The 57,671-nt window shown below is 48.0% G+C and carries 53 protein-coding genes, 4 tRNA genes and 2 riboswitches (1 of these 59 running past the window's edge); of the genes, 50 read left to right on the forward strand and 7 right to left on the reverse strand.

From position 1 onward, the window contains the following. Positions 1 to 63: 63 nt before the first annotated feature. From ACI7RC_RS21090 to rocF, 5 genes are all read left to right on the forward strand, one after another. Positions 64 to 139, forward strand: a tRNA-Gly gene (locus tag ACI7RC_RS21090). A 317-nt stretch (positions 140 to 456) separates the two neighbouring features. Next, a tRNA-Arg gene (locus ACI7RC_RS21095) sits at positions 457 to 533 on the forward strand. Positions 534 to 538: 5 nt separating this feature from the next. Beyond that, positions 539 to 615: transfer RNA gene (locus ACI7RC_RS21100), tRNA-Pro, on the forward strand. A 4-nt stretch (positions 616 to 619) separates the two neighbouring features. Then, positions 620 to 693: transfer RNA gene (locus ACI7RC_RS21105), tRNA-Gly, on the forward strand. A 147-nt stretch (positions 694 to 840) separates the two neighbouring features. After that, positions 841 to 1,737, forward strand: coding sequence for an arginase (rocF, locus tag ACI7RC_RS21110; protein WP_408110168.1), 897 nt, complete (start codon positions 841 to 843; stop codon positions 1,735 to 1,737). Positions 1,738 to 1,837: 100 nt separating this feature from the next. On the opposite strand, the gene ACI7RC_RS21115 is transcribed toward rocF, so the two are convergent. Then, the gene (locus ACI7RC_RS21115) at positions 1,838 to 2,008 is read right to left on the reverse strand and encodes a Spo0E family sporulation regulatory protein-aspartic acid phosphatase (protein ID WP_408110218.1); all 171 of its coding nucleotides are present in this window, start codon (positions 2,006 to 2,008) and stop codon (positions 1,838 to 1,840) included. 172 nt (positions 2,009 to 2,180) lie between these two features. On the opposite strand from ACI7RC_RS21115, the gene sigW reads away from it, so the two are divergent. The 22 genes from sigW (at position 2,181) to ACI7RC_RS21225 (ending at position 31,299) form a co-directional block, all read left to right on the forward strand. Next, on the forward strand, positions 2,181 to 2,744 hold the full coding sequence (sigW, locus tag ACI7RC_RS21120; RefSeq protein ID WP_408110169.1) for an RNA polymerase sigma factor SigW: 564 nt from the start codon (positions 2,181 to 2,183) through the stop codon (positions 2,742 to 2,744). Positions 2,745 to 2,765: 21 nt separating this feature from the next. Beyond that, complete coding sequence (locus ACI7RC_RS21125; RefSeq protein WP_408110170.1) at positions 2,766 to 3,389, forward strand: zf-HC2 domain-containing protein; 624 nt, start codon at positions 2,766 to 2,768, stop codon at positions 3,387 to 3,389. Positions 3,390 to 3,498: 109 nt separating this feature from the next. Next, a complete protein-coding gene (gene cdaA / locus ACI7RC_RS21130; protein ID WP_408110171.1) occupies positions 3,499 to 4,317 on the forward strand; it encodes a diadenylate cyclase CdaA in 819 nt (272 codons plus the stop codon). Beyond that, positions 4,310 to 5,542 carry a CdaR family protein gene (locus ACI7RC_RS21135; RefSeq protein ID WP_408110172.1) on the forward strand — a complete coding sequence of 411 codons (1,233 nt, stop codon included), beginning with the start codon at positions 4,310 to 4,312 and terminating at the stop codon, positions 5,540 to 5,542. Before cdaA ends, ACI7RC_RS21135 begins: the two co-directional genes overlap by 8 nt. Positions 5,543 to 5,585: 43 nt before the next feature. Beyond that, the gene (glmM, locus tag ACI7RC_RS21140; protein ID WP_408110173.1) at positions 5,586 to 6,932 is read left to right on the forward strand and encodes a phosphoglucosamine mutase; all 1,347 of its coding nucleotides are present in this window, start codon (positions 5,586 to 5,588) and stop codon (positions 6,930 to 6,932) included. 453 nt (positions 6,933 to 7,385) lie between these two features. Next, positions 7,386 to 9,218: a glutamine--fructose-6-phosphate transaminase (isomerizing) gene (gene glmS, locus ACI7RC_RS21145; RefSeq protein WP_408110174.1), complete on the forward strand. Its 1,833-nt coding sequence runs from the start codon at positions 7,386 to 7,388 to the stop codon at positions 9,216 to 9,218. 663 nt (positions 9,219 to 9,881) lie between these two features. Further along, positions 9,882 to 10,229: a Tn7-like element transposition protein TnsE gene (locus ACI7RC_RS21150; protein ID WP_408110219.1), complete on the forward strand. Its 348-nt coding sequence runs from the start codon at positions 9,882 to 9,884 to the stop codon at positions 10,227 to 10,229. Between the two features lie 107 nt (positions 10,230 to 10,336). Beyond that, on the forward strand, positions 10,337 to 11,938 hold the full coding sequence (locus ACI7RC_RS21155; RefSeq protein WP_408110175.1) for a restriction endonuclease subunit S: 1,602 nt from the start codon (positions 10,337 to 10,339) through the stop codon (positions 11,936 to 11,938). Between the two features lie 27 nt (positions 11,939 to 11,965). Next, a complete protein-coding gene (locus ACI7RC_RS21160) occupies positions 11,966 to 12,472 on the forward strand; it encodes a hypothetical protein (RefSeq protein WP_408110176.1) in 507 nt (168 codons plus the stop codon). Between the two features lie 46 nt (positions 12,473 to 12,518). Beyond that, positions 12,519 to 14,042 (forward strand): class I SAM-dependent DNA methyltransferase, encoded by a 1,524-nt coding sequence (locus tag ACI7RC_RS21165; RefSeq protein WP_408110177.1) that lies wholly within the window; start codon positions 12,519 to 12,521, stop codon positions 14,040 to 14,042. Further along, the gene (locus ACI7RC_RS21170; RefSeq protein ID WP_408110178.1) at positions 14,032 to 15,387 is read left to right on the forward strand and encodes a restriction endonuclease subunit S; all 1,356 of its coding nucleotides are present in this window, start codon (positions 14,032 to 14,034) and stop codon (positions 15,385 to 15,387) included. The genes ACI7RC_RS21165 and ACI7RC_RS21170 overlap by 11 nt, the downstream gene beginning before the upstream one ends. Positions 15,388 to 15,410: 23 nt before the next feature. Continuing rightward, positions 15,411 to 18,548, forward strand: a complete 3,138-nt coding sequence (locus ACI7RC_RS21175; RefSeq protein ID WP_408110179.1) for a type I restriction endonuclease subunit R — start codon at positions 15,411 to 15,413, stop codon at positions 18,546 to 18,548. 79 nt (positions 18,549 to 18,627) lie between these two features. Next, positions 18,628 to 19,242: a hypothetical protein gene (locus ACI7RC_RS21180; protein ID WP_408110180.1), complete on the forward strand. Its 615-nt coding sequence runs from the start codon at positions 18,628 to 18,630 to the stop codon at positions 19,240 to 19,242. Continuing rightward, positions 19,226 to 19,813 carry a 7-cyano-7-deazaguanine synthase gene (locus ACI7RC_RS21185; protein WP_408110181.1) on the forward strand — a complete coding sequence of 196 codons (588 nt, stop codon included), beginning with the start codon at positions 19,226 to 19,228 and terminating at the stop codon, positions 19,811 to 19,813. The genes ACI7RC_RS21180 and ACI7RC_RS21185 overlap by 17 nt, the downstream gene beginning before the upstream one ends. Then, positions 19,788 to 20,771: a hypothetical protein gene (locus ACI7RC_RS21190; RefSeq protein WP_408110182.1), complete on the forward strand. Its 984-nt coding sequence runs from the start codon at positions 19,788 to 19,790 to the stop codon at positions 20,769 to 20,771. Before ACI7RC_RS21185 ends, ACI7RC_RS21190 begins: the two co-directional genes overlap by 26 nt. 13 nt (positions 20,772 to 20,784) lie before the next feature. Next, positions 20,785 to 21,714 (forward strand): CBASS oligonucleotide cyclase, encoded by a 930-nt coding sequence (locus ACI7RC_RS21195; protein ID WP_408110183.1) that lies wholly within the window; start codon positions 20,785 to 20,787, stop codon positions 21,712 to 21,714. A 402-nt stretch (positions 21,715 to 22,116) separates the two neighbouring features. Continuing rightward, positions 22,117 to 23,748, forward strand: coding sequence for a HEAT repeat domain-containing protein (locus ACI7RC_RS21200; protein WP_408110184.1), 1,632 nt, complete (start codon positions 22,117 to 22,119; stop codon positions 23,746 to 23,748). Positions 23,749 to 24,456: 708 nt separating this feature from the next. After that, positions 24,457 to 25,323, forward strand: coding sequence for an iron uptake system protein EfeO (efeO, locus tag ACI7RC_RS21205; protein ID WP_408110185.1), 867 nt, complete (start codon positions 24,457 to 24,459; stop codon positions 25,321 to 25,323). 2 nt (positions 25,324 to 25,325) lie between these two features. Continuing rightward, on the forward strand, positions 25,326 to 26,636 hold the full coding sequence (gene efeB / locus ACI7RC_RS21210; RefSeq protein ID WP_408110186.1) for an iron uptake transporter deferrochelatase/peroxidase subunit: 1,311 nt from the start codon (positions 25,326 to 25,328) through the stop codon (positions 26,634 to 26,636). Between the two features lie 43 nt (positions 26,637 to 26,679). Beyond that, complete coding sequence (locus ACI7RC_RS21215) at positions 26,680 to 28,449, forward strand: FTR1 family iron permease (RefSeq protein ID WP_408110187.1); 1,770 nt, start codon at positions 26,680 to 26,682, stop codon at positions 28,447 to 28,449. Between the two features lie 1,028 nt (positions 28,450 to 29,477). After that, positions 29,478 to 30,866, forward strand: coding sequence for a class II fumarate hydratase (gene fumC / locus ACI7RC_RS21220; protein WP_408110188.1), 1,389 nt, complete (start codon positions 29,478 to 29,480; stop codon positions 30,864 to 30,866). Between the two features lie 124 nt (positions 30,867 to 30,990). Further along, entirely contained in the window at positions 30,991 to 31,299 is a 309-nt protein-coding gene (locus ACI7RC_RS21225) for a DUF2325 domain-containing protein (RefSeq protein WP_408110189.1), read from the forward strand. A gap of 38 nt (positions 31,300 to 31,337) precedes the next feature. Here ACI7RC_RS21225 and ACI7RC_RS21230 read toward each other — a convergent pair whose 3' ends face one another. From ACI7RC_RS21230 to ACI7RC_RS21240, 3 genes are read right to left on the reverse strand one after another with little or no spacing between them, the layout of a single operon-like run. After that, positions 31,338 to 32,522, reverse strand: coding sequence for an aminotransferase class I/II-fold pyridoxal phosphate-dependent enzyme (locus tag ACI7RC_RS21230; protein WP_408110190.1), 1,185 nt, complete (start codon positions 32,520 to 32,522; stop codon positions 31,338 to 31,340). Beyond that, a complete protein-coding gene (locus ACI7RC_RS21235; RefSeq protein ID WP_408110191.1) occupies positions 32,515 to 33,453 on the reverse strand; it encodes a D-alanine--D-alanine ligase in 939 nt (312 codons plus the stop codon). Before ACI7RC_RS21235 ends, ACI7RC_RS21230 begins: the two co-directional genes overlap by 8 nt. Positions 33,454 to 33,478: 25 nt before the next feature. Next, the gene (locus tag ACI7RC_RS21240) at positions 33,479 to 34,963 is read right to left on the reverse strand and encodes an aminotransferase-like domain-containing protein (RefSeq protein WP_408110220.1); all 1,485 of its coding nucleotides are present in this window, start codon (positions 34,961 to 34,963) and stop codon (positions 33,479 to 33,481) included. Positions 34,964 to 35,204: 241 nt separating this feature from the next. Between ACI7RC_RS21240 and ACI7RC_RS21245 the strand changes: the two genes are divergently transcribed. The 6 genes from ACI7RC_RS21245 to ACI7RC_RS21270 all read left to right on the forward strand — a co-directional run bounded on the left by ACI7RC_RS21245 (position 35,205) and on the right by ACI7RC_RS21270 (position 40,101). Next, positions 35,205 to 36,245 carry an NADH:flavin oxidoreductase gene (locus ACI7RC_RS21245; protein WP_408110192.1) on the forward strand — a complete coding sequence of 347 codons (1,041 nt, stop codon included), beginning with the start codon at positions 35,205 to 35,207 and terminating at the stop codon, positions 36,243 to 36,245. A gap of 260 nt (positions 36,246 to 36,505) precedes the next feature. Beyond that, complete coding sequence (locus ACI7RC_RS21250; protein WP_408110193.1) at positions 36,506 to 37,114, forward strand: FMN-binding negative transcriptional regulator; 609 nt, start codon at positions 36,506 to 36,508, stop codon at positions 37,112 to 37,114. A 295-nt stretch (positions 37,115 to 37,409) separates the two neighbouring features. Next, a complete protein-coding gene (locus ACI7RC_RS21255; protein ID WP_408110194.1) occupies positions 37,410 to 38,000 on the forward strand; it encodes a LysE family translocator in 591 nt (196 codons plus the stop codon). 6 nt (positions 38,001 to 38,006) lie between these two features. Continuing rightward, positions 38,007 to 38,783 (forward strand): helix-turn-helix transcriptional regulator, encoded by a 777-nt coding sequence (locus tag ACI7RC_RS21260; RefSeq protein WP_408110195.1) that lies wholly within the window; start codon positions 38,007 to 38,009, stop codon positions 38,781 to 38,783. Positions 38,784 to 38,822: 39 nt separating this feature from the next. Continuing rightward, positions 38,823 to 38,990, forward strand: coding sequence for a hypothetical protein (locus ACI7RC_RS21265; protein ID WP_408110196.1), 168 nt, complete (start codon positions 38,823 to 38,825; stop codon positions 38,988 to 38,990). A 190-nt stretch (positions 38,991 to 39,180) separates the two neighbouring features. Next, a complete protein-coding gene (locus tag ACI7RC_RS21270; RefSeq protein ID WP_408110197.1) occupies positions 39,181 to 40,101 on the forward strand; it encodes a PadR family transcriptional regulator in 921 nt (306 codons plus the stop codon). Between the two features lie 14 nt (positions 40,102 to 40,115). Here the strand turns inward: ACI7RC_RS21270 and ACI7RC_RS21275 are convergent, their stop codons facing one another. Both ACI7RC_RS21275 and ACI7RC_RS21280 read right to left on the reverse strand, forming a co-directional pair. Continuing rightward, positions 40,116 to 40,475 carry a group I truncated hemoglobin gene (locus ACI7RC_RS21275; RefSeq protein WP_408110198.1) on the reverse strand — a complete coding sequence of 120 codons (360 nt, stop codon included), beginning with the start codon at positions 40,473 to 40,475 and terminating at the stop codon, positions 40,116 to 40,118. Positions 40,476 to 40,636: 161 nt separating this feature from the next. After that, positions 40,637 to 42,583, reverse strand: coding sequence for a heavy metal translocating P-type ATPase (locus tag ACI7RC_RS21280; protein WP_408110199.1), 1,947 nt, complete (start codon positions 42,581 to 42,583; stop codon positions 40,637 to 40,639). 708 nt (positions 42,584 to 43,291) lie between these two features. On the opposite strand from ACI7RC_RS21280, the gene ACI7RC_RS21285 reads away from it, so the two are divergent. Further along, positions 43,292 to 43,927 (forward strand): DUF3885 domain-containing protein, encoded by a 636-nt coding sequence (locus ACI7RC_RS21285; protein ID WP_408110200.1) that lies wholly within the window; start codon positions 43,292 to 43,294, stop codon positions 43,925 to 43,927. Positions 43,928 to 43,987: 60 nt separating this feature from the next. On the opposite strand, the gene ACI7RC_RS21290 is transcribed toward ACI7RC_RS21285, so the two are convergent. Next, on the reverse strand, positions 43,988 to 44,212 hold the full coding sequence (locus tag ACI7RC_RS21290) for an RsiV family protein (RefSeq protein WP_408110221.1): 225 nt from the start codon (positions 44,210 to 44,212) through the stop codon (positions 43,988 to 43,990). 264 nt (positions 44,213 to 44,476) lie between these two features. Beyond that, positions 44,477 to 44,610, forward strand: a riboswitch (cyclic di-AMP (ydaO/yuaA leader). A gap of 271 nt (positions 44,611 to 44,881) precedes the next feature. Between ACI7RC_RS21290 and ectA the strand changes: the two genes are divergently transcribed. The 16 genes from ectA to ACI7RC_RS21370 all read left to right on the forward strand — a co-directional run. Next, positions 44,882 to 45,397 carry a diaminobutyrate acetyltransferase gene (gene ectA / locus ACI7RC_RS21295; protein WP_408110201.1) on the forward strand — a complete coding sequence of 172 codons (516 nt, stop codon included), beginning with the start codon at positions 44,882 to 44,884 and terminating at the stop codon, positions 45,395 to 45,397. Between the two features lie 59 nt (positions 45,398 to 45,456). Continuing rightward, positions 45,457 to 46,695 (forward strand): diaminobutyrate--2-oxoglutarate transaminase, encoded by a 1,239-nt coding sequence (gene ectB / locus ACI7RC_RS21300; RefSeq protein ID WP_408110222.1) that lies wholly within the window; start codon positions 45,457 to 45,459, stop codon positions 46,693 to 46,695. Between the two features lie 5 nt (positions 46,696 to 46,700). Continuing rightward, positions 46,701 to 47,081, forward strand: a complete 381-nt coding sequence (locus tag ACI7RC_RS21305; RefSeq protein ID WP_408110202.1) for an ectoine synthase — start codon at positions 46,701 to 46,703, stop codon at positions 47,079 to 47,081. Positions 47,082 to 47,127: 46 nt separating this feature from the next. Then, a complete protein-coding gene (gene thpD / locus ACI7RC_RS21310; protein ID WP_408110203.1) occupies positions 47,128 to 48,018 on the forward strand; it encodes an ectoine hydroxylase in 891 nt (296 codons plus the stop codon). 85 nt (positions 48,019 to 48,103) lie between these two features. Beyond that, a complete protein-coding gene (locus tag ACI7RC_RS21315; RefSeq protein ID WP_408110204.1) occupies positions 48,104 to 49,321 on the forward strand; it encodes an aspartate kinase in 1,218 nt (405 codons plus the stop codon). A 58-nt stretch (positions 49,322 to 49,379) separates the two neighbouring features. Next, positions 49,380 to 49,555, forward strand: a riboswitch (cobalamin riboswitch). 70 nt (positions 49,556 to 49,625) lie between these two features. After that, complete coding sequence (bluB, locus tag ACI7RC_RS21320) at positions 49,626 to 50,294, forward strand: 5,6-dimethylbenzimidazole synthase (RefSeq protein WP_408110205.1); 669 nt, start codon at positions 49,626 to 49,628, stop codon at positions 50,292 to 50,294. A gap of 68 nt (positions 50,295 to 50,362) precedes the next feature. After that, positions 50,363 to 50,803, forward strand: a complete 441-nt coding sequence (locus tag ACI7RC_RS21325; RefSeq protein WP_408110206.1) for an Rrf2 family transcriptional regulator — start codon at positions 50,363 to 50,365, stop codon at positions 50,801 to 50,803. A 121-nt stretch (positions 50,804 to 50,924) separates the two neighbouring features. Next, positions 50,925 to 51,566 (forward strand): NAD(P)-dependent oxidoreductase, encoded by a 642-nt coding sequence (locus tag ACI7RC_RS21330; protein ID WP_408110207.1) that lies wholly within the window; start codon positions 50,925 to 50,927, stop codon positions 51,564 to 51,566. Between the two features lie 37 nt (positions 51,567 to 51,603). Then, positions 51,604 to 52,155, forward strand: coding sequence for an NADPH-dependent FMN reductase (locus tag ACI7RC_RS21335; protein ID WP_408110208.1), 552 nt, complete (start codon positions 51,604 to 51,606; stop codon positions 52,153 to 52,155). 237 nt (positions 52,156 to 52,392) lie between these two features. After that, positions 52,393 to 53,292 carry an isoaspartyl peptidase/L-asparaginase family protein gene (locus tag ACI7RC_RS21340; protein WP_408110209.1) on the forward strand — a complete coding sequence of 300 codons (900 nt, stop codon included), beginning with the start codon at positions 52,393 to 52,395 and terminating at the stop codon, positions 53,290 to 53,292. Positions 53,293 to 53,339: 47 nt separating this feature from the next. Then, positions 53,340 to 53,981 (forward strand): GntR family transcriptional regulator, encoded by a 642-nt coding sequence (locus ACI7RC_RS21345; protein ID WP_408110210.1) that lies wholly within the window; start codon positions 53,340 to 53,342, stop codon positions 53,979 to 53,981. Positions 53,982 to 53,997: 16 nt separating this feature from the next. Beyond that, entirely contained in the window at positions 53,998 to 54,768 is a 771-nt protein-coding gene (locus ACI7RC_RS21350) for an ABC transporter ATP-binding protein (RefSeq protein ID WP_408110211.1), read from the forward strand. Then, on the forward strand, positions 54,761 to 55,465 hold the full coding sequence (locus ACI7RC_RS21355) for an ABC transporter ATP-binding protein (RefSeq protein WP_408110212.1): 705 nt from the start codon (positions 54,761 to 54,763) through the stop codon (positions 55,463 to 55,465). Before ACI7RC_RS21350 ends, ACI7RC_RS21355 begins: the two co-directional genes overlap by 8 nt. A 4-nt stretch (positions 55,466 to 55,469) precedes the next feature. Further along, positions 55,470 to 56,372 (forward strand): branched-chain amino acid ABC transporter permease, encoded by a 903-nt coding sequence (locus ACI7RC_RS21360; protein WP_408110213.1) that lies wholly within the window; start codon positions 55,470 to 55,472, stop codon positions 56,370 to 56,372. Between the two features lies 1 nt (position 56,373). Beyond that, complete coding sequence (locus ACI7RC_RS21365; RefSeq protein ID WP_408110214.1) at positions 56,374 to 57,393, forward strand: branched-chain amino acid ABC transporter permease; 1,020 nt, start codon at positions 56,374 to 56,376, stop codon at positions 57,391 to 57,393. An 80-nt stretch (positions 57,394 to 57,473) separates the two neighbouring features. After that, on the forward strand, positions 57,474 to 57,671 hold the 5' portion of the coding sequence (locus ACI7RC_RS21370) for an ABC transporter substrate-binding protein (protein ID WP_408110215.1). Its footprint extends 1,023 nt past the window's final position; 198 of the gene's 1,221 nt are visible here — the first part of the coding sequence; it begins with the start codon at positions 57,474 to 57,476; its stop codon lies off the right edge, out of view.

Here is a 57,671-nt window from a genome sequence, read left to right on the forward strand (position 1 = left end):
TTTTAATCAGAGGGTCGAAGGTTCGAGTCCTTCATGGCTCACCACATGATTTATCATGTCTGTGCGGACGTAGCTCAATTGGTAGAGCGTCGCCTTGCCAAGGCGAAGGGCGCGGGTTCGAGACCCGTCGTCCGCGCCATTATTGAAACTGCAGAAGGGTCTCTCACCCGTACCGGGTTTACCCTCGATGCATTTCAAGAAGCAGCGCTCGGGTACTGCACATCTGGCTGCGCGTTGAAGTAATTCGACGTAGTGTCGCCAGGAAGAAGCGAGACCCGTCGTCCGCTCCATTATTGAAACTGCAGAAGGGTCTCTCACCCGTACCGGGTTTACCCTCGATGCATTTCAAGAAGCAGCGCTCGGGTACTGCACATCTGGCTGCGCGTTGAAGTAATTCGACGTAGTGTCGCCAGGAAGAAGCGAGACCCGTCGTCCGCTCCATTTTCAACTTCATATGTGCCCTTAGCTCAGCTGGATAGAGCGTTTGACTACGAATCAAAAGGTCGGGAGTTCGAATCTCTCAGGGCACGCCATTCGTCGGGAAGTAGCTCAGCTTGGTAGAGTACTTGGCTTGGGACCAAGGGGTCGCAGGTTCGAATCCTGTCTTCCCGACCATGATGCGGGTGTAGTTCAATGGTAGAACCCCAGCCTTCCAAGCTGGTCGCGTGGGTTCGATTCCCATCACCCGCTCCATTTTTTTGTCAAGGTAGCGAGCGGCGTCAGGCTGCTCGCTTTTGTTTTCTCAAAATTAGTATAACTATGCAGATTCCTGTCGAGTTGAGTCATTTTTCCCAGTCAGGCTACAATATAAGTAGCCATTACGGGAAGGGGATATCGACAGTGAACAAAAACATAACAATTATAGGTGTACCTATGGACCTGGGTGCTGACCGGCGCGGCGTGGATATGGGGCCAAGCGCGATCCGGTACGCGGGAGTAGTCAAGCGGTTGGAAGGGATGGGGTTTGCGATCAAGGATATTGGCGATATCCCGGTGACGCGGCCACATACCTTCACTGAGACCGAGCACCATAAGTATTTGGATGAGGTAGTGGCGGCTAATGAAGAACTGGCGAATGCAGTAAGCCAGGAGGTAGAAGCTGGACGTTTTCCGCTTGTTTTGGGCGGCGACCACAGTATCGCCATGGGGACGATCGCAGGAGTAGCCAAACACAGAAAGAACCTCGGGGTCATCTGGTTTGATGCTCATGGAGATTTAAATACGGGCGAAACATCCCCAACTGGCAATATTCACGGAATGCCGCTGGCTGCCAGTATGGGGCTTGGTCATCAGCAACTAGTGAATATTGGCGGGTTTTCCCCGAAACTAAAGCCGGAAAATATCGTGATCATTGGGGCGCGCGACCTCGACAGCGGTGAACGAAAACTCATAAAAGAACGGGGCATAAAGGTCTTCACCATGCATGAGATTGATCGGCTGGGGATGGCAAGAGTGATGGAGGAAGCGATAGCTCACGTAAGCAAAGGAACAGATGGCGTCCATCTCAGCCTTGATCTGGATGGCTTAGATCCACATGACGCTCCCGGAGTAGGGACACCAGTCATTGGCGGCATTTCTTACCGGGAGGGCCATTTGGCGATGGAAATACTGGCAGAGTCGGATATTCTCACATCTGCCGAATTTGTTGAAGTTAACCCAATTCTGGACGAGCAGAACAGAACGGCCCGTGTGGCTGTAGCATTGATGAGTTCCGTATTTGGCGATAAATTGTTATAATAGACCTATACCAAAAAGCCGCGTAGGATCCTTATCCTGACGCAGCCGCGAAAAAGAGAGGGGAAGTCCCTCTCTTTTCCTCTTTACTGTTCTGGAAAAACTAGTTACATTCAAAAGATGAATGGTGCAATTTATTAAGAAGTTGGTCCAATTTGGCGCTTAGTTCGACTAGTTCTGGAGTGATGGCGGAGTCGTGCTTGTACTGTTCGTTAAGTTGCTGTCGCAGCTCCTCGATTTGTCGGAGGACAAGTTCAATGCACACTGCAGCCACTCCTTTGGATATTTGATATAGATGCCACGTAATTACTACCAATATATGCTGAATCTGGCCCAATATACCCAATTTTTATTCAGCTTTTATTGAAAAACATCCCGCTAATAAGTTGAAACAAAATAACGGGTAGTTCGTATAAACAAGGTACGGCAACGCCGGGGAGGAAAGCATGGAATTCGTAGAAAAACGGTTGACGGAGCGGGCGAAGCGGGGGGACCGCGAAGCCTTTGCGGAACTGGTGGACATATATAAAGATAAAATTTACCAGTTGGCTTTCCGGATGGTAGGCAACCGCCAGGAAGCGGAAGATATCGCCCAGGAAACATTCCTGCGCGTCTTTGCGAACCTGCATACCTATGACGAAAGCTACAAGTTCTCTACCTGGATCTACCGTATCGCTACCAACTTATGTATCGACCGGGGACGCAAAAAGAAACCGCACTTTTCTCTTGACGAAGAGGCGGAAGGGACAGAAGGGCTTGACTGGTATTCCCGCCTTTCTTCTAATGAAAAAACCCCGGAAGAAAAGATGGTGACGCGGGAACTTCAAGATACGGTTCAGGAGGCTTTGACTCAACTATCCCCCAAGTACCGCTCCATTATGATATTGCGTTATATAGAGGATTTATCACTGCAGGAAATCAGCGATGTTCTAAAATTGCCGATAACAACGATCAAAACGAGGATTCACCGCGGTCGTGAAGCGTTGCGTGGAAAGCTTCAACACATGTAGTAGAAAGGAGATCAACCTCAGATGGAATGCAGAGAAAAACATCTTCTCATCCATTCCTTTTTGGATGGGGATATTGACGAATTAAGCAATCACCGCCTGCAAGAACATCTCAGGGACTGTGCGGAATGTCGCCAGTACTTACGCGAATTGCAGAAAACCGTGGCGCTGGTTCAAAGTTTGTCGCACGTATGTGCACCGTCCGATTTTACCAATCGGGTGCTTGCACAGCTGCCGGCTCCTTCAGGGATGAATCGCTTTTCAGCCTGGTTGAGAAAGCATCCGTTTGTCACTGCCGCGGCTGTCTTCTTCTTCTTGATGGCCGGGAGCGTGTCCGCCACCTGGATCGAACGTGATCAAACACTTCAGGTGTCTTCCAACAGCCTGGACCAGCTAAAAATTGATCGGGCGCGCAATCTTGTCGTTGTACCTGAGGGCACGACGATCGTAGGCGACTTGGTTGTCCGTAATGGAAGTGTCGAAGTGCAAGGCAAAGTTCAAGGTAATGTAGTAGCCATAGATGGGAAAGTTTTTTTAGCATCCACCGCTAACGTCGCAGGAGATGCTGAATCAATAGAGGCGATTTTTGATTGGATTTGGTACGAACTGAAAAATATCGGAAATAACTTGCTTCCCATCGCCCCTTAGGAGAAAATAAGGTAAAATAGGCACGGCCGACAAATAGCCGTGCTTTTTCGCAGCCAATTCCCGAGCTATCGCTGTTGCAAAAGGTGTGAGAATAATGTGGGGGCTTCACATGGGGAATATTGAATACGCAAATATACTCCGCTACGTGATCGATATTTTACTTGTCACGTACGTTATTTATAAATTATTGATGCTGATTCGCGGAACAAGGGCTGTCCAGCTCTTGAAGGGGATTTTAGTGGTCGTCATCACCTGGCTGCTCAGCAAATGGTTCGAACTGACCACCTTGTATTGGCTGATGTCACAGGCATTTACCTTTGGGATGCTGGCGTTGGTGATTATTTTCCAACCCGAGTTGAGACGAGCCTTAGAGCAGTTGGGGAGGGGCAAGCTGTTTTCCCGAACGTATTCGAATCAAGGTGAAGAAGTTGTCCAACGCATGGTTCAAGAAGTCGGCAAATCTGTTACGTACATGGCCAAACGGAGAATTGGGGCCCTGATCGTGATTGAGCGGGAAACCGGGCTTAACGACTACGTAGAGACCGGCATTCAAATCAATGGACGGGTGACTTCGGAACTATTAATCAACATTTTTATCCCAAATACACCGCTCCATGATGGAGCAGTCATTATACGCAAAGACACTGTGCTGGCAGCGGGTTGTTATTTGCCGCTTACAGAAAATCCCACCATTTCAAAGGAACTAGGAACCCGCCACCGCGCAGCAATCGGCATGAGTGAGGTATCAGACGGCTTGTCGATTGTCGTCTCAGAAGAGACGGGACAAGTGTCCTACGCATCGAATGGCGAAGTAAAACGAGGTTTAACCGAAGAGCAACTGAAAGAGATGCTGCTTGAACAACTGACTCCGCCGGCGAAGAACAAGTCTATGGGGGGTCGCTGGCAATGGGGGCGAAAACATGGATAGATGGCTAAACAGTCCTTGGTTTGTCAGAGCAATCGCCTTATTGATGGCAATCATGTTGTGGATGGCCGTGAATATCGAGCCGCAGCCGGGCCCCGGCACGGATACGAATCGCCCGATGATCATGAACGGGTTAAACCTGAAGGTCTATTATGATTCCGATCGTTATGAGGTAGTAAGGGCTCCACAATCAGTCAGCGTGGCTGTAGAAAGCAGCAATCCGTTTTTCCGCTACAGCATCGGAGCTGATCAGCTTGAGGTCTACGTAGACCTCAGAGGCAAAGGGAAGGGTGTCCATCGAGTACCCGTGCAGTATAAAGGATTCCCCAGCGACGCAAGAGTGGCGATAACGCCCTCCACTGTTGAAGTGACCCTGGAAGAGAAACAGACGGTGGAAAAAGAAGTGAAAGTGGAGCTGTTGGGACAGGTCGCAGCAGGCTACACGGCCGGCACTCCGGAAGTGAAGCCGGAGAGGGTTCACGTCATTGTGCCGGAGAGCCAGGTAAACAATGTCGCTTACGTGAAGGCCACAGTTAACCTGGAAGGGGCAACATCGCCGATTAATACCTCCGTTGAGTTAAAAGTGGTCGATAAGCAAGGAAACGTCATGCCTCAGGCGGAAGTGACGCCCCATAAAGTAGAGGTCAATGTACCCGTAACGAGTCCATTTATCATCGTGCCCATTAAAATAAACTTGACGAATGACTTGCCTGATGGATATAGTTTGGCTAGTGTGCAAACTAGTACGGAAGAGGTGACGGTGTTCGGACCACAAGATGTAATCAGGGGCCTTACCGTATATCCAGGGCCGGATATCGATCTGAGCAACATTACATCGGATCGGCTGCTGCAATTGAAAATTCCGCTTGTCGATAAGGTCGTCAAAGTTCAACCGGATGATTTGGAAGTGACGCTGAAAGTCGTTCGTTCGCAAACGAAGCAGTTAAAAGGCGTACCGCTGAGGATCAGCGGACTGTCTGACGACCTCCAGGCAAAAATATTAACTCCTGAGGGGCAGGAGATTACCACAATTGATTTTGACGTGATCGGGGCGCCGCAAAACTTGAAGGATCTCACTCCTGATAATGCCCAGATCATCGCCGATGTGAGCAACCTGCCCATTGGGGTACATGAGATACCGATTATTTACAAGCTGCCCAACTACCTGAAGACGGCACCGAATGCGATCAAACAGGTAACGGTTGAAATTACGAGCAAACAAGGATAAACACAGGTAAAGATGTTGAGAAGCGAAGAAAAGAGGGACAAGGATGGGGAAGTATTTCGGAACAGATGGTGTACGTGGAGTTGCCAACTCTCAATTAACGCCTGAACTAGCCTTCAAAATTGGCCGGATCGGCGGCTACGTACTTACCAGACACAAACAGGAAGGCAAACCAAAGGTAGTCATCGGACGAGATACTCGCATATCTGGACAAATGCTGGAAAATGCGCTGATTGCCGGCTTATTATCGGTTGGCTCAGAGGTAGTGCGGCTCGGAATTATCCCTACGTCGGGTGTTGCTTATCTGACTCGTGCTCTAGGCGCTGATGCTGGCGTCATGATCTCTGCGTCACACAACCCATTTCCGGATAATGGGATCAAATTCTTTGGCAGTGACGGTTTTAAACTAAGCGATGAAGTCGAACTGGAAATCGAGCAGTATATGGATGCTGCGGAAGATAACCTGCCTCGTCCAACCGGGGATAAGATCGGGTCGCTGTTGGAGTACCTGGAAGGCGCCCAAAAATACCTTTCTCACTTGAAGAGTACGGTTTCTGAGCGATTTGAAGGGGTAAAGGTCGTTCTGGATTGTGCGAATGGGGCCGTGGCCTCGCTAGCGGCCCGTCTGTTTGCCGACGTAGAAGCGGAAGTGATTACGATTGGTGCCAATCCTAACGGCACGAACATCAATGAACAGTGCGGTTCGACTCATCCGGAAAAATTACAGGAAGAGGTTCTCAAGCATCAAGCCAATATTGGTCTCGGTTTTGATGGCGACGCCGATCGCTGTATCGCTGTCGACGAAAAAGGTGAAATTGTTGACGGTGACTACATCATGGCGATATGCGCCCGTGCCCTAAAGGCAAACGGCGATTTGAACAACAACACGATCGTGACGACTGTCATGGCAAACCTGGGCTTTTTTAAGGCGATGGAGGAGCTGGGTATCAACACGACGAAAACAGCGGTCGGGGACCGTTACGTTGTCGAAGAGATGCTACGAGGCGGTTACAACCTCGGCGGTGAACAATCCGGGCATATCATCTTCCTTGACCACAATACGACTGGGGACGGACTTTTGACCGGTCTGCAACTGCTCAACGTGGTAAAGGAAACCGGCAAGCCGCTATCGGAGCTCAAGCAGGTGATGACCAAATACCCGCAGCTGCTGGTCAACGTCGCTGTTGCTGATAAATCGAAGCTGGCCGGCAACGAAGTGATCGAAAATGCCATCAAGGAAGCTGAACGTGAACTGGCTGACAATGGGCGGGTGCTGGTTCGCCCTTCCGGTACGGAGCCGCTTGTCCGTGTCATGGCAGAAGGGCCGGATAAGGACCAGCTGGAATCGCTTGTGCAGCGAATAGCAGAAGTGGTAAAGCGGGAGTTGTCCTAATAAAATAGAGGCGGGGAGCGGCACGAAGCTGCTCCTTGCTGCATAAATTAGGAAAAAAGCCATTGTTGTTGAATTGAGAAAGCTATGGTAAAGTAAGGTTGGTCAAATCAATGAAGCCGGCGAAAGGAGGCGATCATGGAGAAAATCGGATTACCGATAAGCTGGCAGATTTGCTGACCGATGGTTCACGAAGCGCCAGAACTGCGGCTGCCCGGCATGGAGCGCAGTTGACGAGGTGGAGGTTTATCGAAGAGTTCGGCGGATGCCTCCCGGTAGCTCGTATCTCTACCGCAAGTACAGGGACAAAACGTTGGGGCAACTCAATGCACAATACCTGTATCAGATACGCAAAGAGGAGAAATTTGAGGAATGACGGGGACGCACCCCGTTAAAAATGAAAGAGTTGTTGGGCTGTGTGTCCCCGTCGTTTGACGTCGAAAGGGGATTACACATATGTGCGGTATTGTAGGATACATTGGAAATAAGGATGCGCAAAAAGTCATTGTCGATGGTCTGCGGAAATTGGAGTATCGCGGGTACGATTCAGCTGGTGTTGCAGTCTTGACAGATCAGGGCTTGGAACTGGAAAAAGCACAGGGCCGTCTTGCTGTTCTCGAAGAACGCTTGGTCACGAATCCGCTTCAGGGCGTAATCGGCATTGGCCATACGCGGTGGGCGACACACGGGAAGCCTTCTGATCAGAATGCACACCCGCATATCGATGAAAAAACCAAATTTGCTGTCGTTCACAACGGGATCATCGAAAATTTTATTTCCATTAAGGCAGAACTGTTGGAGAAGGGATACACCTTTACTTCGGAAACGGACACAGAAGTAATTGCCCATTTACTAGCAGATCTTTACGATGGAGATCTTGTGTCAACTGCCCGCAAGGCTGTTCAAAAAATGCGCGGAGCTTATGCACTGGGGATCATGACCTCCCACGAACCGGATAAACTGGTTGCCGTTCGCCTGGCCAGCCCGCTGATCGTCGGCATCGGCGAAGGAGAAAGCTTTATCGGCTCGGACATCCCTGCCATCCTGGAACACACTCGTGACGTGTACATTCTTGATGAGGGAGAACTGGCTGTTCTGACCCGGGACGGTGTAGAGCTCTACAAGGTCGACACAGGGGAAAAAATCGCACGCGACCTGTTTCATGTCGATTGGGATCTCGTCCAAGCTGAAAAAGGCGGCTACGACTCGTTTATGCTGAAGGAGATTCACGAGCAGCCGCAAGCCATTCGCGATACGATCGGTTCCCGCGTGGACGAAAAGAACAAGCAGATCGTCTTTCCTGAATTAAAGATGAGCGATGCAGAGTTGGCTGCCTATGACAGAATCTACATCGTCGCTTGCGGAACATCGATGCACGCAGGTCTCGTCGGTAAAGATGTCATTGAAAAAATCACCCGCGTCCCGGTGGAAGTGGCCGTTGCTTCGGAATTCCGCTACCGCGATCCGATCTTTACGGATAAAACGCTCATGATCGTGATCAGCCAATCGGGTGAAACGGCAGATACCTTGGCCGCTCTGCGGGATTCCAAGAAAAAAGGCGTAAAAGTCTTGGCGATCACCAACGTAGTGGGAAGCTCTGTCGCTCGCGAAGCGGACGAGGTCGTCTTTACTTGGGCAGGGCCCGAAGTTGCCGTAGCTTCCACGAAGGCTTATACCAGCCAGGTGGCTGCGCTCTACCTGTTCGCCCTGTATTTTGCCCAAGTGAAGCAGACGATGTCCGCGGAGGAAATCGCTGCAGTGATCGAGGAGCTGCAAGAGCTGCCTGCCAAGATCTCCGCCATTCTCGACGATCAGGACGCTGTTCGTGAGTTTGCCGACAGCATCAAGGAAGTAGACAGCCTGTTCTTCATCGGCCGCGGCCTCGATTATTCCGTCTCTTTGGAAGGGTCGCTGAAATTGAAGGAGATCTCCTACATCCATTCAGAAGCGTACCCGGCCGGCGAGCTGAAGCACGGCACCCTGGCGTTGATCGAAGACAACGTCCCTGTGGTGGCCATCGCTACGCAACCGGATATCTACGAAAAGATGGTCAGCAATATCATCGAGGTGAAAGCCCGCGGCGCCCGCGTTCTGGGCTTTGCCCTCGAAGGCGACAATGAACTGGCGAACACCGTAGATCACGTCATTCACATTCCAAAGACGCTGCCATTCCTAACGCCGCTCTTAACCGTCATTCCGCTCCAACTGCTCGCCTACTACGCTTCGACAGCCAAAGGCCTTGATGTGGATAAACCGAGGAATTTGGCGAAGAGTGTAACGGTGGAGTAAGAAGGGGAAGTTGGGTAGTTGTATTTGTTCGATGAAAATAATGTTTTAGACTCAGAAAATAAAGTATTAGACTGTGAAAATAATGTTTTAGACTCAGAAAATAAAGTATTAGACTGTGAAAATAATGTAATAGACTGAGCGAATGGGGTATTATGGTAGTAACGGCTCTACTATTACGTCAACAGATCCTACAGCATAGATTTGCACAATGACTCCTTTTTGGGGCTGCCTTAGGGTGGCCCCTTTTTNAATAGACTGAGCGAATGGGGTATTATGGTAGTAACGGCTCTACTATTACGTCAACAGATCCTACAGCATAGATTTGCACAATGACTCCTTTTTGGGGCTGCCTTAGGGTGGCCCCTTTTTATTTTGGGAAATGAGTTAGGAGTGAGCATATGGCCAAGCGAAATCGGCAAATTACTGGTGCCAAGATCGAAAAGTATATTAAAGAAGGTTGAGGTCAAGGTATCGGCAAAGATTATTTGCCTTGGCTGGAGATACAAGATGTTCCATCTACACGGTTGTTGGTGGAGATACTCCTCCGATTGAATTTCAGACGATTGAGACAGTATCTGTACACGAAGCTATTGGCTTGGAGCGTTTTTTAAGATGATCGAAATTCTAAAGTAGGTGTTTCTGGTTGATATCCGGCTGTCTGTGGTGCGAGTTCCACCGGGAAAGAGGTTTTCAGTATGCCCGAACGGTGCTCGCCGAACTTGTGCGATCGTTCAATTAACGAATGGCAACAGTACGAGTTATGTTATCGAGGTGGCACGGCCGGATGATTGGTCAATCTCTACGTTGATGATTAGGCCGACAGGACATGTTCCCTTTTCCACCAAAGAAGCGGATATCCAACTGATTTTAGAAGGAATGGTTGAAAAAGGCGGACACTGGGACCAAAACGTTCTCGACAGATGTAGAAATATGGATATTGATAAGATCAGGCATTATGAGAGTGATAGTCCCAGGGATTGGGCAGGTAGATTGATCAGGAAAATTACATAAAGAAAAGGAGATCCGAAAAACAGGATCTCTTTTTTTGGTATTGCAATACTAAATTATGAAGTGGTATTATTTAGGTATGGAAAAGGTTATTGGAAGCAGGTGGTAGTTTGATCGAAACATTTTGGAATATATGCCTTCTCCATGATATTGTTTCCCGAGACCAATTGCTGCGAGAAGCAATTCGGGTTGTTCGAACCAAACAGACCATCACGAAGCAAGAAAGCTTGGATCAGAATGTTCAAGAGGAACCGGAGAAACTTTTTCGGTGGATGAAGGAGCATGTCGGGGATCGCGAATTGGGTCACTTCCCCGGCGATCGGGATTTGTTTTATAAACTGTACCATACTGGCAAGGATATGGACCTAATGGAGTACGCCTTGCAGACTATCCAGCATGATCGAGTTACTGGTGGGATAATCGTCCATCCTAGTATCATGGAACAGTTTGTAGATATGTGTAGTAGGCAAAACTATCAATCCCTTCTTATAACAGAAGCGGAGAAGTACATAAAAGGGATCGTGGAAACGAAATGTTGGACACGCCCCTTTACGATTACATTATTAACGGAAAGTTACATCATCGGAAGGCTGTTTAAGACCTACTTTGAATCCGTAACTAATGTTCATGTCATTCAAGGGTCTATTTATCAGATGCTGCCATTGGATGCGAAATATGAGGCTATCCTCTCGATTCCGAATTTCGGTATGAAAATGAACGATGACGCTGTTCCGATTCGTGAGTCCGAAGGCGCGGCGGTAAGCCACCTTCTCCCCCTCTTACATGATGGAGGACGGATGAGTGTGACCTTTCCAGCACGAATGATGTTTCAATCAGGAGCTATTGCTGACTGGCGGAAGCAGACAAATGAACTTGCTCCGGTGCAATCGATCTATGCACATCCTGATGGGCTGTTTCGCCCCTTCACTTCTATCAAGACCTATCAGGTGGAATTTGGTAAATTGGCTGTAAATGAAATTGTTTTAGGACGATGGAAAGTTGAGAAATCGAAGTTAGTTACAGAACGGAAAATCACCATGCATCCTGACCAGTTTCGGATATTGGATAATTGGCGCATCGACCTTCTTCTAGATGAAGATCAAGATACGCTCCGCTCATTTCAACAAGCTGCTATACCAAAAGTGAAGCTTCGAGATGTGGCAGATATTTTCCGTGGGAAGTCCATTCTGAAACAGGATTTACGGGCCGGGAGTATCAAAGTGTTAAACATCTCAAACCTTGATGATGGAGAAGTGCTTCTTGAGCAGTTGGAAACAATTGATGAGGAAGAACGAAAAGTCAAACGATATGAGATTCTCCCTGGTGACCTGGTGATGACATGTCGGGGAACCGTAAACAAATTGGCAGTATTCCCGGACAGTACCGACATGGTGATTGCCTCCGCGAATATTCTCGTCATTCGCTTTCGTAAGCTGATCCATAGCCATTATGCACAAATTTTTTTTGAAAGCCCGATTGGAATTGCGTTATTGCAAAGCTATCAGCGTGGAACGACGGTAATGAATCTTAATCCGAATGATATTGCAGAGATAGAAATCCCTCTGTTCAGCGAAGAAATCCAAGTATCGATAGTGAACAGATATAAACAGGAAAAAGAGATGTATCTCAAATCAATTCAAGCTGCAACAAAGCGTTGGAAGCAAGAAAGAGTTAAAATATACGATGAATTATGGGTAACCCAAAACAATTAGGATAAGCCAAAATGGGGAGGTATCGCAATGGGAGCTCTTCGGAAAGCGGACTTTTATTACGGCTCTTTGCTATCATGCTTTGTCAACAACGGACTTGCGCCAGCGATTATTGAGCCCGGTGAATCTCGTAGAATTTACAAATTAGGGACGAACATCGGCGATTTCCGGATTTATGCCAAATATGTTTCTACTCCTTTACCAAGACAAAAAAACGATGCACGATTATGGCAATTTATTTTTTCACCTGAAGAAGTGGAATATATTCGGGAGTATAAAGAAATCAAAACTACTTTATACTTTGCGTTAATATGCGGACAAGAAAAAATGCAGGATAGTGAAATTGCCATTTTGTCTTTAGATCAAGTAAAAGACTGTCTAGATGTACATTATGGCCGGGAAAGTTACCGAATCACAATAAAGAGTGAAAAAGGGACTCACGGTTTGAAAGCTTGGGGTACAGGTAGATCAGATCTTTTGGAGGGACGGGATAATACAATTCGGATATCACGAGATCTATTCTCCTACTTTAAATAGTATTCATACCGTTCTAATATAAAACTTCTTTGGGAGGACAAGTAGAATGGCAACAGCGAACATCGGATTTGAAGAAAAACTATGGAGCGTGGCCGACAAACTTCGCGGCAGCATGGATGCAGCGGAATATAAGCATGTGGCGCTGGGCTTGCTGTTTCTGAAATACGTCTCCGACGCATTTGAGGAAAAATACGAAGCTCTGAAAAATGAGCCGTACGCGGACCCGGAAGACCGGGATGAATATGTAGCGGACAACATCTTCTGGGTGCCAAAGGAAGCTCGTTGGAACCATATCAAGGATCATGCAAAAAAGCCGGAAATCGGGCAAATCATTGACAATGCCATGATCTCCACCGAGAAAGAAAACCCATCACTAAAAGGCGTACTGCCGAAGGATTACGCCAGACCGGCTTTAGATAAAACACGTCTCGGCGAAGTGATTGACCTGTTTTCATTTAAAGTCGGCGATGAAGAGAGTCGCTCAAAGGATGTGCTGGGTCGGGTATACGAGTACTTCTTGAGTAAATTTGCTAGTGCGGAAGGCAAAAACGGCGGCGAGTTCTACACCCCTACGAGCGTGGTTCGTCTGCTTGTAGAAATGATCCAGCCATTCAAAGGGCGTGTGTACGACCCGTGCTGTGGTTCCGGTGGCATGTTCGTGCAAAGTGAGAAGTTCGTCGAGGAACATCAAGGGCGAATTGGTGATATTGCGGTGTATGGGCAAGAATCGAATCCGACGACGTGGAAATTGTGCAAAATGAACCTAGCGATCCGGGGTATTGACGGGAACCTAGGTGAGCATCATGCGGATACATTTCATAACGATTTGCACAAAAATTTGAAAGCTGATTATATCCTGGCCAATCCTCCCTTCAATATTAGCGACTGGGGCGCTGAACGGCTGACTGAGGATGCACGCTGGACGTATGGGGTTCCACCAGCAGGAAATGCGAACTATGCCTGGATTCAGCATATCGTGAACAAGCTTGCGCCTAGTGGTGTAGCCGGTTTTGTATTGGCGAACGGTTCCATGTCTACGAGCACGACGGCGGAGTTTGAGATTCGCAGCAAACTGGTCAACGCGGATCTGGTTGACTGCATCGTTACCTTGCCGGGACAGCTTTTCTACTCGACGCAGATTCCGGTATGTCTCTGGTTTATCGCCAAAAATAAGGCTCCGAAGGGACTTCGCGATCGCCGCGGTGAAATCTTGTTTATTGATGCACGCAAGATGGGACATATGGTGGATCGTACCCACCGGGAGCTGAACACGGAAGACATCCGGAAGATCGCTGACACCTATCACGCATGGCGCGGTCAAGCGGAAGCCGGGACCTACGAGGATGTCAAAGGATTCTGCAAAGCGGCGAAGCTGGCTGATGTACAGGAACATGAGTACATTCTGACCCCGGGACGCTATGTCGGAATTGAAGATGTCGAAGAAGACGGGGAACCGTTTGAGGATAAAATGGCACGGTTGACGTCGGAGCTGGCGGAGCAGTTCGCCAAATCCCGTCAGTTGGAGGATGAGATTCGCAAGCGGCTTGGGGGGATTGGGTTTGAGTTTTGAGTGGAGAATCAAAAAAATAGATGAGATAAAGGCAGATATCCCGAATGCAATTGCAATGGGGCCATTTGGTTCAAATATTAAAACAGAGAACTTTGTAAATGAGGGAGTACCTATCATAAGGGGAACTAACCTTTCAGATGGTATGTTATACGAAGAGGATTACGTATTCTTAACTGAGCAAAAAGCAGACGAACTTAAGTCAAGTAACGCCTTCCCCCGTGATCTAATATTTACACATCGGGGTACACTAGGACAGGTTGGAATAATCCCTCTGAATTCAAAATATAAAAGATATGTTGTTTCTCAAAGTCAAATGAAGCTAACATGTGATATTAAAAAGGCAAATCCTTTCTTTGTTTATTACTTTTTCAAGTCACCAATTGGTCAACATGCCTTATTGATGAATACTTCAACTACTGGTGTTCCAGCTATTTCACGACCTGTTACTTCCTTGAAAAATATTGAAATACCTCTACCATCACTGGAGGAACAGGATCGAATTGTAAATTTATTAAGTGCATTGGACAACAAAATCGAACTCAACAACGCCATCAACAAAATCCTCGAAGAAATTGCCCAGGCTCTTTTTAAACGGTGGTTTGTAGACTTTGAGTTTCCAAATGATAATGGGGAACCGTATGAGTCCAGCGGCGGTGAGTTTGAGGAAAGTGAGTTGGGGTTGATTCCGAAGGGGTGGAAATTAACACAATTAGAAGAAGTCATAGACATTAACCCTAAAAGCGTTTTGAAAAAGGGTGAATGTAAACCCTATGTTGAAATGAAAAGTATTCAAAATAACTATGCTAGAGTTTCAGAATATATTATGCGGGAATATAGCTCGGGTTCAAAGTTTTCTTATGGTGATGTACTTTTTGCTCGAATCACACCTTGCTTAGAAAATGGCAAAACAGCGTATGTAGATTTTCTGAACGATAATGAAGTTGGTTGGGGATCTACTGAATTTATTGTCTTACGAAGTAGGCCAGGAATACCATCTGAATTTGCTTATTTTTTAGCAAGATCGGATCAATTTCGCTCCCATGCTATCTTAAGTATGACAGGTTCTTCAGGACGCCAAAGAGTACCTGAATCAAGCCTGAGGAATTATCGAATTCCTCTTCCCGTGACTCCAGATTTAATTCTAGCTTTTGGGGGAGTTGCTAAAAGTATATTAAACTTGATGAAAAGAAACGATGATGAGAGCAATAGATTAATCCAAATCCGCGACACCCTCCTCCCCAAACTCATGTCCGGAAAAGTCCGTGTACCGGTGGATCAAGAATCCCCACAAGCAACCCCATGGCAAATGGTTGCAGAAGAAAGCGAGCCATATAACGCTACCTAACCCAAAGGAGGTGCACACATCACATGAACTACTACACCACATCATTCACGGAAAGCGATCTGGAACAAGCTGCGTTGGAATGGTTCGAAGAGTTGAACTACGAAAAAGCCTACGGACCTGACATTGCACCCGAAGGCGAATATCCTGAGCGGCAGTTTTACCACGATGTTATTCTCAAAGACCGCCTTCGCGATGCGCTCATTCGCATCAACAAGCATTTGCCACGTGAAGCGATTGAGGAAGCGATCCGAATCATTGAAGTACCGCGCAGCCCGAGTCTTTTGATCAACAACAAAGCCTTTCAGAAAATGATTACCGACGGCATCGACGTGCAGTACCAAGCAGCTAACGGTGAGTATCCGACCGAAAAAGTCTGGTTGTTTGACACAGACCCTGAACGTATGGGCAATAATGACTTTCTTGTCGTCAACCAATTTACCGTCGTAGAGAATCAGGGGGAAAAGCGGCCGGATATCGTTGTTTTCGTGAACGGACTGCCGATCGCTGTCCTGGAACTGAAAAGCGCCTCCAATGAAGAGGTTGGCATTAGCGACGCGTACAATCAGGTTCAGACATACAAAGGCACGATCCCCTCGCTTTTTACCTACAATTCGTTCCTGGTGATCAGCGACGGAGTGAACGCACGTGTCGGCACACTGACGGCGAACGAAGACCGGTTTATGATGTGGCGTACTATAGATGGTGATGATGTGGCACCTTCCTCCATGCCCCAATTGGAAGTTCTGATTAAGGGGATGTTTGAAAAAAGTCGGGTGCTCGATCTCATTAAGCATTTTGTCCTGTACCAGACCGATGGGGAACAGCTCTTCAAAATACTGGCAGGATACCACCAATACCATGCCACCAACAAAGCGATTGCGAGCACACAAAGAGCCACGATGGACGAAGGAGATCGGAAAATCGGGGTCATCTGGCACACACAAGGCTCCGGGAAAAGCTTGTCCATGGTGTTTTATGCGGGTAAGCTCGTACTTACATTAAACAACCCGACGATCGTGGTTGTGACAGACCGAAATGACCTGGACGACCAGTTGTACAGTACGTTCAGTAAATCGAAGGATTTGCTACGTCAAACGCCGCTGCAAGCGGAGGATCGAGCACATCTAAGGGAGCTTTTGTCGGTGGAGTCAGGCGGGATCATTTTTACGACGGTACACAAGTTCACCCCTGACGAGAATGAAGACAAATATCCTGTGCTAACGGAACGGCGAAATGTCATTGTCATCGCAGACGAGGCCCATCGTAGCCAGTATGGTTTTCAGGCAGAAATGGTCACGGGAGATGACGAAGCAGCGATCAAATATGGTTATGCCAAATATATGCGGGACGCGCTGCCGAACGCTTCCTATATCGGATTTACCGGCACGCCAGTCGAACTGACGGACAAAAATACTCCTGCCGTATTCGGGGACTACATCGATATTTACGATATGACCCGTGCCGTAGAAGACGGAACGACGGTAAAAATCTATTACGAAAGCCGAATTGCCCGTTTGGAGCTGTCGGCGGAGGAACGCCCGGTCATTGACAGCGAGTATGAGGAGATTACGGAGTATCAGGAAGATACACAACGTGAGCGGTTGAAATCGCGTTGGGCTCGTCTTGAAGCATTGGCCGGAGCTGAGAAACGGGTTAAAAAGGTGGCCCAGGATGTCGTTGAACATTTTGAACAACGGCAGAACGCCGGTTTTGGCAAAGTAATGATCGTGGTGATGTCGCGGCGGATTGCTATCGATATGTACAAAGCGATTGTGGCGCTAAGGCCTGATTGGCACAGTGACGATGATAATGAAGGGAAAATCAAAATTGTCATGACTGGCAGCTCCAGCGATCCGGCGGAATGGCAGCCGTATATCGGCAACAAACGTCGTCGGGAACATTTGGCGAAACGGATGAAGGACGTCAAGGACCCTCTCCAGATTGTCATTGTTCGTGATATGTGGCTGACCGGGTTTGATGTCCCGAGTATGAACACCATGTATATCGATAAGCCAATGAAGGGACACAACCTGATGCAGGCGATTGCTCGTGTAAATCGGGTGTTCCGCGACAAGCCGGGCGGTCTGATCGTAGACTATATCGGCATAGCAGATATGCTGAAATCAGCCCTTCAACAATATACAGAAAACGACCGGAAAACCGCAGGCATTGACACGGATCAGGCTGTTGATTTCATGCTAGAGAAACTGCAACTGATTCGTGAACTGTTGCATGGCTACGACTATAGTAAATTTGCTTCGGAGAAAGCGTCCGAACGGATGAAGGCGATTGTCGAGACTATCGACTATGTTCTGGGTCTGGGTGATGAGCGAAAACGGAATTTTCTCAACTGGACTACCGAATTGGCAAGGGCTTACTCCCTGTGTGCCACTACCCTAGCTGCCGAGCAAGTTAATTTAGAAACCAGCTTTTTTAAAGCAGTGAAATCGGGGATCGTCAAATTGATCACGACTGAAAACAAAAGAAAAACGACAAATGAGCTAGATGCTGAGTTGAATCAGTTGATCTCCAAGTCGATTGTTTCCGATGAAGTGGTGGATATTTTGGAGGCGGTCGGTCTTCAAAAACCAAACATTGCGATTTTGTCGGACGAATTTCTGGAGCATGTGCGTGGGTTGAAACAAAAAAATCTGGCGGTCGAGCTACTGCGTAGGCTACTTCAAGGCAAAGTGAAGGATGTATCTCGGACTAGTCTCGTTCAATCCAAGAAGTTTTCCGAAATGCTTGAAGAAGCTGTACGAAAATACAATAATCGTACCATTGAAACGACACAGGTTATTGAAGAGCTCATTCAGATGGCCAAAGACATGGATACAGCAATGAAACGTGGCGAAAATCTCGGTCTTATCAAGGAAGAACTCGCCTTTTATGATGCGCTCGCATCAAACGAGTCGGCCAAAGAATTAATGGGCGATGTCATGTTAAAGCAGATTGCACACGAGCTAACCCAAGCAATCAAGAACAACATCAAGGTTGACTGGACGCTTCGTGAAAATGTTCGTGCGCAAATGCGGATTACGGTTAAACGGCTTTTGAAGAAATACGGGTATCCACCTGATCTGGAGAGGATGGCGATTGATCTTGTACTGCAGCAGGCAGAATTGATGGGGCAGGCAGAGACAGAAGAAAATGAATACTAACTAACATCAGGGCGTAGCAGATTAAGTTTTATTAGCTACGCCTTTTTAATTTTTTGCAAGTTAGTCCAGGAGGCAACAAGTGTTAAATAGCCCAATTAGTCAAGTAAAGGAACTTAAAAAGAAAGCCGAACAAAACAGACAAATGCACTTCAGTATTTGTAAAAAAGCAAATTGGATAAAAAAATCATTACATGCTTTGGTATTAGTGGGATCCTCAGCAATAGCAGTATTAACGTTTGCTGAGTATAAAACATTTCTTCCTTGGATTTCAAATCTTACAGAAGGCCAATATAAGCTTATGATTGGCGTTTTTGCAGGACTTGTATTTATTTTAACGATCTTAGAGGAATACTTTCGTTTTGGGGAAAAGTCTGCTTCTCATGAAACGATAGGCAAACAATTGACTTCGTTTATTCGGAAGGCGAGCATACTTGAAACTAACGAAGTGATATCAGAAGATGACATTGTTAAATTAACGAATGAATATAATTACATTCATGAAAATGCTCCAGTCATCCCAGATCGTACATTCTTAAAAGAAAAACAACGTCTTAGAATAAAAATAGACATTAGTAAAAAACTTGAAATTACACCTCATATGAGCATTCCATTCTATAAACTGAAGATGAAAATTACTCAGTTTTTTGGTCAGGATAACAGGAGTGAAGATAATAGTCGTGAAGGACAAAGCTAAAGACTCTTATGGTGTGCTGGTTTTATTAAGCGGTGGAGTTGATTCTACATCCTTAGTTCAATATCATCTTTCAAACGGAGAGAAAACTACAGCGATATTTTTTGATTATGGTCAAGCTAGTTGTGAGCGAGAATATCAATCAGCTAGAGCAATTAGCGAACATTACAATATTGAACTAAAACATGTGAAATTGGGGTTTTCAATCAAAAATCAGGAGGGAGAGTTCTTTTGTCGAAATGTACTTTTTGTATTGACTGCATGTAGTTTTCTTGATAAATCAGTATCTTTCGTTTCAATAGGAATTCATTCAGGAACCCGCTATTATGATGCAAGCCCAGCATTTGTCTATGATGCTCAGTCAATTCTTGATGGCTATTTCGGAGGGGTAATAAGGATTACAGCCCCCTTCCTTAATTACACAAAAGAGCAAATTTATGAGTATGCATTACAAGAGCAAGTACCCGTGTACTTAACATATAGCTGTGAAGTTGGAGAGCACGAACCTTGCGGGAAATGTCTATCGTGCATTGATAGGAGGATGTTGGATGGAAAATCACCTAGGGAAGATTAGGTATATTAGAAAGCTTGGAAGCAGTACACCAATACTTGTTCCTTCGTTTTCAAGTAAGGGGTTTCCACATGTAAAGGGATTACATGATTACCTAAAACAACACCTCACAGATGCATCTCTTGTGAGCACATATGACTTACATTACAGATATTTACTGAGTGACCATATTTATGAATCAGATATACTCTTTGTTGACAGTGGTGGTTACGAAAGAATCCGCGAACATGACGTCTCAGACATTTATGGTGATTTGCACTTTCCAAGTGAATGGAATGAGAACCTATACGAACAAGAAGTAAGTAAATTAAAACCGATAACAGATATTGTGCTCGTTAATTTTGATTATTGGGAATCGTCGCCTTTAGACGTACAAATAAATCGAGCAAAAGGACATTTTGAAAAATATCCTGAATTTGCGTCGGATTTTTTATGCAAACCAATATCAAATGAAGATGTACTTATAAATGTAGAAGACGTAATTAAGAAAATAAAGCTGTTCGCACCATTTGATGTATTGGGATTTACAGAAAAGGAATTAGGGCACTCAGTTTTTGAAAGAGCGTTAAATATATTTAGAATCAGAAAAGCTCTATCGGATGCTGGACTAGATACACCAATTCATGTTTTTGGATGCTTGGATCCTTTATCCGTAACATTATTTTTTCTATGTGGAGCAGATATATTTGATGGGTTATCCTGGCTTCGTTTTTCCTTTAAGAACGGGGTCCCTTCATATTTCAATCATTATTCGATTAGTAACGGTCTCTGGCAAAGACATGACAGTGAAGTAAAAGTAATTGGTTTCTCCGAGAACTTGTCTGAATTAGTCCAACTTAAAAATAGATTGACGAAATTCTCGCAATCATCCAATTGGGACGAACTGGGGTTAACAAAAAATAATCTAAATCAATTAATGCTGATTCTGAAACAGTTAGAGGTTCAGAAAAGCAGTGAGTAGAGGAGGAACACTAATGGGTGGCAGTGGTGGAGGATATAGCATTCCGGGAAAAACGCTTGGTGAATTGGAAAAGGAAAGAGAGGCTAGAGCAGAGAAAGAAAAGTTCGAAGCTGACATTAATCAATACATCAAAGATCTATTCAAAGACTTAAACGATCGTGACGTGGCAGGCATAAGCCGACATTTGGAAACTTTGAAGAATGCTCTAGAGAAAGATATTGAAGGTTCTGTGGAGCTTAGATTTGGCGGTTCAATAATCAAAAATACTTATGCAGATGGTTTGAGTGATGTGGATATGCTTGTTCAAATAAATAATAGTGGTTTAGCTAATGCAAAACCTGACGAAGTATTGAAGATTTTTAGCGAGCAAGTTAAAAGACGTCTTCCGAATACAGAAGTAAAAATAGGGAAATTGGCAGTAACAGTTAAATTTACTTCAGGACATGAAATACAGTTATTACCAAGTATAAAAACGCAAACTGGGTATCGTATTTCTCGACCTGGCGAGAATAGATGGAGCAATGTAATAAAACCAAGTAAGTTTGCAGAGAAACTAACCACCGTTAATCAAGCAAACGCGAATAAACTGGTGCCCCTGATAAAGCTCATTAAAAAGATTAATGCAGGCTTACCACAACAAAAACAACTATCTGGCTATCATATTGAGTCCCTTGCAATAGATGCATTTAAAAATGTCACATCAGCACCCAAGACATACAAAGGTATGGTTGAACAGTTCTGCCGTCATGCAGAAAAAGCAGTATTAAAACCTATTACAGACAGTACTGGTCAATCTATTCATGTAGATAATTACTTGGGGGAATCAAACAGCGTTTATCGCCAAAGAGCGAGCACAACTTTTAAGCAAATAATTAAACGAATTGAAAATGCGAATAATGCAAATTCATTTGATTCATGGAAGAAGTTACTCGATGGAGAATGAAAAATAATACCTAGGCCAAATCTGAGTCTAATACTTTATTTTTACAAATTTTATGTCGCTCGTGATTTTATAATAACTCAGTCTAAAACTTATTATTCAAAAGTTGACGAATTCCTAAATGCAGTTTTCGTGTCAGATCAGCAACTCCAGTCTAAAACATTATTCTCATCGAACAAAGATTTGTCCAGAGATAATAAAGTTTTAGACTAGATAATAAAGTATTAGACTCAATAATAAAGTTGTAGACTGGATAATAAAGTATTAGACTGAAGATAACTCCTAATACTTGGAATGGGTGCTTTAAGATAGTCCCATCATGATCCTACAACTAAGAATCGGTCTGTAAAATTGAGCTACCTGTGCTGGGTAGCTCTTTTCTGTTACAAAGGGGTGTATAGCCTGATGAAAGGCATTTCAAAAGAGGAGCATCAATTAATAGATGAACTATATAAAAAAAACGCGTTCTTCGATGTTTTCAAAAATACAAACACACGTAAAATAGAAATCCTACAGACGCTAGCTAACTCTGGAAGTATGTTTACACTGACATTTTTATTACCGCTTGCTTTAGATAAGAATCAAACAATACGAAAGACAGCGCGTGATGCTATACACCAAATTATCTCCAGCCATCGGAAGCAAGACTTGATTGGCTTGGATCAATATATACGTAGGTTGACCCCTTACCAATACAGTGGCAAATTGGCGGCATGGCATCAATTGTTACCTGAAAGTATCAGAGCTCATCCTATTCGAGATGATTCCGATGTAAGTTTTATTGGGATTTGCAGCTTCCATCGCAACGGCTATGTAAGAGAAGCGGCCATTGAAGTGTTGTCAAAACAGGCTTCAGGAGCAGAAATTCCCTTTTTGTTCCTTCGCTTGAATGATTGGCAACCCAAAATTCGTTTCCTGTCTTTCAAGGCTATTAAGCAGAAATTACATTCAGACTATGTAAAACAATTTCTTGATGCCATATATCTAATAAAACATCTGTCCGATTACTACACCCGAGAAAAGTTCTCTGACTTAGTAGATGAAATCTATGAGCTGTTTGGTCATCCCCAAAATCGGAATGTGCTGTTAAGCGGTTTTCACTCAAAAGACCCAACTGTTCGACGATTTTGTTTTGAAATGGCGATCAACCTTCCCGATATTGATCGAGAATCAGTAATATCAGAAGCATTACGTCAATCAGATGCCCTGATAAGGCTACAAATGGTTAAACATATTTGCAGAAATGACTCAAACGAATGTTTAAATCCATGGTTAAAACGGTTCAGGAGTGACGTTTTTCCTCCTATTCGGCAACTAGCATTACAAGTATATATGGATCGTTTTCCAGAGCAATCTATCGCAGAGCTGCGTGCTGCTCTCCTGGACCAACATAAAACAATTCGAGAAATGGCCAGGTATTATCTAAAAGATCAACAAATGGACTTCCCCTCCTTTTACCGGGAAAAACTCAAAGAGACAGATAAGGGATTGATTCAGGCTGCGATTGTTGGATTGGGTGAAACTGGAGAAAAGACAGATGCACAGTGGATTACTCCATTTTTATTCCATGACAATGCTCGGATGCAAAGGTCGGCAGTCAAAGCGCTAGGAATGCTTAATCCGGAAGATAACACCGAGGTTTTTCTCAGCTCATTACAATCAGACAAGCGAAGCGTGTCTCGAGAAGCGAGACAAATACTGGCGGGTATTGTTGACCTGCGCCATGCCGAATTGCTTTGGAAGATCTTCGAAAATGATGAAAGGCCTCACGTGAAGAAAAACATTCTCTTTTTGTTTACGAAGTTCAGTAAGGCGGACAGCATTCTATTTTTATTACGCGCATGTGCTACGAGGGAAAATGAAATCCGTGATACAGCAATTCGGCATATTGAACTTTGGACTAGTGGATACAACACGAGATTCTACGTGCCAATGAGCGATGAAAAACGCAAGGAAATCAAAGATATTTTTGATAAGGTTCAGGTGTTCCTACCGGAGTATATAGCTGAGGAGTTTGAGTTCCTAATTGGCAAGTAAATAAAAATACATTCATACCCTACAAATGAACTAGGGAGAAAAAGATGGCCAAACGAAAACGTGATTTTACAAGTTCAACCATTCAAAAACGCCTGGTTGTAAAGTCCACTTATGCCTCACCTTGGAAAATAAGCATACCTGTGTGTCGCTGCTTACGGGGGACCAAACGGTCTCCTCCAACCAGGTATCGACGATCTCCATAAACGGACCCATGACACAACTTCTACCCTTTCGTTTTCTTAGCGAGGCATTCCAATCCGTTTGATCGGCATATTTTTTGGCAGTCCGCCAGTGAACACCCACGCGTTCTGCAATCTCGTCTACCGAGCATCCTTCTCCTTCAAGTAAAAACCTGATATAGTGTTGTTGAGGCATTTTCAGCATCCTTTCCATTCTCCTTCGCTAAGTTGTCGCAAACCTAACGGTAGGAGGAAGTATTGATGCTGACAAGTGCCTTTTTGTATCTGTCTTGAGCATTTTTACGCTGCAACACTAGGCATTTCTATTGTGCAATAAACAACAACCGCCAATAGAGGAAGCTTACTCAATTAACCGTTTCTGTTAAATTCAAGGGATGGAGGGAATGTGATGAACGCAGTCTTTCCTTCCCCTTTTTGAGAAGAAAAAAAACGATTGAAAATGATTATCATTCCCCTTATAATGTAACTGCCCTAATTAAACGTGAGCCCATATGAGGAGTGGATGTCTATGAATAGAACAGTTGCATTAACATCGATGCTGCTGATCGTCAGCGCAATGCTGTTCGGGTGCGGCAGTCAACCAGCCGACAATGCAGCACCGCAACCTTCGCAGCAGCAGACCCAACCTGCCGGCGGAGCCGATGCAAGCGATGAAATGAAGAGCGTAACAGACAGTTACCGAGCGTACGCGCTTGAGCAAATCGATCAGTTTGTTCAGGCGACGGAGTCTTTTACGGACGCGGTGAAGAACGGCGAGCTTGAGAAGGCACAAGCTCTGTACGCGCCGACCCGGATGTTCTACGAACGCATCGAACCGATCGCGGAAGCGCTCGGGGATCTCGACCCTGATATCGACGCCCGGGAAAACGACGTGCCTGACGAGGAATGGCGGGGATTTCACCGGATTGAAAAAGGATTGTGGATAGACAAGACAACCAAAGGATACGAAGCGTATGCCGACCAGCTGCTAAAGGATGTCAAACTGCTGCGGGGAAAGGTAGAGACAGTAGAAGTGACGCCGCAACTATTGGTCACGGGTGCCGTCGATTTGCTCAACGAGGTCTCTTCGTCGAAAGTGACAGGGGAGGAAGAGCGCTATTCGCATACAGACCTGTACGACTTTGCCGCCAACGTGCAAGGCGCAGAGAAAATCTATGAATTCTTAAAACCGGCCATAGAGAAAAAAGACAGCAGCCTTGCGCAAGAAATTGAAAAGCGCTTCGCAGAGATAGATAAGCTGCTGGCCTCCTGCAAAGAAGGGGAGGGGTATGTATTGTACACCGAGCTTAGCGAGGAGCAAATCAAAAAAATGAGCCAGGCGATTGACAATTTGGCAGAGCCGCTTTCCAATATAGGGATTGTGCTGGAGGGATAAATATGACGGACAAGAGTCGAAAAGAAACGGGAACATCCGATTTTTTGACTCAGCCGATTTCCCGGCGCAACATGCTGAAGCTGGCGGGCATTGGCGGGATCGGCGCCCTTGTCGGCGCCAGCGGCATGGGGGGCGTCTTGGCTCTGACTCAAGAGTCCGGGCCCGGCAGCATGATTAAAGCGGGTGCGGCAGGAGGGATCGTGCCGTTTTACGGCGAGCATCAGGCCGGGATTTTGACCGAGGTGCAGAACCACGTGTATTTTGCCTCGTTTGACATTACAGCGGAAAAACGCACGGAAGTGATCGAATTGTTTCGGGACTGGACTGTGGCAGCCGCCAATATGGCACAGGGAAACGATGTGGCACAGAAGCTTGCCAACGAGTATGTACCCCCTGCAGACACGGGGGAAGCAGCCGGTTTGTTGCCGTCCAATCTGACGATTACGTTTGGCGCAGGACCCAGTTTATTTCTAAAAGACGGTGTCGATCGCTTCGGTCTCAAGGCCAAGCGCCCGCAGGCGCTCAGCGATTTGCCGTTATTTCCGCTGGACGATTTGCGGCCGGAATGGTGCGGCGGAGACGTGTGTGTCCAAGTTTGTGCCGACGATCCGCAGGTTGCCTTTCACGCCTTGCGTAATCTTACCCGCAGGGCCCGCGGAGTTGCTGTGGTGCGCTGGACGCAAGCCGGGTTTCAAAGAAGTCGCCAGGCCGACCCCAAGAAGGCAACGCCGCGTAATTTATTCGGTTTTAAGGACGGTACGGGCAATCCTGACGTAAACGATCCAAAGCTGATGAATCAGCACGTCTGGGTGCAACCGCAGGATGGCCCGGCCTGGATGGCAGGCGGAACTTACCTGGTCGTGCGGCGCATCCAAATGCGGATCGAAGTGTGGGATCGGACAACGCTTCGCGATCAGGAGGATACGTTCGGGCGCCACCGGGACAGCGGAGCTCCGCTCGGCGGAACAGACGAGTTTGAACCGCTTGATCTCGATCAAAAGGACAAAAACGGTCAGCTCGTCATTCCGGTGACAGCCCATTCGCGTATTGCCCATGGAGATGGGAGCGTGAAGCTTTTGCGCCGCTCTTTTTCCTATGCAGACGGGATCGAACCGAAAACGGGCGCGCTGAATGCAGGGCTTTTATTTATCTGTTTTCAACGCGATCCCGCAAGACAATTTATCCCCATTCAGCAAAACCTGGCGAAGAACGACAAGTTAAACGAGTATATCGTACATCGAGGCAGCGGCATATTCGCTTGCTTCCCCGGAATCAAACAGGGCAGTTACTTGGGAGAGGCGCTCTTTTCATAGAGCTCCTCCCGTTTCACATCGAGAGAAGAGGAGTTCGTTTCGCATGGAGATGAAAAAGAAGATCCGCCAGCTAAGTCTGTTTGCCTTCGTCCTGCTGCTGTTTGCCGTCGTCACGCGTCCTGCCGTCGCCGCCCCCCCTACCGATGAGTTATTTATTCACGTTGGTGATGCGTTGGTAAAATCCAAAGATGAGAATTGGCAGGCCATTCTCGAGGATTTGCAAAAGTTTCAGGAGAGCTGGAAACAAATCAGGCAAGACAATCCGGAAGCAAAACAAGTAGACGATGCCCTCACTCATGTGCAAGACGTCATGGCCCAAAATCCCCGAGATAAAAATACGGTCTATGATGCACTCGTGCAACTGTCCCATGCGACCAATGCGTTTGAAGCTGTGCTGCAGGGTGACAAAAAGGACGACGGCAAAGAAAAAATCAAGCAGCTGCTGCCGCTGGCTGACCGGATGATCGATGAAGTTAAAAATCAAAACCAAGCCCAGGCCAAAGAGTACTATCGATCGTTTAACAGCAAGTGGCTAAAGGCGGAATCCGCTGTTCAACAGGCAAGCATAATGGATTACGGCGAAATTGAGAAAAATCTGATGTTTATCCGTATCGCTTTAAATCAAGAGCCTGTCGACCAACAAAAGGCGCTGCAAAGCCTTGATGCATTAAAACAGGCGCTGGATCATTTTCTCCAAGGCGGCGGTCAGGGGAACCAGGCGAACGAGAAAGAAGTTTCGCTGCAGGACTTGGTCGATCTGCTGACGGATGCAGACGTGGCGATTAAGGAGCAGGATCTGCAAACGGCGTTAGAGAATCTGAATCAATTCGTGACGATTTGGCCGCTGGTTGAAGGGCAGGTGCAGACTCGCTCAGCCGGCTTGTACACGCAAATCGAGAGTCAAATTCCACTGTCGATCAGCTTGCTGGGCTCCAAACAGCCTGACATCGAGCGAACAGAAAAAATCATCCAGGAGGTCAAAGAAAAATTAACGCCTTTTCTAGGGGGCGATCTGGGTTATACAGCGTTGGATGCGGCACTCGTTCTGCTCCGTGAAGGACTGGAAGCCCTGCTGATCGTGTCGGCTTTGCTGTCGTTTTTGAATAAAGCGAATCAAGCTGACAAGCAAAAATGGATCTGGGCCGGGGTTGGATTTGGTATCGTATGCAGCGCTTTGTTGGCCGTGTTTATCACCATGTATTTTTCCAAGGCAACCGCCAGCACCAGCCGCGAATACATCGAAGGGCTGACAGGAATCGTTGCGGTTGTGATGATGTTTACGGTTGGCGTATGGCTGCATCGCAAGGCTAATATTCAAAACTGGAACCAATACATCAATCGGCAGCTTGGATCGGCTATGGCCAAAGGGGGACTTTGGTCGATGGCGGCTGTCAGCTTCTTTGCGATTTTTCGCGAGGGTGCGGAAACCATCATCTTTTACGCCGGGATGGCCCCATCTATGAGCCTGCATCAATTGTTGATCGGGATTGTCTGTGCGCTTGCAGCCTTATTCATTATTGGCTTTGTCCTGATCCGATTTAGTGTGAGACTGCCGATACGATTTTTCTTCACGTGTGCCACGATTCTGATCTACGCTATTGCCTTTAAAATCTTGGGAGTCAGCATCCACGTCCTGCAAGTGACGAAGGTGCTGCCTTCTCACCAGATTGGCGGCTTGCCGTTTGCCGAATGGATTGGTTTTTATCCTTCTTTGGAAACGGTGGTTCCCCAGGCCTTGCTACTGCTGTTTATCATCGGCGAGCTGATCTGGACGGAAAAACAGTCGAGAACACGAACAGTGCAACCATTTTAGGTCTGATTGATACGAGGAGCCAGCTAACGTATGTATTTATACAGCCACCGGTATGGTGAGACACGTTCTCTATCAGGTACGTGTCTTTTTCTTTTCATGATCACGATCGTAAATGTATCGTTTTGAAAGGAAGGGAGGGGAATGTGACGGACACTGTTGTAAGGATCAGTATTTTGTTCTCTGCTTCCCTGCGACAGTCTTTGGCAAATGCCGATCTGTCAGACTATGTAAGGGCGTTTTCCGCCTCTGTAGCCGCATGCGGAGGACTTGCTCTGGCTGCATTTGTTTGCCTTTGTTTCCTGTGTGACCAAAAGGAAAAACGGACCCAAAGGCGGTGTAATACTGCCAATTGGGAAAGGAGAATTGTACCGAAGGAAAACAGAAAATAGGACGGTGTACTCGGCGAAAAGTTTGATGTGCCGCGACCACCGTTCTATTTTCTTTTATTTAATTGACATTGATAATCATTATCATATAAGATGGAAGCAGAATCGTTTGGGAAAATGTTAAAGGATGTGACCGTGTGATTACTCCGTTCACCGATGCAACAGATGAATTCGATTGTCCATCGCTAGGAGTTTCATCCATCATGACCGTCATACCGATTTATGGTCGGAAAATCCGTTGGAAACCGCAATTTCAAGTTTGGTGGTGTTTCGCGGTTGTCTGCTCGGTGTGACCACCGAAGGAGAGTTGGTTCAAAGGAAGAAAAAAGGCGGGTTCATAAAAATTTGCTTCGAAGGATTGACGATTTATTTTCTTAAGTCAACGGAAACCGGCGTGTATGTTTGTTCCAATCGGGGATTATATCGGATAGAGATGATTGGAAACCGTTTGTTTTTACGTTCCATGCTGAACGGATGCCCGGTAACGGATTTGATCTTGTCCGGGGACAGCATGTATATGGCTACCTTGCATGAGGGAGTTAAAAAGGTTGTGTTTACGGTATGACTTCAGAGACCTGAGTAACTGCTTTAGACGTGAGAACGAATGAGATGTCCAATAGAAAAGGCGGAGGAGGCCCGTTCATGGATTACCGAATCGAGAAGGATACACTTGGAGAAATCAAAGTTCCGGCGGATAAATTGTGGGGAGCACAAACCCAGCGAAGCAGTCTCAATTTTAAAATTGGCAGCGAGAAAATGCCCCATGAAATCACCCGGGCCCTTGCCGTGTTGAAGAAAAGCGCAGCGCTGGTCAATCTGCAGCTTGGCAAGCTGGATTCCGAGCGGGCAAACGCGATTGTCCAGGCTGCCGATGAGGTCATCGAGGGTGTACTTGATGAACATTTTCCCTTGGTGGTCTGGCAAACGGGAAGCGGGACCCAGTCGAATATGAATGTAAATGAAGTCATTGCCCATCGGGCGAATCAACTGTTGGAACAAAGCGGAAGCAAACATCGCATACATCCCAATGACGATGTCAACAAATCGCAAAGTTCAAACGATACGTTTCCGACTGCCATGCATATTGCCGCAGCCATTGCGATTGAAGATGATGTTTTGCCGGCCTTGTCCCGTTTGAAAGCTACCTTGCATCAAAAGATGGAACAGTATCAGGACATCATTAAAATCGGTCGCACGCATTTGCAGGATGCAACACCGTTGACCCTGGGACAGGAAATCAGCGGTTGGCACCGCATGCTTGAAAAAGGGGAGCAGATGATCAGACAAAGTGCCGAGTCGCTAAAAGAGCTGGCGATTGGCGGAACGGCTGTAGGCACTGGCTTGAACGCTCATCCACAGTTTGGGGAAATGGTGGCTGCGAAAATCAGCTCGATTACCGGCAAATCGTTTATCTCCGCTCCGAATAAGTTCCATGCTCTAACCAGCCATGACGAATTGGTATACGTTCATGGAGCCTTAAAGGCGCTTGCGGCCGATCTGATGAAAATCGCCAACGATGTCAGATGGCTGGCAAGCGGCCCGCGTTGCGGAATTGGCGAAATAACGATTCCGGCGAACGAACCGGGAAGCTCCATTATGCCGGGCAAAGTGAATCCGACGCAAAGCGAAGCTTTAACGATGGTCGTTTGCCAGGTGATGGGCAACGATGCGGCGATCGGATTTGCCGCCAGCCAGGGGAATTTTGAGTTAAACGTGTTTAAGCCGGTAATTATATACAATTTCTTGAAATCAACAAGATTGCTTGCCGATGCGATGATATCCTTTAACGATCATTGTGCGGTCGGTATCGAACCGAATCTTGATGTAATCAAACGGAATGTTGAGCGATCGCTTATGCTTGTCACGGCATTGAATCCTCATATCGGCTATGAAAATGCGGCAACGATTGCAAAATTGGCCCATAAAGAAGGCTTAACGTTAAAAGAAGCGGCATTGAAAACAAACTTGCTGACGGAGCAACAATTCGATGCGATTGTCAAACCTGAGAGCATGATTTATCCCGGAGAATAGAACAACTACTTGAAGCGATTCGCTTTCTGCTTCTATTGATAATAGTCCGCTGCCAACCTTCCCGCATACAAGCGGAAAGGCTGCGATTGATTCTGAATTTTCCTACTGTTGGAGGAAACGCACTATGCCATCATTGCTGATTGTGGGGGCCGATCATTTGGGAAAAATATCTGAACGTTTTGGCTCGATGGGTTTTGAGCGTGTCATACACATTTCAGGCCGTAAGAGTCAATCAATCGCTGAAGGTTTTCCGGAGCACGTTTCCGTGGTTCTCGTACTAACCGACTACGTGAATCACAATCTGTCCAAAGCTGTCAAGCAAAAAGCGAAAGAACGCGGTGTACCGATTTATTTTGCCAAGCGTTCCTGGAGTAATATCAGGGAGACGTTAGGCAGTATAAAAGAGCTTCAACCCACTGCAGTGAAAAGTTGAAGCTCTCTCGAGTCTCTTCAATATACTGAAAGTTTTCATCAAACCGGCTGCATCACCTGCATAAACCTTCCCATCCGCTCCAGCGCCTTCTCCAAATCGACGAGCGAGGTTGCATAGGAGCAGCGGATAAAGCCTTCTCCGCCTGATCCGAATACATGTCCCGGTACAACTGCTACCTTCGCTTCCTCCAGCAGCCGAAGGGCAAACTGCTCAGATGACATGCCAGTAGAAGTAATGGAAGGGAAGGCATAGAAAGCCCCCTCAGGTACGTGACAGGCTAGTCCGATTACATTCAAGCCGGCCACAAACAGCTTGCGGCGTTCATTGTAGCTCGCCATCATCTCATCCTTGGCAGCCAAGCCATGACGTAATGATTCGAGCGCGGCAATCTGTGCAATGGTGGGAGCACACATGGCCGTGTACTGATGGATTTTCAGCATGCCGGCAATCAGCTCACGCGGACCGCACGCATAGCCTACCCGCCAGCCTGTCATCGCGAACGCTTTGGAAAAACCGCTGATGACAATCGTGCGTTCCTTCATGCCCGGCAAGGAGGCGATACTGACATGCTTTCTCCCGTAAGTCAGCTCGGCATAAACTTCATCCGAAATGACGACCAGATTATGCTTGATGATGAGCTCTGTAATCGGCAGCCAATCCTGCTCCGTCATAACGGTTCCGGTCGGGTTACACGGATAATTGATCATTAAAACCTTTGAATGAGGCGTAATGGCCGCTTGCAGCGCTTGCGGGGTCAGCTTGAACTGCTCCTCAGCCGTAGTCGCCACCTCTACAACTTTACCGCCATGCAGATGGGTAATGGGTTCATAGGCAATATAGCTTGGTGCCGGAATCAGCACCTCGTCACCCGGATCGATCACTGCCCGCAGCGCCAGGTCGACGGCTTCACTGCTCCCCACCGTCACGATCATTTCCTGCTCAGGGTCATAGGAAAGTGCGAAGCTGTTGGAAAAATAAGCAGAGAGCTCCTCCCGCAGCTCCATCATGCCGGCATTCGAAGTATATTTCGTCTGCCCCCTGCGCAATGCCTGAATGCAAGCTTCCCGTACCTTTTCCGGTGTAACGAAATCAGGCTCCCCGACCCCAAGGGCGATTGTATCTCCACCAGCTGCATTCAGATCAAAAAAAGCGCGAATTCCTGATGGCCGAATATCCCGTACACGCGAGGATAAAAACCGCCCTGTACTTTTTTCACTAAACATATTGCAACATCCCCCATTCCTGTTTCCGCTCATGAAGCGAGCTGGCAATAATACGGTCCAGCAGCTGTGTAAAGGTTATACCCGCAGCTGCCGCACTCTTCGGAAGCAGGCTGTTGGCGGTCATTCCCGGTAATGTGTTCACTTCCAGCACGTAAGGCATATCCTGACACAAAATCATATCAACTCGTGCATAGACCTTGCATTTCAGCAGCCGGTAGCTGGCCAATGCCGCTTCGCGCACACGCTGCTCTATAACGGGAGGCAGCTGGATTACCTTCTCCTCAGCGCCGCCGGCCTCATATTTCGCTTTGTAGTCGAACCACTCCGAATGAGCGGAGCGAATGCCGATAATCGGCAATACCTCGCCATCTACGATCGAGCAGGTTAGCTCCGGCCCTTTTATATAGGGCTCAATCAAGATCGCTTGATCCAAGCTGCAAGCCTCCTGAACAGCTGGCAGCAGCTCCTTCTCATTCTGTACAAGCTGGATGCCGATGCTCGATCCTCCCATATTCGGCTTCACAATAACCGGGTAACCCAACCGTTCTACCGCCTGAGGATCATAATCGTCCATCCCCTGCCAGCAAAGGCCTGCAGGCGTATGCACACCCGCCGCCTGCAGCAGCATCTTGGACAGCTGCTTATTCATGCATAAGCTGCTTGCCAGGATACCGCTGCCTGTGTATGGAATGCCCAGCGTCTCCAGCGCTCCCTGCACCGTGCCGTCCTCGCCATACTGGCCATGCAGCGCCAGCAGCGCGATATCGATGCCTGCCTGCTGGACCTGCGAGATTAAATCCGCCCGCTGTTGGATCACAATTGGCACCACTTCATAGCGGCTGCGATCCAAATGATTGATCATCTCTTGACCTGTCTGCAGAGAAACCTCACGCTCAGAGGAAATACCGCCCATAATAACGCCAATTTTCATGATGACACCTCATTTTTCTTACTCGTTAAGCCTTAAGAAAGCGGGGTACCTGTTTGCCGATAATTTGAATACCTCGTTCGATATTTTCATCCGTTACTCGTGAAAAACCAAGCCGCAATGTATTCGTCCCTTCGCCTTCTTGGATAAAAAACTTGTCTCCTGGTGTAAAAATAACGCCCTGTTCTGTGCAAGCTTCTAATAGCAGGTGTGTATTAACGCCTGTCGGGAAGGTGAGGAATACATGCAAGCCTCCGTCTCCAGACAGCTGAGCCTCTGGAAGATTTGTTTCACAGCATGCCTTTGTCAGCTCATATTTGCGCTTATACTCAGTACGTGCTTTTTTTACATACTTATCGAAATTGCCATTAAGCAAATATTGGTATAAAATCGATTGATCGATTGTTGATGTATGAATGGTCCGTGCACGCTTGATGCTTTCCAGAGTGTCGATCAGCGCACGGTCTCCAAGCACCCAGCCTACTCGCAAGCCAGGGAACAGCACCTTGGAGAAGCTGCCAATATAGATGACTCCGTTCCCTTGTCCTGCTGTCGCTATTAAAGGCGCGACATGCGCTCCCGAGTAGCGCAGTTCCTCATTGAATCCATCCTCGATCACCGGAATCTGATAGCGCATCATTAATTTCATAACGGCGCTGCGCTTTTCCGGCGACATGACGATGCCTGTCGGATTGTGATAGGAAGGAGTCAAATAGGCCAGATCGAAGCGATTGGTCTGCAGTACCGCCTCTAGCCGCTCCACATCCATACCGTCACGCTCCATCGGGATGCCGGTAATCTCAAATCCTTGCAGTTTCAAATTTTTGATCGCGGTATGATGGGTCGGATTCTCACAAATGGCCGCTCCCCTGCGTGCAGAAGGGCGCAATGCCGACAGCACAATGTCAAAGCCTTCTGTAAAACCGCTCGTAATCAGCATATCCTTGCCGCTTATATCGACGCCCTTGTTCTCCATATAATGCATCAGGTAGTCGATCAGCGGCTTGTAGCCCTTGGCATAGCCGTAGTTGAGCAGCACCTGGCCTTCGATTGCCATCCGGTCCATAAAGGCTCGCTTTACGTCCCCCAGATCAAACAGTTGCTCATCAGGAGCGATGCTTGTGAACGAGATGGTTCCTTTTTTGGCACGAATGCCTTGCTTCATCATATCCAGCTCTACAGCCGATACAGCATACTCGTTCATGATGGCCTTCCAGTTGATCTGCCAGGCGGCAGAACCGTCAGATCCTCCGTTATCTGCAGCCGACTGGCCCGCCATGGCGGCCACATAGCTGCCCTTGCCGGGAATCGCATACGTAAATCCGTCATCCTCCAAGCCTTCATAAGCTGCAATGACTGTATTGCGGCTCACCATAAGCAGACTGCTCATTTCTCGAGTGGAGGGCAGCTTCTGATCCGCCTGGAGCGCTCCTTTTATAATTAAACGTTTAACGTATTCTTTCACTTGTATCGCGACCGGACGGTCACCGACGAGCTTGAAATCCTGGAACATCATTCATCGCCCCCATCTATAATGATGGCATAGAAGACGATAGAAAAAAAAGAGCCACCGCACTGGATTTTTCATCCTTCGGTGGTTCTTCCGTATTTTATCCCCTGTACGGACTCGTATCCTTACCTCATTACCTCTTATCATAGGTGAAGTTTAGGGATTGTTTAGGCACAACTGGGGAAAAATCAAAGGTGCGACTAATTTTTGCTTTGTTCTTGACTTTGTAATCCAGGAGGCTCTTATGACATACTCGCAATCCGTTCAAGTCTTGTTCCAACCGTTCGCAATCGGAAATCTGTCGCTGGCTAATCGCCTTGTAATGGCGCCGATGACCCGCCAATTCTCCCCGGAAGGCGTGCCGGGCCCGGATGTGGCTGCCTATTACCGCCGCAGGGCGGAGAACGGCGTCGGACTGATTGTGACTGAAGGCACGATCATCAATCATCCAGATTCATCCAATCAACCAAACGTACCGCATTTTTACGGCGAAGCCGCATTAAACGGCTGGGCAAACGTGGCGGTTGAGGTGCACGAGGCGGGCGGACGGATCTTCCCGCAGATTTGGCATATGGGAGCCCGCGGCCAAGTCGGCGATTATACGGAAGCGGATATTGCCGCCATCGTTGAGGCCTTCGCTCAGGCGGCAGCCGAAGCCAAGCGGCTCGGATTTGACGGCATCGAGCTTCACGGCGCGCACGGATATCTGATCGACCAATTTTTCTGGGAGAAAACGAACCCGCGTACCGACCGTTACGGCGGCGACATGGTGAAGCGCACACGCTTTGCGGTAGAAGTTATCGAAGCTTGCCGCCGCGCCGTCGGTCCGGACTTCCCGATCGACCTGCGCCTCTCGCAATGGAAGTCGGAGGACTATACGGCGAAATTGGCGGCAACACCGGCTGAACTGGAGCAGTTCCTGGAGCCGTTAATCGAGGCGGGCGTCGATATATTCCATTGCTCCACCCGCCGTTTCTGGGAGCCCGAGTTCGAAGGCTCCGAGCTGAATCTGGCCGGATGGGTCAAAAAGCTGACGGGTAAACCGACGATTACAGTCGGATCTGTCGGCCTGGACACTGAATTTATGAGTTTCTTTACAGAAGGTAAGGGCTCTGATATCACCAAGATCGACGGGCTGATCGAAAGACTGGAGCGTGGGGAATTCGATCTGGTGGCCATAGGCAGGGCGCTGTTGGCCGATCCCGCTTGGGCCAGCAAGATTCGTGACGGCCGGCTCGACGAACTGCTCCCCTTTACGGCCGATGCGGTGAAAACTTTGTATTGATTCAGCAAAAACACCGGAGTTTACCCGGTGTTTTTTGCGCTTGGATACACTAGTGCACAATGAATAGTTTCAATTGCTCGTAGAGTTGTTTGTATTTGGGGGGAGCCATCCTTAAAAGTAAAAATGGTATTTTTCATTTGCGAATCCCTTTGACATGTATATTTGTCTGGTATTGTACCTTTTTGAATGTCAGTTTGTGTAATAATATTTTTAAAAATAAATGAATGTTTTATGTCTAACAAGTTGAAAGGAGTTTTTTTATGTATATCCCTGAACATTTTAAAATAAAAGATTTGGCAGCAGCCTATGATGTCATACAGGAGAATAGTTTTTCAACATTGTTTTCCATGCATGAAGGGATGCCTTTTGTTACACATTTACCGCTCCTTTTGAATAAAGAGAAAAGCTATTTGTATGGTCATTTTGCTCGTCCGAACCCTCAGTGGAAAGATATTGAGCATCAAACCGTCTTAGCAGTCTTCCATGGTCCACATTGTTATATTTCCCCCTCTTGGTATGAGACAAATAAAGCAGTGCCAACATGGAATTACGTGGCTGTTCATGTATACGGCGAAGTCGAACTGATTGAGGATGAACAAGAGTTAATGGATTCCTTGCAGGAAATGGTCTTGAAGTATGAAGCCCCTGACAGTTTATACAGATTGCAAGAGGTAGATGCTGACTTTCTCGCGGGGATGAGCAAGGGAGTCCAAGGATTCAAAATAAAAATCAGCAAGATAGAGGGAAAGGCAAAGTTAAGTCAAAACCAATCATTACACCGACAAGAGCTAATTATAAATCAGTTGGAACAAAGTTCATTTCAAGATGAGCAACGGATTTCCTTGTTAATGAAAGCAAACTTGAGGTAGCACCAACTAAACACGAAAAACGCTTACCCGATGATCGTTACAGTCATCGGGACTTTTCTATGTTTCATATCCAAGCTGCTCTTTTGGAGGAAGTCATTTCATCTATAAGCGAAAAAGGAATGCCTTCGATATCGGGAGACACGGATGAACCGCCTCAAAGTTCGAAGACGGTTTTCTGCTTGCAGGAGAATCAAGGCCGAAGGAGATCAGGGGTAGGATTCCTGCAATATCATACTATACGTTCATTTACCGCAGGATGTATGATTCATCAGAATACATGCAGGGAGGTATTCTCATGAACATTACATCTTTTCTTTTGTACTGCGTGATTGTGACATTTACGCCCGGACCTACGAATATTGCGATATTGTCTATAGCACATCATTTCAGGGTGAAAGAAACCCTTCATTACATATGGGGAGCAACGCTTGCCTTCGGTACATTGCTTGCTGCTTCCGTTATTCTAAACAGTGTGCTTGCAGCGATCGTGCCCAAAATTATTGTTTTTATGCAGATAATAGGTTGTCTTTACATGCTTTACCTTGCATATCAGGTGTACAAAACGAAAATGTCGGGGGATAATGCCAAACAAGCCGCCACCTTTATGTCTGGATACCTGATGCAGTTTGTAAACCCCAAGACTTGGCTGTTTACAATGACGGTTATTCCAAGCTATGTAATGCCATATTATAAGACTTCGTTGGTATTATGGATATTTGTCTTGGTTATAGCGATGATTGCCTTTTTAGCTATGGTTACGTGGACACTTTTTGGTACAGTTTTTAAGAGGTTTTTACATAAACATCAAAAAGTTACAAATATAACCTTGACGATATTATTAGTTTATTCAGCAATTGAGGTGTTAGGAATAGTTGAGAAGAGGTGAGCATCTATGGACAAATTTGTATACAAACAAGCAGCGGGGATTACTGCCTTATCGGCGAGTTTAACCGATTTTAAATATAAAAAACACAGCCATGAAGAATATGCTTTGGGTGTAACCTTGCGCGGTGTCCAGCAGTATAATCTGGATGGTAGTTTTCAGTCGTCTTATCAAGACGGGGTTATGCTTTTCCATCCGGAACAGGTACATGATGGCGGGGCACAAGATAAGACAGGCATTGATTATGTAATGGTGTATATTAACCCTAAACTATTTTTGGAGATACTTGGCAAGAAGGAGATAGTGAGGTTCTCTTCTCCGGTTGTCTATAATCGCAGACTTGAGCAAAGCATATTAAACCTGATCCACGCGATCTTTACCCATGAAGATGAATCTGTGTGCAGCGAGCTGCTGTTAGCTCTTGGGGATCATTTTTCGCAAACGGAAATGAGTAATGTGTTCAGAAAAAATCATACTCTCATCGATAAAGCAAAGGAAATGATCTATTTCAGTTTAGACAATGTTCTCAGGCTTGATGACATTTGCAGAGAGTTAGGCATGTCAAAATTTCAGTTTATCAGGATGTTTAAAGCAGACACCGGAATTTCTCCGTATCAATATTTTTTAAACTGCAAAGTGGAGCATGCCAAGCGGCTAATAGAAAAAAACAAGGATGTCTATTCAGCGGTAGCCGAATGCAGATTTGTTGATTTATCACATTTAAACAGGCACTTTAAAAGTGTATACGGAACAACAGCATTTGAATATTTGTCAGACTTGAGTTGAATGCGGCGAGAGAATCTTATACCACAGGAGGAGTCGATCGTGGAGAAGAAAATTGATGAGTTTGCCATTTATGAAAAAAACTATGAACAGATTTTTGAAAAAGTAAAAAACGATCCGTATGCTCTATCATTAGGAATTCAATTGACTAAATTTGAGGCTGGTTTTGCGGAAGCAATGATGGAAGTACAAAGTCGATGTCTTACATAAGCAAAATCTTATTGCAACCATGGATGCGTTGTCTTATCGTAAGGATCATTATTTTGTTGAACTTGAAGAACAGGTTTAGGATCACCCACTCTACATGGAGTGGATTTTTTTGTATTTTTCTTTGTTTACACGAGCAATCTTATATGTTACTGTTAACATATGTTATCGATAACGTCTATAAGGTGATCGTATGTCTATCCAATATGCAATCCTTGGACTTCTTAGCTGGAGGTCGGCTACAGGATATGAATTGAAAAAGATGATTGAAGAATCATCAACCATGTATTGGTCTGGCAACAACAATCAAATATACAAATCACTTGTGCAACTCTTGAACGAAGGACTTGTGACCAACGAAATTCAACATCAGGAGAGCTCCCCATCAAAGAAAATCTACAGTATAACGGATGAAGGTCTTGCCAGATTGAAAGAATGGGTTCTTTCCGAACCAGAAGTGCCCGAGTTTAAGAACACATTCCTCATTCAATTGGCGTGGGCGGACCAGCTGAGTGACGAGGAATTAGATGAACTGTTGTTGCAATATGAAAGCAGGATCAACCTTCAGCTCATCTATCAGAAGGAAAAAATCAAACGGGGAGTTCCTTCCCCTCAAAGAAACGAGCGCGAATCGTTTATGTGGGATAAGATTTCCGAAAACCTGATATCCTTCTATCAAAACGAACGAAAATGGGTGCAAGGAATTCGTCAGGAACTCAAACTAAGAAATCAAATGGAGGAGAGAACGACCATGAATTACGAAATCGTGGAGAACGGTACGAAAAAGTATATCGAAATCATTTCTGCTCAAACCCCGCTTAGCACCGAACAGAATGCCGTAGACCTGGTTGCTTTGTGCAAAGAGAATGATACGGATCTTCTGATGCTGCACAGTCAAGCTCTTTCGGAAAACTTTTTCAAACTGAGAACGGGCGTAGCGGGACAAATGATTCAAAAGTGGATCAACTACCGTGTAAAAACGGCAGCTGTCGTTCCGAAAGAGCTGGTTAACCAGGGAAGGTTTAAGGAAATGGCGTTTGAATCAAATAAGAGCAACCAGTTTAGAGTTTTTGAAACGAAAGATGATGCGGAGAAATGGCTCTTGAATGAGTAATGGAGAAGGGGGTCCTACTTGTATAGGATATCATCCCTCAAGGTCTCCACTTTGCTTAATGCCTGGCTGATATCGGCATCTTCTACCCCGAAGTGCTCCAGGGCATCGTGCAAATGTTTCACAATGGCGTCAAAGTGAACGGGCTGCAGGTTCATGCCTGCGTGTACTTTGGCCATGGCTTGTCCTGTATATTGCGGCCCCCCAAGGGCGAAGCTGATGAATTTGGTCTGGTGACGGCGCTGCTTCTCCATATCAACGTTGGTAAAGTAGTGATTGACGGTATCATCGGCTAATACCAAATCGTAAAAATAATCAACGACTTTACCGATCGCTTCTTCGCCGCCAAGTTTCTCGTACAGTGTGGTTGTCGTCATGATATCCTCCTTGTTTGTTGTTGAATATTGACAAGGGTATTATCTGCAATTGTGGATGGAATATGTGAAGGCAAGGAGCTGGAAGCTCTGCACAGCAGGATACATCTGCAGAAAAAAGAGGTGAAGGGGACGGATCCCTTCACCTCTTGTTGCGTTGGTAATTACCGCAGCAGCCGCAATCCGTTCAAAATTACCAGAATGGTGCTTCCTTCGTGACCGACGACGCCAAATGGCAGGGCAATGCCATGCAAAAAATTGGCGGCGATCAGCAGCAAGATGACGGCTACGGAAAATACGATATTTTGCAGGACGATTCGGCTGGTGCGTTTTCCAAGCGAAATCGCCGATGAAATATGTTCAATATCGTCATTCATCAAGACGAGGTCGGCTGTTTCCAGGGCGGCGTCACTGCCCGTGCCCCCCATGGCAATACCCACCGTGGCGGTTGCCAGCGCAGGGGCGTCATTGACGCCGTCGCCTACCATGGCGACATAGCCGTACTTGGCTTTCAATTCCTTGATCCAGTTCACCTTGTCTTCCGGCAGCAATTCGGCAAATACCAGATCGATCCCCGCTTCCTGGGCAATGGCATCTGCTGTTTTTTTCTGGTCTCCGGTCAGCATAGCTACCTTCACTCCCAATTTTTGCAATTGGACGATGGCTGCTTTTGCTTGCTGGCGGATGGTATCCTGAAGCGCAATCACTCCGGCGATGCCTCTGGAATTGCAGACTACGATGACGGTTTTCCCTTTTACCTCAAGTTGGTCAATGGCCGCCGTTACCTCAGGCGTACGCTCTCGATCGGACAGCAGACCGGGTTTTCCAATCATCCACGTATCATTCTGAAACTCCGCCTGTACACCCGACCCGATCAGCGCTTGCAGGGAAGCGGGGCGATCCAGGTCAATCGAGCGATCCCGCGCTTTTTGCACAATCGCCTTGGCCAGCGGGTGTTCAGACAGGCTCTCGATCGATGCAGTGATCTGCAGCAGTTCTTCCTCTGTGTATCCCTGGTAGGGGAACAGGTCAGTAACGACCGGTTTGCCGTTGGTCAGCGTGCCCGTTTTGTCGAAAGCGACGACTTTTGCCCGACCGATGTTTTCCAGATGGGCTCCTCCTTTAAACAGCAGGCCTTTCCTTGCGCTGTTGGAGATGGCCGACAACGTGGCAGGCATGATCGAAGCGACCAGTGCACAAGGAGAAGCGACGACCAGAAATACCATCGCTTTATAAAAGGTATCTGTCCAGCTCCAGCCCAGCAATACCGGGGGAAGCGAGATCAAGAGCAGCGTAATCAGGATAATCGCCCTGGCGTAAATACGCTCAAAACGCTCGATAAACAATTGGGATGCTGGCTTTTCGCTTTGCGCTTCCTGAACCAGCCGGATAATTTTGGCGAACAGGGTTGATTCGCTCGGTTGCGACACTTCGATAAATAAAGCGCCCTGCCCGTTTAACGTTCCGGCAAACACCTCATCGCCCGCGGCTTTATCCACCGGAAGCGACTCTCCGGTAATAGATGCTTGATTGACAGAAGAATTGCCTCTTGTGACAGTGCCGTCAGAAGGGATACGCTCGCCCGGTTTGACCAGTACGATATCGCCGACACGCAGTTCTTCGATCGGTACGACAATTTCCGTTCCGTTTTTCACAAGCAAAGCTGTTTCCGGTTTTAGGTCCATCAATGTGGAGATATCCCGATGGCTGCGGCCCATCGTATAGCTTTCCAGGGCGCCGCTCAAGGAGAAGATAAAGATCAGTACAGCTCCTTCGGTCCAGTAGCCGATACTGGCTGCGCCGATTGCCGCAAAGATCATCAGCAGATTGACATCGAGGTCTTTCTCTACAAAAAGGGTATGGATTCCTTCCTTGGCCTTGACGAAACCGCCGATGATAAACGAGAGCAGATACAGGATGATCGACGCGGTTGGGGCTGCGGTCTCCAGACTCCAGGCCGCACCGATCAGCAAACCGCTGGCGAGAGCCGCCGCCGCCTCTCCATACCGCTCCGCAAACTCGCCGATCTTGCTGCTTTTCCCCGCCGGCGCAGCCTTTTTCAGTTGTGCAGATTCCGTTACACTGCTGTTTGTCGCTGGAAGCATAGTCATACGTACACCCCTCCTATATGAGAATGAATCCCATTACTAATGCCTCTAAAATGGGTCATGCTGTTCCATGAAGGAACAGCATGATCAAACGAGAATGATTTTCGTTTTTACTTTATTCAGCTTTATTGGGAGAAGGAAACTTTACAATAATTATTATAAAGTAATAGTGGTGACAATGTAAATACTTTTTTTAAAACTATAGATCGCCAGAATCATCGCCCAAACGAAAAAAGCTTTTCCCCCAACGAATTGGAGGAAAAGCAATGGATGCCGGTTGATTTGCCGGCTATGACTTTGACCTGGCTAATAAAGTTCCGGCCGCTTCCGGCTGGCCGTATGAGATCATTTCCGCAACGTGTGGATGGCTGGCCTTGGCAGACCACTCGCGGACGCGGCGCTGATGATCGAGCGCAATGAAAATACATAGACTTGCATACGCGACTAAAAGCAGGGTTAAGATGGGAAGCAGCATACTTGTCATAAGCCTCTCCTCTCAAACAGTCCGATCAAAATTGATAATCATTATCACTAGAGTAACCCATTTTGCCGTCAAGGTCAATCGTTTTCACCATTTTTTTCGTGGTACACTATTTTTGTTATTTTTATGTAGGGACGGGCTGTTGTGACACCTGCAGTTTGACGATGAGCTCCAGATGAGTATCACTAATAATATAGCTCAGTATTACACTAAAAGATTGGAGTGTTTATGTGCAACTCGAACATTACCTGAACAGCAGCTTTCCTAATCTGAAGCTAAGACCGCCTCTCTTTTACAATTGGGAACTAGGGATTCGGTTTGAATTGGGAGACCCAAACGAAGAAGACATAAAAAACTATATGGAGCGTGTCTATTCTCGTGCGACGACACTTTTCAAGGCACTTCATTCCGCAAAAGATGAGATCATCATTGTAGCAAACATTCATCACGACGGTGAAGAAAACTTATTCCGAAGACGAAAAATAAAGACATTTCAGCACTATATAAAGTCAAAAAAAGTCTTGTACAGGTTACAACACAATGTTATTCCTTATGTTTTTGAAGATGTTTACGATATCTACGATTTTGAAACCCATAGATTTGCCTTAAACTGTCAGGTTGCGGATGTAAAGTATGCGAACTTGATTAAAGCGATTTGTAATCAAGATATGGGTATAAAACCTAAGATCTCTCATGATGTATTCTTTGTTAACCTATCGAAAAATTCAATCTTCCACATTTACGATGATCGAGGTTGTGATGTAATTGCTTCATCCAAAGAATCCATTCGGTTTTTGTATGAACAATACAATAATTGGATTTTAAAATACGATGAAGAGGCAATTGACAGGTTATTTCTAAATTGAATAAACTTGCCACGATAAAGAGTAGTCATGACAGGTTTTTATATGAGTCCGTAATTCGTTTTACTGAAATAGATTACTGCCTTTCGGAATCAAAGACGCCAGCGGTATTGCGAATTCCGGGATCCCTGCTGCGTACGGCGTATACTCGTACAAACCGACGTAAAAGTCGACGGATTCTCCACGCAGGTAAAAAGGTTGATCATCAGAAATTGACGTAAACGGTGGAATTTGATACCCCATGTTTTCCGCTACAACCCGCAGCGGTACGTAAACCTCGGAGTGCATAATCAACGGTTGGCTATTGGCTATCTGATCGTGGCCATTGAGTCCGCTTGAATTGCGTGAACTCTTCTAACAATCTGACCAATGATGGCAGGATATGGGCGTAATTTTCTGCATAGGGCTGATATTTCCAGTTGATGGGATGAGAGGGGCCGAGAAGGGAAAATCGAACGGATTACCAGGGGTGTGCCTATTTCGATGTTATGGTAACATACAAACCATGTTTTACCCCAGTCGGATGAAAAAGGAGAGCGAGCGAAAAAACAATCAAATAGCGGGCCTAGTTCCGTTTTCGAAACGGAAGCGGGGGAACCACGTTTTGGGGTTAATTCTGTGCATGCAGAAGGGATGCGTCTCTGCCATCCTACCCGTCAGCTAACCTCGTCGGCTAAAGCAGATTTTCATCTTTCTAAAATGATTGATCCCTTGTGTACGCTCTTTTGCGGCAGCAGCCGGCGTACCCAAGTTACAAACCAGTCGACGCATCTGCTTGCCGGGTTGCCCAACCCTTATCCCACGGCAGCAGTTCGTCGACTTTTTCTATGTGCCATTCGCATGGTCTGACCGACGTTGCAGGGCGCGTTTTTGCGCACAACCATAATACTGAATATTGGTAATATTCATACTAAAATACACTGTTGATGAATCGAGACCGTGAAAGGAGGTGAGAAGATGAACACGGCTGCAGGAACAAAAAGCCGGGCGACAATCCGCAAAGCATCGGCCAAAGACGGTGCCGCGATGTGGAGATTGGCGGCGGAGTCGAAGGTGCTCGACCCCAATTCGCCTTATGCGTACCTGATGGCAGGCAGCTATTTTTCGGAGACATGTGTGGTAGCCGAAGTGGAGGAGGAGCTGATTGGTTTTGTCACCGCCTTTTGCCTGCCTGATAAGCCTGATACCTTGTTTGTTTGGCAAATCGGAGTCAGCGAAGGGCAACGGGGGAAGGGAATTGGCAGCAGCATGCTGCGTGCATTGCTGATGCGTGATGCCTGCCGGCAGGTCAGGTATCTGGAGGCGACCGTCACGTCGTCAAATGAACCGTCAAAGGCTCTTTTCCGCAGACTGGCGGCGGAGATGGGCACAGCCTGCGAAGTGAAGCCATGCTTTCCTGCGTCGCTTTTTCCCGGGCAGGATCACGAAGCGGAATGGACGTATCGCATAGGACCGTTAGACAAAACACGATAGGAGGTTACGCATTGAAAGCAATTGCCGAGACGCGAACACCCTTATACGTATTTGAACAGATGGAGTCAGAGGTTCGGAGTTACTGCCGAAGTTTTCCAACCGTTTTTACCCGGGCAAGCGGGTCCAGATTGTGGGATCGACAGGGGAAGGAGTACATCGACTTTTTTGCCGGGGCGGGGGCCTTGAACTATGGTCACAACCATCCCCGACTGAAAAAGCAGCTGATCGAATATCTGCAAAACGACGGGATTACCCACAGCCTGGACATGGCGACAGATGCCAAGGAAGCGCTGCTGCGCCGGTTTCACGAAGTGATTTTGCAGCCGAGAGGGCTTGATTACAAGGTGATGTTTCCTGGACCGACGGGGACCAACTCGGTAGAGAGCGCGCTCAAGCTGGCGCGAAAGGCGACGGGCAGGGAGCTGATCATGAGCTTTACCAGCGGCTTCCACGGCATGTCCCTCGGCTCGCTGGCTGTGACGGCGAACCGGATGAAGCGGGGAGGAGCGGGCATACCGCTCGCCAACACGGTTGTGATGCCGTATGAGAATTACCTGGGGAAGGATTGGGATACCACCGAGTACATTGAACGTCTGCTCGAAGACGATAGCAGCGGCGTATCTCTCCCTGCGGCTATGATCCTCGAAACCGTTCAGGGAGAAGGCGGGATCAATGCGGCCAGTATCCCCTGGCTGGTCAAAATCGAGCAGCTCTGCCGCAAGCACGGCATTCTGTTGATCGTCGACGACGTGCAGGCGGGCTGCGGACGAACAGGACCTTTTTTCAGCTTTGAGGAAGCCGGGATCAAGCCTGACATTGTCTGCCTCTCCAAATCGATCGGAGGTTACGGTTTGCCCATGGCCTTGACACTGTTTCGCCCGGAGCTGGATATATGGAAACCGGGCGAGCACAACGGCACCTTCCGCGGGAACAACCTCGGCTTTATCGCGGCTGCTGAGGCATTAACCTATTGGGAAAACGACGATTTAAGCAGGGACGTCCGAATGAAAGGCGACCTTGTTCGCCAGCACCTGGAGCATCTGGTCCAAACCTATCCGTTGATCAAAGGAGAGGTGCGGGGAAGAGGACTGATGCAAGGAATTGCCATCGGGGTCGATGATTTGGCTGACCGGATCTGCTCGCTTGCCTTCCGCCGCGGGCTGATCATGGAGACATCGGGACCAAAAAGCGAGGTTGTCAAGATCATGCCGCCATTGACGATCGATGAGCTGGACCTGAAAAAAGGCCTGTCTATATTAGAGGACGCGATCAAAGAAAGCCAGGAGAAAGGAAGGTAGGTACCATGATCGTAAAGCATTTACAGGATATTATCGGCACAAAGGACGACGTTGACACTCCTACGTGGAACAGCAGAAGACTGCTTCTGAAAAAAGACAACATGGGCTTTGCCCTGAACGATACGCTGATCAAGGCCGGTACAGAAACGTTCATCTGGTACGCGAACCATCTGGAGGCCGTGTACTGCATCGAGGGGGAAGGAGAGATCGAGGTGGTCGGCGGTGAAACCTACCCGATCCAGCCGGGCATGATGTACGCCTTAAGCGGTCATGAGAAGCATTACCTGCGGGCGAAGAGCACGATGCGAATGGTGTGTGTGTTCAATCCGCCGCTGACCGGGCGCGAAGTACACGATGAGAACGGAGTATACCCCTTGGTTGAGTAAATCGGCAGGATGAGATTTGGCGAAAAACCTGGAAGGAGAGGAAAGTATGAACCAACGCTACGTCGTCATGGAGGATTGCTATCCATCCCGCATCGAGGATACACCAGGCATCATCGAGCGAAAGGACCCTGTCGTCTATTCGGACGCAGGCTCCGGCACGTCCGAGCTGGATGCAGACATGCTTGCGTCCTATGAACAAAACGGATACCTCAACCTGAAAGGCTTCTTTTCGGCTGAGGAGGTCAAGACGTTTCGGAATGAGCTGCAGAGGCTGTGGCAGGAAAACAGGGAAACGGAGCGGAAGGAAGTGATCCGCGAGCCGCAGAGCCGCGAGATTCGCTCGATTTTCGCCGTACATCGAGACAGCGAGGTCTTTCGTCGGCTGTCGCAGCATCCGCGGCTGCTCGCCATCATCAGGCAGATCTTGGGCAGCGACGTGTACGTGCACCAGTCCCGGATCAATTACAAAAAAGGATTTACGGGCAAGGAGTTTTATTGGCACTCCGATTTTGAGACCTGGCACGTAGAGGATGGCATGCCGCGAATGCGGGCGTTAAGCTGCTCCATCGCGCTGGAGGAGAATCACCATTTTAACGGCCCGCTGCTGCTCATCCCCGGCTCCCACAAGAAATTCATCACGTGTGTGGGCAGAACGCCGGATGCGCATTACGAACAGTCGCTGCGCAAGCAGGAATACGGTGTGCCCGATCAGGCGAGCTTGCAAGAGCTGGTCGAGCATCACGGTATCGATACAGCCGTCGGACCGGCGGGAACGGTCACGCTTTTTGACTGCAACGTCATGCATGGCTCCAATGGCAACATCACGCCCTACCCGCGGTCCAATGTGTTTTATGTCTACAACAGCGTTGAGAACAAACTGGTCAGCCCCTTCTCGGGCCAGAAGCCGAGGCCGGATTACATCGCGACCCGCGATTGACGTTTTTACTACAGGGCCGCTTGCTTCGAGTGTGAACGCAGGCGGCTGCCTGTCTACCGGACTTACGCATACAGGGAGGAACAGGATGGCTCTCATTGTCCAAAAATACGGCGGCACTTCCGTAGGTTCTATTGACCGGATTCGCAAGGTAGCAAAACGTGTGATGGACAAAAGGAATGCCGGCCACCAGCTCGTGGTCGTCCTCTCGGCCATGGGCAAAACGACAGATGAACTGGTGAAGCTGGCAAAAGAAATTTCTCCCCACCCTGACGAGCGGGATCTGGACATGCTGGTCAGTACAGGGGAGCAGGTCTCGATTGCCCTTCTATCCATGGCGCTGCAGCGGGAAGGGTGCAGAGCTGTTGCGCTGACGGGCTGGCAGGCAGGGATTTTGACAGATTGCTGTCACGGCGATGCTCGCATCCGGCACTTCGAGAACAACCGGATTTGCGGGCACCTGCAGGAGGGCAAGGTAGTGATCGTCGCCGGCTTTCAGGGCGTGGATGAACACGGTGAAATCACCACGCTGGGCCGGGGCGGATCCGATACGAGCGCTGTTGCGCTGGCCGCCAGTCTGGGTGCGGAGCGCTGCGAAATTTATACGGATGTGACGGGTGTGTTTACGGCTGACCCGCGCCTGGTGCCAACTGCACAAAAGCTGTCCGCCATATCCTATCAGGATATGCTGGATCTTGCGCAACTGGGAGCGGGCGTCTTGCATCCGCGATCCGTCGAAACCGCACGGAAACGCCACGTCCGCCTGGTTGTCCGCTCCAGCTTTTCGGATGAAGAGGGGACTTATGTGGGAGCGGATGTGCCGGCTCAGGCGGAATCGGTCGCCAGGGGCATAGCCCATCAGGAGCAGATTTCCATTTTGTGGGTAAAAGGGCGGGAGATTCACCGCCGGACGCCGATGTTGACCGGCAATCTGCGGGAAGCGGGCGTTATGGCAAATGCTGTTCTCCACGGAACGGACCTTTTGTCGTTTCCGGTTGCGACAGAACAGCACAAAAAGGCAGCCGCTTTTTTGCAGGAGCAGCAGGAGAGTCTGGGCTTTGATGAGATGGAAGCGGAGCACGGCTTTGCGATGGTCTCACTTGTAGGGGTATCGCGGCATGCGTCCTCAAAGGTGCCAAAGACAATCAAGCGAAAAATGAAGGCGCTGCAAGTTCCGATTCGCTGGTTCCATCAGAGTGAGCGGAAAGTCTCCATCGCGCTGCCGGCCGAACAGGTAAAAACAGCCGTAAGGGCACTGCACCGGGAGCTGGGCTTGGATGCAGGTGAAAAGTTGGCAGTGAAGTAGGCGGCTGCTTGCCGCTTGCTCTTGATTTCCTTACGCGCTGCCGGTACGATAACATAAAAAGGAAATAAACCGATTTGGTGCCATGAAAACATGGAGAATAGGGAAGGAACCCACACGATGTGTCCATCGCTGTATGAAGCGAGTGAATGTACAACAATGCCACTGGGATGACTGGGAAGGCGTATATTCACGATGAGCTTGAGTCAGAAGACCTGCCAAATCTGGATCGCTTATTTGAGAAACGACACATTCTCAGTCTTTTTCGGGCTGGGAATGTGTTGTTTTTTTACAGGGGGAGGAAGAGATGCACTTGTTCAACGAATGGCAAAAGGAAGGCGTTTATAAGGCGATATTTGAAAGGAGAGACATACGGGAATTTCGTGCTGATCCGCTTCCGGAGGAGAAGCTGCAGAAGATTATCCTTGCTGGCCATCACGCTCCTTCCGTCGGATTCATGCAGCCGTGGAATTTTATCGTCGTCCAATCACAGGAACGAAAAGAGAGGTTGGCGACAATCTGTCAAAAGGAAGTGAAAGCACTCGCGATTCACTATGAGGATGAGCGAAAAACCAAATTCTTGTCTTTAAAGGTAGAAGGAATCAGGGAGGCGCCAGTTACCATCTGCGTGACATGCGACCCAACCAGGGGCGGCGGGCATGTACTCGGGCGCAATTCCATCCCGGAGACAGATATTCTGTCCGTGGCTTGCTGCATCCAAAATATGTGGCTGGCTGCTTATGCCGAAGGGATCGCCATGGGCTGGGTCAGTTTTTACAAGAAGCATGACGTGCGTGAGATCCTGGGCATTCCGCCGCATATCGAACCGGTTGCCCTGCTGTCGCTCGGGTATACCGATCACTATCCGGATGCCCCCCTGCTGGAACAGGCAAAATGGGAAAAGCGGCTGCAGGTTCGCGACCTGATCCGCCATGACAATTGGAATGAGGTTTGTCGTTGGCAGTTTGAAGACTGAAAGAGTTGAGAGGTTGACTTTCCATTTTTGTTGTAGCTATAATCGTTACAACGAGAGGGTGGAAGAAAATGAAAATCAGCAGTCGATTTAGCATCGCCGTCCATATTTTGTCGTTGTTGGCGATTGCCAAGGATGCACATGGGACGTCAGAATGGATTGCGGGGAGCGTAAATACGAATCCAGTGACCATTCGCCGGATATTGGGGCAGTTAAAAAAAGCAGGCTTGGCAAATGTGCGTGCCGGAACGGGCGGAGCGTTCTTGTTGAAGGATCTGGACGAGATCTCCCTGTTGGACGTGTACCGGGCGGTTGACGTCGTGGAAGAAGATCAACTTTTTCACATCCATGCCGAACCGAATCCGGAGTGTCCGGTGGGAGCCAACATCCAGGCAGTCCTGGAGCTGATCCTGAAACGGGCCCAACAGGCGATGGAGCAGATCTTGGCGGATATCACAATCGAGGAATTGGTAAACGTGCTCTCTCAAAAAATACAAGCGACTGCTGATTAGATTTTTTTCAACACGTTGTAATGTTGTTCGTTACAACGTTACAACGAATGGTGGAAGCCCCATTCGTGCAAAAAACAATGCGTGATGGTTATGCTAATAATCAACAACAGGAGGGGAAATGATGAAAGTTGCAGTCATTGGCGCAACCGGCAAAGCGGGAAGCCTGATAACGAAGGAAGCAGTGGAAAGAGGTCACGAAGTCACTGCGATCGTCAGGAATGCTTCCAAACTGACCGAACAACATGCTGCAGTGTTGGAGAAGGATGTTTTTGACTTGACGGCAGACGACCTTAAAGCGTTTGACGTCGTGGTCAACGCGTTTGGTGCCGCTCCCGGCAGTGAGCATCTTCATGTCGAAGCGGGAAGAGTGTTGATTGAAGCGCTGAAAGGCGCGCCGGATACGAGGCTGATCGTCGTCGGCGGGGCGGGAAGCCTGTTCGTTGACGAAGCAAAAACACTGCGTGTGATGGATGCGCCCGATTTCCCCAAAGAGTATCTCGCGACAGCGCAAAACCAGGGCAAAAACCTGGAGGACCTGCAGCAATCTACAGGCATCCGCTGGACGTTCATCAGCCCTTCGGCATTTTTTGATCCGCAAGGGAAGAGAACCGGATCATACCGGACAGGGAAAGATCTGCTGCTGGTAAATTCGAAAGGGCAAAGCTATGTCAGCTACGCAGACTTTGCCATTGCTGTATTAGATGAAATCGAGAATCCGCAGCATATCAACGAACGATTTACGGTTTCATCTGAATCAGAGTAATTCGCTCAAATCATTTATTCACGTGGAGGGAATAAAAATGAAAGTGGCAGCCATAGTAGGAAGCATTCGCAAGGAGTCTTATAATCTGAAGCTCGTCAAATTCATGCAGAAGCGGTATCAGGGACAGTTGGATATCGAAATTGTAAACATCCGCGACCTCCCGCACTACGACCAGGATATTGAAAATGAACCGTCTGCCGTGGTGAAGGAATTCAAAAGCAAGGTGGCTGCTGCCGATGCCGTATTATGGGCAACGCCCGAATACAATTACTCGATTCCAGGCGTACTGAAAAACGCCATCGATTGGCTGTCCCGCGTGGACAAAGTAATGATCGGCAAACCGTCGCTGATCATTGGAGCTTCCATGGGGGCTCTGGGAACGGTGCGTGCCCAGCAGCATTTGCGCGATATCCTGTATTCGATCGGTGTATCTTCTCCGATCATGCTGGGGAACGAAGTCTATATCGGAGCGGTTCACGAAAAAATTGATGAAAATGGCGTTTTGACCCACGAGCCGACAGTTGCTTTTTTAGATCAGGTCGTTGAGAGTTTTGTATCGTGGTGCAAGCAGGCTCAACTACAAAAATGACAGGATTCAGTCCACATCCTCCGTCTTCCATAAGGCTGGGGATGTTTTTCTTTTTGAATTGACTTTTCGCAATTGAGGGAAGTGTCCGTTATCATAAAAAATGAAAATCTTTGTAATAATGAGTTGAACATTGTAGAAATATGTGGTAATTTATTAGACAAATATTCCAGCGATATATCGCTAGTATATGCAAGAAATTTTTTTAACAGAGCAGAAGGCGGAGAGGAACAGTCGAAGATGAGTGTTATTTTGGCACATGGGAGCGTAGAAACCAGCACGGCGCCGGAGTATATCAACGGTTTGCTGGAAGCAGTGCAGAAGGGCTCGCAAATTTTGCAAAACAAGCAGCACGTGTTGGATGCTGTCGAAGCAGTGGTAAATGAATTGGAGGACAATCCGCTGTACAATGCCGGGCTGGGATCGGTGCTCAATCGCGACGGGATCGCGGAAATGGACGGAGCGATCATGGACGGACAGAGCGGCCGTTTTGCCGCTGTAGCCGCTATGCGCGATGTAAGGCATGCCATCTCCGTAGCCAGGCGGGTCATGGAGGAGACCAAACACGTCGTCTTGGCCGGCGAGGGCGCAACGCAATTCGCCAGAGAGAAGGGCTTTCCGGCAGATAACTGCATAACGGAGGATCAGCTGAAATCATGGCAATTGGCGATGCGCCTGCTGAAGGAGGGACAAGAGCTTGACTTCAGCCCATACACCGGCTTGAAAAAGGAGACGGATACCGTTGGCTGCGTAATTCTGGACAATCACGGCAAGCTGGCTGCCGGTTCCTCCACCGGGGGATCCTTCCTGAAATTGCCCGGTCGCGTAGGAGACACGCCGTTCATCGGCGGAGGCATTTTCGCTTCCGAACACTGTGCCATTGTCTGCACCGGACGAGGTGAAGCCTTCATCAAGACGTTAACGGCCAAGTACGTCGACGATCAGATTCGCGGCGGGGAAGATCCGGAAACAGCTGCTTGCAGGGCCATTGAACGGTTGCATCAATTGACGGGGGAAACAGGCGGCATCATTGTTGTAGACGCTTTAGGCCGAAGTGCAGCGGTACATAATTCTTACTCATTTCCGGTTGTGCGGCTGCATGACGGCCGTGCGGAGGAGATGAAGGTGCTGCAGATCTAGAAAACAAACAGAATCATCAATCTTTACAGATTGGCGAGGTGCGGTGGATGGTTACACGTAAAAAGTACTCTCTCTCTGAACAAGTATACAGAGACATTAAAGAATTGATTGTTTATGGCAAGATTAAACCGGGTGAACTACTGACTGTAGGCGAAATGGCTGAGCGGTTCAATGTAAGCAAAACACCCGTCCGGGATGCTTTTAATGAATTGAAGCATAACGGTCTGTTGGAGGTTCTCCCCTATAAAGGTTATTTTGTCAGCAAGGTCAATTTGCAAGATCTGAACGAACTTTTTACGCTCCGCATCCTGCTTGAGGGGGGGGCAGGCGAGCTGGCGGCACAGAACGCCACCAAGGAAGATATAGAAAAATTGGAAGAGTTGGCACGGGTACAATTTAGACCCGACGATGAAGAGAGTGAAATCGTGTTTATGAAGACCAATTTCAACTTTCACATCACATTGGCGGAAGCATCCAACAATCGGCGTCTGGTCAAATTGATCGAGAACAATCTGGATCAGATGCAGAGGGTGCTGTATCTCGACTTGAAGATAGCCAATCCGTATGCTATGAGCGAGGAACACACGGCACTGGTGAAGCTGATCAAAGAGCGAAATGCTGAAGGTGTAAAAAAAATGTTGGTCAGCCATATTGAAGCGTCTCGCAACCGCGTGGCTAAAAAGCTGTAACCCAGGAGGTGCCGCGATGATACTGGAGGCAATAAACCTTACCAAACGATACAAAGGATTGACGGCTGTCGACTCCTTCTGCCTGAAGATTGAACCCGGTATAATCCGTGGTCTGATCGGACCCAACGGCGCGGGGAAAACGACAGTATTTAACCTGCTGACGTCACTTGTTCAGATGACAGAAGGTCAAATTACCTTTCTGGGACAAGACATTACCGGGAAACGGCCGGATGAAGTCGCAAAATTGGGGCTTTCCCGCACCTTTCAAAATATACGTCTATTTAAAAAGCTGACCGTTCTAGAGAATGTCATGGTTGCTGCGCAAATCCACAAGAAATACGGCTTCTTTTCGACGGTGTTCGGCCTGCCGCAGTTTTTGCGGGAAGAGCGGGCCATTAAAGAGACGTCAGAGCACCTGCTGGAAGTGGTCGGATTGGCCCACCTGAGGGATCAGCAGGCAAAAAATCTTCCTTACGGCGACCAGCGCAGGCTGGAGATCGCCCGTGCGCTTGCCGTCAGTCCCAAACTGCTTCTATTGGACGAGCCGGCTGCGGGAATGAATCCGCAAGAGTCGATCGAGCTGTCCGAGATGATCCGGGAGATACGCCAGCAGTTCAACCTCAGCATTTTGCTGATCGAACACGACATGCCATTCGTCATGGACCTGTGTGAAAAGATTCAAGTGCTCAATTACGGCAAGCTGATTGCCGAGGGTACACCGGAGGAGATCCGCACGAATCCCGACGTCATCAAAGCTTATCTGGGGAGGGCGGCATCCCATGCTTAAAGTGGATAAAATCAATGTTTTTTACGATCAGATTCACGTTTTAAAAGACGTTTCGTTCGAAATTAACGAAGGCGAGCTGGTGGCGCTGCTCGGCTCAAACGGCGCAGGCAAAACGACGACGCTGCGAGCCATATCCGGGCTGCTGCGGCCGAGGTCGGGAAGCATCACTTACGACGGTCAAAATATCGCCAAAGTGCCGCCGCATAAAATTGTCTCACTGGGTATCGCCCATTCTCCGGAAGGAAGGCAGATTTTCTCCAGACTGACCGTTTTGGAGAATCTGCATATTGGCGGTTACATCCGTAAAACCGCCCAGGAGATCAGCGACGACATCGAGTGGATCTACTCGTTGTTTCCTGTGCTCAAGGAGCGGCAGCACCTGCCGGCAGGAGCGTTGAGCGGAGGAGAACAGCAGATGCTGGCGATGGGCCGTGCGCTGATGAGCAAGCCGAAGCTCCTGCTTTTGGACGAGCCGTCACTGGGACTGGCACCGATCATGATCGAGACCATTTTTAACGTCATCAAGGCGCTGCGGGAAAACAAGATGACGGTGCTTTTGGTCGAGCAGAATGCGTATGAAGCGCTGGAGATAGCCAATCGCGCATACGTGTTGGAAACGGGTATGGTCAAGCTGCAAGGTGCCGCACAAGACTTGCTGCACAATCCGGAAATTCAAAAGGCTTACCTTGGGGGATGATGCAATGGCATTCTCTTTTGACTACATCGTACAGCAGTTGATCAATGCAGTCGGCCTCGGCAGCGTGTACGCGCTGATCGCCATCGGTTACACGATTGTGTACGGCATTTTACGGTTGATCAACTTCGCTCACGGCGACATCCTGATGATTGCTGCTTACGTGATGATCGCTTTATTCGGGAGCATTCATTTGCCCTTTTTCATCGGTATTATCCTGGCGATGGCGGCCGCAGCGGCAGTCGGGGTGGTCATCGAGCGGGCGGCTTACCGGCCGCTGCGCAAAGCGCCGGAGGAAACGACGCTGATCACATCGTTTGCGGTCTCTATCCTGATCCAAAATCTCGGAGTCATGATTTTAAGTCCGCAGCCGAGGGCATTTTCCGTACCGGCTGCGCTGCAGTCGCCAATACAGCTTGGAAGCATCTCCATTTCCAGTGTCACGGTCATGATCATCGGGCTTACGGCGGTCCTGATGGCCCTGCTCACGCTGTTTATCAAAAAGACCAAGATCGGCGTGGCGATGCGGGCCAGTTCGGAAAATATCGACGCTGCCGTATTGATGGGCATCAACATCAATTCCGTAGTCCGTACGGCATTCATCATCGGTTCGGCGCTGGCCGCGGTAGCCGGGATCATGATGGCCTCCCAGTACGGACGGGTCGAGCCGTTCATGGGATTCGTACCCGGGTTGAAGGCCTTCGTCGCGGCGGTCATTGGCGGCATCGGCAATATCCCGGGAGCAGCGCTGGGCGGGCTGCTGCTGGGTGTCTGCGAAATCCTGTTCGTCGGATTTTTGCCGCCTGAACTGTCTGCCTTCAAGGATGCGTTTGTCTTTATTGCGCTGATCATCGTTCTGTTAATCAAGCCAACGGGCATATTTGGTGCCGCCGAAGATAGGAGGGTCTAGCGTGAATCCGTCTGTACAAACTTCTGATCTGCGACCGGCGCCGAAGCGAAATGCGAAAGTATACACCGTACTTGGGCTGGCAATTCTGTTTGGCCTGCTCATGGCGGCCAACTTTTTGCTCAACGGCTACTATCTCAGGCTGATCAATCTGGTTGGCATCAATATCATTCTCGTCGTCAGTTTGAATCTTACCAACGGTTTTACGGGTATTTTCTCCCTTGGGCACGCCGGATTTATGGCGATCGGCGCGTATACGACAGCCATCTTGTCGTACCCCTTGCAGAAGAAGCCGCTGTTGTTTCCGGAGATGCCGGGCTGGCTGCTGCAGATCGAGCTGCCGTTCGTCGTATCGCTTTTGATCGGTGGCGTCCTGGCGATCATTTGCGCTCTCATGATTGGATATCCCGTGCTGAAACTGAGAGGACACTATCTGGCGGTGGCAACGCTCGGGTTTATGATCATCGTGAACGTATTTTCTTCCAACCTGCACAGCATCACCCGGGGGAAAAGCGGGATCAGCGGCCTGCCGACTTATACGAACATCTGGTGGGTGTATCTGATCGCAGTCATTACGATTTACCTGATCTGGCGCATTCTGCACTCCGCTTATGGGAGAGCGATGCTGGCCATTCGCGAAGACGACCTGGCGGCAGAGGCTGCAGGGGTTCACGTCGTCAGGCACAAGCTGCTGTCTTTTTCGATCGGCGCTTTCTTCGCCGCCATCGGCGGGTCTCTGTACGGCCACCTGATCACCGGGATCAACCCTAACATGTTTTCCTATGCGATGACATTCGGCCTGGTCGTCATGCTGGTGATCGGCGGTTCAGGCAGCATCTTGGGCTCGGTTGTCGGCGCGATACTCGTCACATTGATCCCCGAGTTGTTTCTCAACAAGCTGGAGCGGGGCATCGACATCCTTGGCATTCACCTCCCCCAAATGTACGGGGCCAGTCAGGTGATTATGTCGATTGCGTTGATTACACTGATCATCCTCAGGCCAAAAGGTCTGTTGGGTAAATAGATGAGGCAAAGGGGGTGATTCTTTCTCGTTAACCGGGCAGATATCATATCCGCATCAACATTGAATTGGGAGGGGTTTTCATGAAACGATTTGTAAGTGTGATGCTAGTAGGGATGTTAGCACTGGTCGGCTGCAGCCAATCCAACACTGCCGGTACAGACAACGCTAACAATGCGAACAACGCTGCAGCACCGGCAGAATCCGGCGGAGGCAGCGGCGGCTCCGGGGAGATCAAGGTAGGGGCATTGTACAACTTGTCGGGAGGACAAGCGTCCCTT

Source organism: Brevibacillus sp. B_LB10_24 (assembly GCF_046036945.1).
Taxonomy (GTDB): domain Bacteria; phylum Bacillota; class Bacilli; order Brevibacillales; family Brevibacillaceae; genus Brevibacillus_C.

Coding starts and splice junctions, on each gene's coding strand:
- ACI7RC_RS21160 (WP_408110176.1), top strand. CDS start 11,966: ATGGGAGCTCTTCGGAAAGCGGACTTTTATTACGGCTCTTTGCTATCA.
- ACI7RC_RS21255 (WP_408110194.1), top strand. CDS start 37,410: ATGAACATTACATCTTTTCTTTTGTACTGCGTGATTGTGACATTTACG.
- ACI7RC_RS21240 (WP_408110220.1), bottom strand. CDS start 34,963: ATGTTCCAGGATTTCAAGCTCGTCGGTGACCGTCCGGTCGCGATACAA.
- ectA (WP_408110201.1), top strand. CDS start 44,882: ATGAACACGGCTGCAGGAACAAAAAGCCGGGCGACAATCCGCAAAGCA.
- ACI7RC_RS21230 (WP_408110190.1), bottom strand. CDS start 32,522: ATGTTTAGTGAAAAAAGTACAGGGCGGTTTTTATCCTCGCGTGTACGG.
- glmM (WP_408110173.1), top strand. CDS start 5,586: ATGGGGAAGTATTTCGGAACAGATGGTGTACGTGGAGTTGCCAACTCT.
- ACI7RC_RS21355 (WP_408110212.1), top strand. CDS start 54,761: ATGCTTAAAGTGGATAAAATCAATGTTTTTTACGATCAGATTCACGTT.
- sigW (WP_408110169.1), top strand. CDS start 2,181: ATGGAATTCGTAGAAAAACGGTTGACGGAGCGGGCGAAGCGGGGGGAC.
- ACI7RC_RS21315 (WP_408110204.1), top strand. CDS start 48,104: ATGGCTCTCATTGTCCAAAAATACGGCGGCACTTCCGTAGGTTCTATT.
- ACI7RC_RS21250 (WP_408110193.1), top strand. CDS start 36,506: ATGTATATCCCTGAACATTTTAAAATAAAAGATTTGGCAGCAGCCTAT.
- ACI7RC_RS21325 (WP_408110206.1), top strand. CDS start 50,363: ATGAAAATCAGCAGTCGATTTAGCATCGCCGTCCATATTTTGTCGTTG.
- ACI7RC_RS21360 (WP_408110213.1), top strand. CDS start 55,470: ATGGCATTCTCTTTTGACTACATCGTACAGCAGTTGATCAATGCAGTC.
- thpD (WP_408110203.1), top strand. CDS start 47,128: ATGAACCAACGCTACGTCGTCATGGAGGATTGCTATCCATCCCGCATC.
- efeO (WP_408110185.1), top strand. CDS start 24,457: ATGAATAGAACAGTTGCATTAACATCGATGCTGCTGATCGTCAGCGCA.
- ACI7RC_RS21290 (WP_408110221.1), bottom strand. CDS start 44,212: ATGCACTCCGAGGTTTACGTACCGCTGCGGGTTGTAGCGGAAAACATG.
- ACI7RC_RS21235 (WP_408110191.1), bottom strand. CDS start 33,453: ATGAAAATTGGCGTTATTATGGGCGGTATTTCCTCTGAGCGTGAGGTT.
- ACI7RC_RS21330 (WP_408110207.1), top strand. CDS start 50,925: ATGAAAGTTGCAGTCATTGGCGCAACCGGCAAAGCGGGAAGCCTGATA.
- ACI7RC_RS21125 (WP_408110170.1), top strand. CDS start 2,766: ATGGAATGCAGAGAAAAACATCTTCTCATCCATTCCTTTTTGGATGGG.
- ACI7RC_RS21260 (WP_408110195.1), top strand. CDS start 38,007: ATGGACAAATTTGTATACAAACAAGCAGCGGGGATTACTGCCTTATCG.
- ACI7RC_RS21200 (WP_408110184.1), top strand. CDS start 22,117: ATGAAAGGCATTTCAAAAGAGGAGCATCAATTAATAGATGAACTATAT.
- ACI7RC_RS21215 (WP_408110187.1), top strand. CDS start 26,680: ATGGAGATGAAAAAGAAGATCCGCCAGCTAAGTCTGTTTGCCTTCGTC.
- bluB (WP_408110205.1), top strand. CDS start 49,626: ATGCACTTGTTCAACGAATGGCAAAAGGAAGGCGTTTATAAGGCGATA.
- ACI7RC_RS21195 (WP_408110183.1), top strand. CDS start 20,785: ATGGGTGGCAGTGGTGGAGGATATAGCATTCCGGGAAAAACGCTTGGT.
- fumC (WP_408110188.1), top strand. CDS start 29,478: ATGGATTACCGAATCGAGAAGGATACACTTGGAGAAATCAAAGTTCCG.
- ACI7RC_RS21175 (WP_408110179.1), top strand. CDS start 15,411: ATGAACTACTACACCACATCATTCACGGAAAGCGATCTGGAACAAGCT.
- ACI7RC_RS21335 (WP_408110208.1), top strand. CDS start 51,604: ATGAAAGTGGCAGCCATAGTAGGAAGCATTCGCAAGGAGTCTTATAAT.
- efeB (WP_408110186.1), top strand. CDS start 25,326: ATGACGGACAAGAGTCGAAAAGAAACGGGAACATCCGATTTTTTGACT.
- ACI7RC_RS21305 (WP_408110202.1), top strand. CDS start 46,701: ATGATCGTAAAGCATTTACAGGATATTATCGGCACAAAGGACGACGTT.
- ACI7RC_RS21270 (WP_408110197.1), top strand. CDS start 39,181: ATGTCTATCCAATATGCAATCCTTGGACTTCTTAGCTGGAGGTCGGCT.
- ACI7RC_RS21350 (WP_408110211.1), top strand. CDS start 53,998: ATGATACTGGAGGCAATAAACCTTACCAAACGATACAAAGGATTGACG.
- ACI7RC_RS21275 (WP_408110198.1), bottom strand. CDS start 40,475: ATGACGACAACCACACTGTACGAGAAACTTGGCGGCGAAGAAGCGATC.
- ACI7RC_RS21225 (WP_408110189.1), top strand. CDS start 30,991: ATGCCATCATTGCTGATTGTGGGGGCCGATCATTTGGGAAAAATATCT.
- ACI7RC_RS21245 (WP_408110192.1), top strand. CDS start 35,205: ATGACATACTCGCAATCCGTTCAAGTCTTGTTCCAACCGTTCGCAATC.
- ACI7RC_RS21345 (WP_408110210.1), top strand. CDS start 53,340: ATGGTTACACGTAAAAAGTACTCTCTCTCTGAACAAGTATACAGAGAC.
- cdaA (WP_408110171.1), top strand. CDS start 3,499: ATGGGGAATATTGAATACGCAAATATACTCCGCTACGTGATCGATATT.
- glmS (WP_408110174.1), top strand. CDS start 7,386: ATGTGCGGTATTGTAGGATACATTGGAAATAAGGATGCGCAAAAAGTC.
- ACI7RC_RS21190 (WP_408110182.1), top strand. CDS start 19,788: ATGGAAAATCACCTAGGGAAGATTAGGTATATTAGAAAGCTTGGAAGC.
- ACI7RC_RS21340 (WP_408110209.1), top strand. CDS start 52,393: ATGAGTGTTATTTTGGCACATGGGAGCGTAGAAACCAGCACGGCGCCG.
- ACI7RC_RS21280 (WP_408110199.1), bottom strand. CDS start 42,583: ATGACTATGCTTCCAGCGACAAACAGCAGTGTAACGGAATCTGCACAA.
- ACI7RC_RS21135 (WP_408110172.1), top strand. CDS start 4,310: ATGGATAGATGGCTAAACAGTCCTTGGTTTGTCAGAGCAATCGCCTTA.
- ectB (WP_408110222.1), top strand. CDS start 45,457: ATGGAGTCAGAGGTTCGGAGTTACTGCCGAAGTTTTCCAACCGTTTTT.
- ACI7RC_RS21165 (WP_408110177.1), top strand. CDS start 12,519: ATGGCAACAGCGAACATCGGATTTGAAGAAAAACTATGGAGCGTGGCC.